The following is a 56035-nucleotide window of genomic DNA, read 5'->3' as shown; positions in this document are numbered from 1 at the left end:
GGACGGGACTCGAACCCGCGACCCCCTGCGTGACAGGCAGGTATTCTAACCAACTGAACTACCGAACCGTTGCGCTTAGCGAGTGCAAATATAAGCCCCTTTTTCAATTAGACAAACATTTTTTGAATTTATTTTATCACTTTTACTTAAAATTATTGCGCTCTACCAAATAGGTATTCATAACCTTCACAAAATCAGCATTTATATCCGTTTCCACATATTTTATTTTATACTGCGCACATTTTAATTTCAAGGCATTAAAATAGGCTTCGAGCTTATTTTGGTAGTTTTCCTTTACATCATCGGCATATAAATCGATGTAATTGCCGCTTTCTACATCTAAAAACCGCTTGGGAGTATTTTCAAAATTAAAGTGATATTCCTTTTCCTTATCCATCAAATGAAATAAAACCACCTGGTGCTTATTATATTTTAAGTGTCGTAAGGCATCGAACAATTTATCTTCTTCCTTGGAGGATTGCAGCATATCGGTGAACAAAATCACTAAACTTCGGCGTTTTATTTTTTCGGCTATCTGGTGCAAATAGGTATAGGTATCGGTCTCCTTGGGCGGCGCGGTATCCGTGCTGACCTCCGACAATTTTGCCAAAAGCATTTGATGGTGCCTTTCGCTGCTCTTTTCCGAGGCGTAATAATGGTAGCTATCAGAATATATACTTAGCCCTATGGCATCTCTTTGTTTTTTTAAAATATTCATCAAAACAGCCATGGCCAATACCCCGAATCCGATCTTATTAAGGTTTTGTAGATTCAGGTTCTTTACCGGCGGATAATACATGGAAGCAGAATTGTCCAAGATCATATGACAACGAAGATTGGTCTCTTCTTCATAACGCTTGGTGTACAATTTATCTGTTTTAGCATAGAGCTTCCAATCTATATGCTTAGTACTCTCGCCCACATTATATATTTTATGCTCCGCAAATTCGGCAGAAAACCCATGAAATGGACTTTTATGAATACCACTGACAAATCCTTCTACCACCTGATTGGCCAGAAACTCTAAATTCTGGAACAAATGGGCCTTATGTAATTCTGATTGTATGTCCATAATGCGATTAAAGGTTAAAAGATACCGAATTTAGCTGCCTTTTGCAATAAGATTCCTTGGGAATAGACCTGAAAATGAGGCACAAAAAAAGGCTCAACTTTCGTTGAGCCTTCATTACTATAAAAAAAGATTATTACAACAATGCGTCAATGGCATCAGTATATACCTTCTTAGGAGAAACACCAACTTGTCTGTTAACGATTTCACCGTTTTTAAATACCAATACAGTAGGTATGTTTCTAACTCCGTATTTAGCTGCAAATTCTTGGTTGGCATCAACATCTACCTTCCCAACAACAGCCTTTCCGTCATATTCTGAACTTACTTCGTCGATGATCGGACCTACCATTCTACAAGGACCACACCATGCTGCCCAAAAATCTACCACTACTGGTTTGTCACTTTTTAAAACTACCTCATCAAAAGTAGCATCTGTTATTTCTAATGCCATGTTTCGTTTATTTAAATATTATACAAATTTAGACAATTATTTTCCCTTTTCCTTACAAACATAACATTCCTTTTATCTATCGTTAGATCGATAAACTTTATGATTGCTTATAAAAAAAGACCTCCAATAGCTCCTTTTGACGATAGGGAATCAATCGGACTTCAAAATACACTTAATTTAATTTATAATGAACATCTTTTTCATTTAATTGTAGGAGCAGTTCACTGGAGATTTGGATTTTCTGTTTTCTACAACTTAAATTCACCTTTATTTTCTCCTCCATTTCGTACACTATAAAGCTCAAAGGATGGCTTCCCTGGTGGGCATCCATAATATTTTTCAAATCCCTTACCCCCTCTTCTTTTAGCTGGGTAATATCTATTTTAATGGTCAATTTCTTAGCATAGGCTTCCATGATATCCTGCAACATCATCACGGTATTGAACTGCATTCTAGGCTCACCTTTTTTTCCTGTATCCCTATTCATCCATCCTTCTTTTATAAACACCTTAAAATACACAAAAGAATTGATCGTTAAAAAGTGTCTAAAACGCAGGTATTCTTCCCCGAACATCCTAAACTCGAGCGAATCTGTATAATCTTCCACGATAAAGGACGCCCAACCCTTTCCGTTTTTGGAGACCCTATGTTGTACATCGCTAATCACCCCGGCAAAACTGAGCTCTCTCCCTACATGCTCTTCCATATTGGCTACGGCAGTGATATTGGCATTACAAAAGGCTTTGATCTCTGTTTTAAAATCATCTAAGGGATGTCCGGAAATATAAATTCCGACCACTTCCTTTTCGCGACGTAATTTCCCCATAGTACCCCATTCTTCTGCAGGGGGTATTACAGGTTCGGGTATCTGAACATCGCTACTATCGCCAAATAAACTCACCTGGGAAGAGTTTTCGTTCTCTTGGTATTTTGATCCGTATTTCATGATCTTTTCCAGGAAGGTGACCCCATCTCCTTCATCGTGAAAATATTGTGCACGGTGGGTGTCTCCAAAGGAATCGAAGCCACCTGCCAAGGCTAAATTCTCGAATGCTTTTTTATTGGCTGCCCTTAAATCTATTCGTTTGGCCATATCGAAAACCGATCTGTAGTGTCCGTCTTTTTCACGATTTGCCACGATGGTTTCTACGGCGCCACGCCCCACTCCTTTTACGGCCCCCATTCCAAAACGAACGGCACCTTCGTTATTTACCGCAAACTTATAAAAGGATTCATTTACATCGGGACCCAGCACTTCCAAGCCCATCCGCTTACACTCTTCCATAAAGAAGGTTACCTGCTTTATATCGTTCATGTTATTGGATAATACGGCCGCCATATATTCTGCGGGGTAATGCGCTTTTAGATAGGCGGTTTGATAGGCGATCCAAGCATAACAGGTAGAGTGCGACTTGTTAAAGGCATAGGAAGCAAAAGCCTCCCAGTCTTTCCAAATCTTCTCTAATTTTACGGCGTCATGGCCTTTTGCGCTTGCCTGATCAATGAATTTAGGTTTCATTTTATCGAGCACGGCAATCTGCTTTTTACCCATTGCCTTACGAAGGACATCGGCCTCACCCTTGGTAAAGTCGGCCAGCTTTTGGGACAACAACATCACCTGCTCCTGATATACCGTAATCCCATAGGTCTCCTTCAGGTATTCCTCCATGGCGGGCAAATCGTATTCAATTTCCTCGCCCCCATGCTTTCTGCGGACAAAACTGGGAATATATTCCATAGGCCCCGGCCTATACAAGGCGTTCATGGCAATAAGGTCATCAAACACCGTAGGCTTTAAATCCTTCATGTGTTTTTGCATCCCGGGCGATTCGTACTGAAACACCCCTACAGTCTCTCCTCGTTGGAAAAGCTCATAGGTTTTGACATCATCGAGCGGAAAATTTTCCGGATCTAAAAGAATACCATGTTTGGCCTTTACAATCTTTACGGTATCCTTGATAAGGGTCAGTGTTTTTAACCCCAAGAAATCCATTTTTAACAGGCCCGCATCTTCCACCACCGAGTTGTCAAACTGGGTAACATACAGGTCCGAATCCTTGGCCAAGGCTACCGGAACGAATTTGGTGATGTCATCTGGGGTAATAATGACCCCACAGGCATGTATCCCCGTATTCCGCACCGACCCTTCTAGCCGCCTCGCCAAGTTAAGGGTGTCTGCCTCCAAGTTATTACCCTCGGCAAGACTGATAAGTTCGTGTACCTTTTCTAATTCTTCGGCCCTAAATTTTTCCTTTAATCCTTTCTCGTCCAATCCAAAAATCTTATTCAGTTTGGACATGTTTGGGATCAACTTGGCTATTCTATCGGCGTCAAAAAGGGGCAAATCGAGCACACGGGCGGTATCCCTGATAGAAGATTTCGCTGCCATGGTCCCATAGGTAATAATTTGTGCTACCTGATTGCTTCCGTATTTCTTAATTACGTAATCCATCACACGACCACGCCCTTCATCATCAAAATCGATATCGATATCGGGCATGCTCACACGATCCGGGTTTAGGAAACGCTCAAAAAGCAAGTTGTATTTAATGGGGTCTATATTGGTAATCCATAAGCAGTAGGCCACTACCGACCCTGCTGCCGATCCACGGCCCGGACCTACAGAAACATCCATTTTCCGAGCCTCCCGAATAAAGTCCTCTACAATGAGGAAATAACCAGGATACCCAGTATTTTCAATAACATCGAGCTCAAAATCTAATCGCTCCGCAATATCCGGGGTAATTTCGCCATAGCGGATTTTTGCCCCTTTATAGGTGATGTGACGTAAAAAAGCATTCTCTCCTCTTTTACCGCCATCAAGCTCATCTTCGGGATGTTGAAATTCTTCCGGAATATCGAATTTAGGCAATAGTACATCTCTGGCCAATTCATAGGTCTCTATCTTGCCAATTACTTCTTGAATGTTACTGATCGCTTCTGGAATATCCTTAAAAAGGGACTTCATTTCCTCGGAACTCTTAAAGTAATATTCTTGGTTAGGCAACCCATAGCGATATCCTCGCCCGCGCCCTATTGGGGTACTTTGTTTTTCGCCATCCCTAACACAGAGTAAAATATCGTGGGCATTGGCATCTTTCTTGTCTACATAATAGGTATTATTGGTCGCCACCAGTTTTACTTGGTGTTTTTGGGCCAGACTAATGAGTACGGGGTTTACCCTATTCTCATCTTCTTGGTTGTGCCGCATTATTTCTACGTACAAGTCCTCTCCAAATTGCTCCTTCCACCACAATAAGGCTTCCTCGGCCTGATTTTCGCCAACATTTAAAACCTTACTAGGTACTTCTCCATATAAGTTTCCCGTCAATACGATCAGGTCTTCCTTATATTGTTCTATAATTTTTTTATCTACCCTTGGCACATAGTAGAAGCCTTCGGTAAATGCCGAGGACGATAATTTTGCCAGGTTGTGATAGCCTTTTTTGTTTTTTGCCAATAAGACAATTTGATAGCCGTTATCTTTTCTGGTTTTATCCAAGCGGTCTTCGCACACAAAAAACTCGCAGCCTACAATAGGCGTTATTTCATTTTTTTCGGGCTCTTTTCCCTCGGCTATGGCCGCCTCGTTCTCTGCCTGGACACTTTTATTATAGTTTATGACTGCCCGCACAAAGTGAAAGGCCCCCATCATATTCGCATGATCGGTCAGGGCAACGGCCGGCATATTGTCCTTGGCTGCCGCATTCACCAAATCGGAAATACTAATGGTAGATTGTAAAACCGAGAATTGGGAATGATTGTGCAAATGGGCAAACTGCGTTTCTTTTAAGCTTTGTAAATTCTCGCGAATCTCTTCCTTTGATGGCGCTTCGGTATCCTGTGCCCACAGTTTATCGGCTATTTTTTTAGAAGCCTTTTTTAGATTGATGTGCTTTAGCCCTATTAACTGTATCTCTTTTGGATTGGCCTCCGAGAAATTTTTGAAATAATCTGGCGCAACATCCAATTGCTCTATCGTATATTCCTTTCTACGGATCAATTCTAAAAAGCAACGCGTGGTTGCCTCCACGTCTGCCGTAGCATTATGTGCTTCTCCAAAGGGTTCTCCAAACAAATACTGATGCAGTTCGGTCAGGGTCGGAAGTTTAAACTTCCCTCCCCTACCTCCAGGAATCTGACATAACTGTGCAGTATGCTCGGTACAGGTATCTAGTACCGGCAAGTCGTGCAGTGAATTTGCCATCTGGAACCGATGAAATTCTGCCCCCATAATATTCAGGTCAAATCCAACATTTTGCCCTACGACAAATTTAGACCTGGAAAGGGCTATATTGAATTTCTCCAACACTTCTGCCATGGGCACCCCTTGTTCCTTGGCCAATTCCGTAGAAATACCGTGTATTTTCTCCGCATCATAGGGAATATTAAACCCGTCGGGCTGTACCAAATAATCTTGGCTTTCTACCAAATTCCCCATCGAATCGTGCAATTGCCAAGCAATCTGTATACATCTAGGCCAGTTCTCCGTATCGGTATAAGGAGCATCCCAACGTTTAGGCAGTCCGGTAGTTTCTGTATCGAATATTAAGTACATAAAAAAATCTGAGGAGTTATAAAGCGCGATAAAATTACAAAATAGCAAGCATACTAAAAACCGCAATCGGAAAGAGGAGTTGTTTTCAAGGATATTCTTTTATATTTTTAAAATTAAATTGCGGCATAACAGAAATAACGTATATTTGCACCCGCTTAAGAAGTTTCTTTTTAGGCCGAGAACCAAAAATAAATTAATAATCAAGGGTCGGGCACCCTACAAATTAATGTGATATGCCAGTTAGAATTAGATTACAAAGACACGGAAAAAAAGGAAAACCTTTCTATTGGGTAGTAGCTGCGGATTCTCGCGCTAAAAGAGACGGTAAATTCTTAGAAAAATTAGGTATTTACAATCCTAACACCAACCCTGCAACTATTGAACTAGATGTTGATAGCTCTGTAAAATGGTTACAAAACGGGGCACAGCCTTCGGATACTGCTAAAGGCATTCTTTCTCACAAAGGAGCTCTTTTGAAACATCATTTATTAGGTGGTGTTCGTAAAGGCGCTTTAACTTTAGAGCAAGTTGATGAAAAATTCAACGCTTGGTTAGAAGAGAAAGCAGCCGCTATGGATGCTAAGGTAAGTGGTCTGGAAAAAGCTTCTGCAGATGCTAAGGCCAAGGCTTTAGAAGCAGAGAAAGCAGTTAGCGCAAAACGTTTAGCAGAAGCAGCTGCCGCTGCAGCAGCAACAGCTGAGCAAGCTACTGATGCCGCTTCTGAAGAAACTACAGAAACAGAGTAATTTTTTGAAACGATGACAAAGGAAGAATGTTTCTACCTCGGAAAAATCGTTTCAAAACATAGCTTTAAAGGCGAGGTTCTAATTAAATTAGATACCGACGAACCTGAATTATACGAAAAATTGGAATCAGTATTTGTTTCTCTTGGAAACAATCTGGTTCCATTTTTTATTGAAAAAAGCCGCCTTCACAAATCTACCCTGCTTAGGGTACGATTTGAAGAGGTTGCCAATGAATCGGATGCCGACAAGGTTATGGGCTCCGAAATTTACCTTCCCCTATCTTTCTTGCCCAAACTTAAAGGCAATAAATTTTACTATCATGAAGTCATTGGATATTCTATGTACGATAGTGTCCATGGCGATATCGGAACCATACAGGGTATTAACGATACTACCTCCCAAGCCCTCTTTGAGGTCCTAAAGGACGGCAAGGAACTTTTGATTCCCGTTCGTGACGAAATTATTACCAAAGTAGATAGAGATAACCAAACGATTTTTGTTAGCACTCCAGAAGGATTGGTAGCATTGTATCTGGATTAAGCCTAGCCTTTTCCTGCTTTACCCAAACATTCAGTATTTATAGGTTATTCAGTTCCTTCTATTCGGATAGCGATAGCAGCAGCTGCTGTTCCCTTTGTAATAACAGCACAATAAAGGATAAATTGTTTTTTGTCACCCTAGGACAGCACTCATTGAGTACAAATTATTTATTTTAGCTTTGACAGATAAAACAACACCATCCAAAAGCAAAATTCATGATCAAGTATTTATCCCTATTTACATTAGCATTGGTATTTTTTTCTTGTAAGGAGGCAACAAAAGAAGCTACTAAAAACACCCCACCTAATGTCATCCTTATCTTTACCGATGACCAAGGATACCAAGATGTAGGTGCTTTTGGCGCTACCGATATAGAAACTCCCCATTTAGACAATATGGCCAAGGAAGGCGTTATCTTAAGCAGTTTTTATGCCGCCCAAGCCGTTTGCTCGGCCTCTAGAGCAGGTATCTTAACCGGTTGCTACCCCAATAGAATCGGGATTCACAATGCCTTTATGCCCAATGCCACAAAAGGCCTAAACCATCAAGAAACTACTATTGCGGAAATGCTAAAAGGGATAGGATACAATACGGCCATGTACGGGAAATGGCATTTGGGCGACCATCCCAAATTCATGCCTAACCAACATGGATTTGATGATTATTTTGGTATCCCCTACTCCAACGACATGTGGCCTTTACATCCCCAACAAGGTCCTATTTTTAATTTTGATCCCTTACCGCTATACGAAAACGAAAAGGTCATAGATACCCTAACAGACCAATCGGACTTAACCACGCAAATAACAGAAAGAAGTGTCGCCTTTATAAAAAAGCAAAAAGACAATCCCTTTTTCCTGTACGTTGCCCATCCGCAGCCCCATGTGCCACTCTATGTATCGGACAAGTTTAAAGGGAAATCCAAAAGAGGGCTCTACGGCGATGTGATCATGGAAATTGACTGGTCTGTAGGCGAAATTTTAAAAACGTTAAAAGAAAACAATTTGGAAGAAAATACCATCGTTATTTTCACTTCCGATAACGGCCCTTGGCTAGCTTATGGCAACCATGCCGGTAGCGCCCTTCCCTTTAGAGAAGGCAAAGGAACGGCTTGGGAAGGCGGGCAGCGAGAGCCCTTTATCATGAAGTACCCCAACAAAATAAAAGGGGGCAGCGTCATAGATAGTCCGGTAATGGCCATAGACATACTCCCCACTATAGCCGAAATCACCGGTGCATCACTACCTTCCTTGCCGATAGACGGAAAAAGTGCTTGGCCACTATTAAGCGGCGCCTCCAAAGAGAGCCCACAAGAAGCTTATTTCTTTTATTACCGTGTAAACGAACTTTTTGGCGTACGCTACGGCCCTTGGAAACTGTACTTCCCCCATACCTACCGTACCATGCAGGGGCAGCCACAAGGAAAAGATGGGCTCCCTGGAGAATACAAAATGATCGAGATGGAAGAGGTAGAACTCTATAACCTGGTTACCGATAAAAGCGAAACCAAGAATGTAGCGGAAGAGAATCCAGAAGTAGTTCAAAAAATCAAACAATTAGCCAATGCCATGCGCCATAAACTGGGGGACTCCCTCATTGAATTAGAGGGGACCGAAACCCGACAACCTGGAAAGCTAGACTAGTGTTATTGACCATCCTTTGATGGTCTAGACCTAGGCGGCACACTATTTTGGTTGTAACTATAAACGGCAAACCGCTCCCAAGAACGAACGATGCCCGACAGGGCCTCCATGGTTTATTTGACCATTATTATTAAATTTTCTATGAGAAAACCCTTTAAATTCAAACAATTCAGTATTCACCAAGACCAATGTGCGATGAAAATTGGTACCGACGGTGTATTATTAGGCGCTTGGGCTTCCGTTAGCGAAGATCCTTATGCCATATTAGACATAGGGGCCGGAACCGGCTTAATCGCATTAATGCTCGCCCAAAGAGCCAATGCCAGTAGCATAGACGCCATTGAAATAGACGAAAAAGCGTATGAACAATGTGTAGAGAATTTCGAATCTTCTCCTTGGGGCGATCTCCTTTTTTGTTACCATGCCGGTTTGGACGAATTTGTGGAAGAAATAGAAGAGCAATACGAACTGATTGTCTCTAACCCGCCCTTTTACACAGAAGAGGTCAGTAGCGGAAATACCTCCCGTGATATGGCCAGGCAAAACCAGTCCTTGCCTTTTGAGGAATTGTTGGACGGTGTTTCTCGCCTACTGACGGATCATGGCCGTTTTGCCACTATTATTCCGCATAAGGAAGAAACCGCTTTTTTAAAAATAGCCGCTAGTTACAACCTTTTCCCCAAGCGCATTACCCACGTAAAGGGGAGCCCGACTTCGGAAATAAAGCGCAGTTTGCTCGAACTCCACTTCCAGGAATCGCAACCAACACCAGACAGCCTGACCATTGAGTTGGAACGCCATCAGTACACCCAGGAATACATTGATCTAACCAAGGACTTTTATTTAAAAATGTAATTCCCTGTATTGGATTGTTGTTATCCTTGGTGTATCTTTAAATTAAATTCCATTAAAAACCACCAGCATGCGACCCGATTTATTTGAAGCCCCCGATTACTACAACATAGACGATTTACTATCCGAAGAACATAAATTGGTGCGCGATGCAGCCCGCCAATGGGTAAAACGCGAAATTTCGCCTATCATTGAAGACTATGCCCAACGGGCGCAGTTTCCAAAGCAAATCATTGGCGGCTTAGCAGAGATCGGGGCGTTTGGCCCCTATATTCCCGCTGCCTACGGAGGTGCGGGCCTGGATCAGATCAGCTATGGGCTTATCATGCAGGAAATAGAACGCGGAGACAGCGGCGTGCGCTCTACGGCTTCTGTACAGTCTTCCCTGGTCATGTATCCTATTTATGCCTATGGCAACGAAGACCAGCGTAAAAAATATTTGCCCAAATTAGCTACGGGAGAACTCATGGGGTGTTTTGGCCTGACAGAACCCAACCACGGATCTAATCCGAGCGGTATGGAAACAAAATTTAAAGATATGGGCGACCATTACCTTTTGAACGGCGCCAAATTATGGATTTCCAATGCCCCCTTTGCCGATATTGCCATTGTTTGGGCAAAGAATGAAGCAGGCCGTATCCATGGTCTTATCGTAGAACGGGGTATGCCCGGGTTTTCCACACCCGAGACCCACCACAAATGGTCCCTTCGAGCCTCGGCGACCGGCGAACTAATTTTTGACAATGTCAAAGTTCCAAAAGAAAACCTCTTAGAAGGCAAAAATGGATTAGGAGCCCCATTGGGCTGTTTAGATTCTGCTCGTTATGGGATTGCCTGGGGTGCCATCGGTGCCGCCATGGACTGTTATGATACCGCCTTGCGATACGCCAAAGAACGGGTTCAGTTTGGAAAACCTATCGCAGCGACGCAACTACAACAAAAGAAATTGGCAGAAATGCTTACCGAGATTACCAAGGCACAACTAATGGCCTTGCGTTTAGGACAGCTAAAAAACCAAGGAAAGGCCAGCAGCGCACAAATTTCTATGGCCAAACGCAACAATGTTGCCATGGCCCTAAATATTGCTAGAGAAGCCAGACAAGTATTGGGTGCCATGGGAATTACCGGAGACTATAGCATTATGCGCCATATGATGAACTTAGAGAGTGTTATTACCTACGAAGGAACACACGACATTCATTTGTTGATCACAGGAGCCGACATCACCGGTTTCCCTGCCTTTGAATAGGATTAATCAAACTTTTAAAAGATGCCTTGATAAATTTTCCCGTAATTTATCAAAGGTGATCGGTTTGGTAAAATAATCGTTCATACCAACCCCCAGTGCCCTATCGATGGCCTCTTTGGTAACATCGGCAGAAAACCCGATGATGATGACATCGGTATTAAATTTTCTAATTTCAACGGTAGCTTCAAAACCATCCATAAGAGGCATGTGCACATCCATAAAAACCAAATCGAAGGTATCGTCTTGTAACAATTCCAAAGCTCGTTGCCCATTGGACACCGATGCTGCTTGAATTCCGAATTTTTCCAAGGTCTTCTTTAAGACAATTACATTTATTCGATTGTCGTCTACTATTAAAATCTTACAACCGCTAAAATCGGTAATTACTGATGGCATGCTCGTGTCTTTAGGTTTGTTTTCCGCTAAAGGAAAGGTAACATCTATTACAAATTCCGTACCCACACCTAAGGTACTACTAACATTAATATTACCCTTAAAAAGCGAAATTAATTGATAAGAAATATAAAGTCCAAGGCCGCCGCCCTCGTGTCTTTTCGCCTTCCCGGAGTCTATTTGCATAAACCGATCAAAAATAGAGTGCAATTTTTCTTTTGGAATCCCTATTCCGGTATCCTTGATCACTATTTCTATCGCCAAACCTTCCGGCACCTTCCTTTCGTGATAGGACACCGTAATACCACCTTTTTCCGTAAATTTCAAGGCATTCCTTAATAGATTCGTCAGGATTTGACCAAATTTCCCCACATCGCCATGGACGAATTGATTGGAATTGATCGGGCCGTCTATTTTAAGGAAAAGTCCTTTTTGTTCGGTACTTGGTTTGTAAATACTGACAATACTTTTCACTTCTTCCGAAGGCGAAAAAACATCGTTCTTAAAGGTGCTTTTTCCAGATTCTATCTTTTCTATTTCTAAAATATCATCTACCAAAAGCAATAGTTTTTTAGAAGAGATATCCATTAAAAGCAGGTACTCCTGTAATTTAGCATCTATTTCGGACATTTTTAGAATCTCTATAAAGCCTAAGATAGCATTTAAGGGCGTTCTGATTTCATGACTCATATTGGCAATAAATTCTGACTTTGCCAAGGACGCTTTTTTAGCGATTAGCTGCTCATTGGTCAGCGAAGTATTTAGCTCTTGCAACCTTTGATAAGCCTTCCTAAACCGCATATTTTCTTTTTTTGCCCTCTTGTAAAAATACACCAAGGAACTACTGAGCAAAGACAAAACAATACCAAAGACCAAAAACACCAACATATTCCATTTTCGTTCTTCAAAAGGATCTACTCCTACTGGCATTAAGGAAAAGCTCCATTCCTGTCCGTCCAAATCATCGACAGAATAGGTGGTTGTAAACACAAAATCGTTCTTAATTCGCTCCAGCTCCGGATTGTTGTGCTTATAGAAACTAGTCCCGTTTTCGTCCTTAATTTCTATGGCATACATGGGCATGTCATTCACTAAATTATCAAAGGAATAAGAAAAGTCTATTCCGGCGGTAATGGTTCCTTGAAATTTCTCATCAAAATACACCGGTACATCTACCATAAAGGCATTGCCGCCCTGTACCAACTCCAGCCATGAGGAAATATTGATTGAACCGTCCTGCACGTGGCCCTCCCATTCCTTTTTCCTAGGGTGATCCTTTAAACTAAACCCCAAGACGGCCTCATTGCCTTCTAAAGGCACTACATTTTGTATCACCATGGAAGAATCTATCCATTGTATAAATTTAATGGAGCGGTTTTGTCTTAGAATAAGTTTGGCATCTTCTTCCCAATATTGAAAATATTCGCCCTTGGTCATTTCAATGCGATTTTTAAGGTCTTCCAAAGAAACCAAATTGATTTGCCCCGCCGACACAAACTCTTGAAACCTTAAAAACCCGGCAGTCCGAATTTCATTTTGTAAATGCAATTTTTCCGCATTTTCTGATTTTTGCCACAATACAATTACGATGGTCATTAAAACCAGAAATACTGCTGAGGGAAACAACAACTCCTTTTTCGAAAACTTAAATGACATATACTATTGCTGGTTCAGAAATACTTATGAGGGGACAAAGCTATACAATTCAGATTATTTATTCGAAATAAAGATAAATTGTTATAAACTTAACATCCTACAACCCACACTCATTCCTCATCCAGACCCTCCTAAACAATATCATCATCACAACCGCAGCGGACTTAGGCTTTACAAGTTTATTACAGCTTACCTAGGAAACTAAAATAAAAACAGCCCTCAATTAAGCTACTACTGTTTATTTGGCCGATGGGTTGCATATAGCGCTCAGACCCCATCCTAATTCAATATAAAAAAGCATTTTTGGCCTTTAAAATAATTATTAAGGAAGCAAGAAAACTCCATTAATAATGCTATATTTAAACAAGCATTTAATTAGTTCCCCAACAATGATCGAACCAATTAAATTGACGTAAAAAAATACTTTTATTAATTTAAAAATTTAAACTATGTCTATAGTAGATTTATATAGCAGTGGTACGCACCGCAGAAATTTAGCGCATTTTGCGACCATTGCTTCTTTGGCCGCCATTGACGGTGAAGTAAACCCAGAGGAACAACAATTATTAGATAGGTTCGCCAACAAACTAGATATTACCGAGGAAGAGTATAAGGTAGTTATGGCCTCTGACAACAAATACCCTATTAATCCACCCTCCAGCGCGGAAGAACGTTTAGAACGCTTATTCGATTTGTTCAGCATTATTTTCGCCGATCACGAAATTGAAGAAGAAGAGCGTACTTTAATTACAAAATATGCCATCGGACTAGGGTTTAAAGCAGAAAGCGCCCATAAGATTATAGAGCGATCCATAGCTATTTTTAGTGGAAAAATAGATTACGAAGATTATTTGACCCTTATAAAGCGTTAGGATAGCACTACTGTAATAAAAGAAAAAGGAGCAAAATGCTCCTTTTTCTTTTATTGGTTTCTTTGCATGAACTCTTCGGCCTTTTCGACCATTTTGGAACTCCCACAAAAGAACGGTACCCGTTGATGCAGTTCTGTAGGCTGTATATCCAAAATAGGCCTAAAGCCGTCACTTGCCTTTCCATTGGCCTGTTCTGCCAAGTACGCCATAGGATTACATTCGTACAACAGCCTTAATTTCCCTTCCGAGGCCACGCTACTTTTTGGATATATGTAGATCCCCCCCTTGATCATATTTCTGTGGAAGTCTGATACCAAAGAACCAATGTACCTAGAGGTATAGGGCCTATCGTCTTCTTCCTCTTGACAATATTTGATATAATCTTTTACCCCTTGCGGAAAATGCACATAGTTTCCTTCGTTAACAGAATAAATTTTTCCGGTTTGCGGATATTTCATGTTGGGGTGAGAGAGGTAAAAGGTTCCTAAGGCAGGGTTAAGCGTAAAACCGTTGACCCCATCGCCAGTGGTATACACCAACATCGTAGAGGTACCGTAGACCACATAACCCGCTGCAATTTGATTTCGTCCAGGTTGTAAAAAATCGTCTATAGTAACCGGGGTGCCAATAGGGCTGATCCTTCTGTAAATAGAAAAAATAGTCCCCACGGAAACATTCACATCTATATTGGAAGAACCATCCAAGGGATCGATCAATACAATATATTTATTCTGGTTTTTCTGGTCACTACTATTCACCTGAATAAAATCGTCTTCTTCTTCCGAGGCAATCCCACAGACGATCTCCCTGTTTTTTAAGGTTTGTATAAATTTTTCATTGGCCAATACATCTAGTTTTTGCTGGTCTTCGCCCTGAATATTGGTATCACCGGCGGCACCAATAATATCTACAAGCCCGGCTTTGTTCACCTCGTGGTTCACTACTTTGGCTGCTAAGCGAATTGCATTGATCAATTTAGAAAGTTCCCCTGAGGAATATTGAAAAGAAGCCTGGTTCTCAATGATAAATTCTCCTAGGGTGGTGTTTTTTTTGGTCATCATGTAAGTTTGTTGATATAAGTACAAATATCGGTTAATTTGTTAAACTATGTAGTTTCCCTCCTTTTTTGATTTTTTAAATTTATAACTTTGTGTTTTATTTGTAACAATTATGGACTATACTATTCGAGACGCCCGCGCCGAAGACATGGCTCAAGTACACCAACTTATCCATGAATTGGCGGTTTATGAAAAGGAACCTGATGCTGTAGAAGTAACTCCGGCCGATTTAGAGAGGGATGGCTTTGGAGCCGAAAAACTTTTTCATTGTTTTGTGGCCGAGGTCGATGGATCGATCGTAGGGATGGCGTTGCTATTTCATCGCTACTCTACTTGGAAAGGTCCTATAATTCATTTAGAAGATTTAATTGTCACCGAAAAAATGCGCGGCAGCGGTCTAGGCGATGCCTTGTTGACCGAAGTGGTACGCTACGGACACCAAAGAGGTGTTAGGAGAATTAATTGGGAGGTGATAGATTGGAACGATCCGGCGATCGCTTTTTATGAAAGCAGGGGCGCAAAAGTGTTGCGCGACTGGGATGTGGTCCATTTGGATGAAAAAGGAATAGAAATATTTTTAAGTAAGATATGAGAGTTTTTAAATTTGGAGGCGCCTCGGTTAAAGATGCCGATAGCGTAAAGAATGTCGTGAACGTTTTAAAGCAAGTAGGCCACGAAAATACATTGTTGGTGGTTTCTGCTATGGGAAAAACGACCAATGCTATGGAGGATATCGTAAATGCTTATTTTAAAAATAAGGCTTTACTTCCTGCTGCCCTTCAGGATATGATAGATTACCACCAGGCTATTTTAATGGACTTGTTTGCCGATAAGAACCACCCTGTATTTAAGAGCGTTAATGTTCTTTTTGAGGAGGTAAAAGGATTTTTGGTATGGAACAAATCGCCAAAATACAGCTTTGTCTATGACCAAGTAGTGGGCTATGGAGAATTGCTCTCTACCACGATCTTAAGCGCCTATTTTAATGAAATTGGCATTGTCAACCAGTGGTTAGATATCAGAACCTGTATTAAAACCAACGACAATTATCGCGATGCTATTATAAACTGGGAACAGACACAAGAAAACATCAACAAAAATGTCGACAGGCAAAAACTGGTCATTACACAAGGGTTTTTAGGCAGCGACGACAATAATTTTACCACTACCCTTGGTAGGGAAGGTTCGGATTATACGGCGGCTATTATAGCATATTGTCTTAATGCCGATGAAGTTACCATCTGGAAAGACGTACCTGGAGTTTTAAATGCCGATCCGAGGTATTTTGAAAATCCATGTTTATTGAACAGTATATCGTACCGTGAAGCCATTGAGTTGGCATTTTACGGCGCGTCGGTAATTCACCCAAAGACATTACAGCCTTTGCAGCGAAAGGAAATCCCTTTGCACGTAAAGTCGTTCATAAATCCTTTGGATAAGGGAACGACTGTTGGAAAAGGAAGAGGAATAGAACCAAAGGTGCCTTGTTTTATCGTAAAGAAAAATCAGGTATTGATGAAACTCTCCTCTCTGGATTTTTCTTTTATCGTGGAAGACAGTATCAGTGAGCTCTTTAAAATGTTACACGACCATAAAATGAAGGTAGATTTGATTCAAAATTCCGCCATTAGTTTTTCGGTTTGTGTTGACAATAAGTTTGGCAATCTAGAAGAACTTTTAAATCTTCTTAAAAACAGGTTTAAAGTTACTCACCACGAGGGGGTTTCTTTATATACGATTCGACATTTCGACACGGAGGCCATTACAAATCTGCAGAAGGACAAGGAAATTCTGTTAGAACAGCGCGGTAAGGAAACCGTTCAATTGGTTGTCAAAAACTAGTAAGAATTTACGGCTAAAAAGATTAAAACACGATTAACTATCGTGTTTTTCCTATCTTTGCGGTTACAAAATTACATTAACGTATGGGTTTAGTAACCGCAAAAGAAGTAGCCAAAGCTATTCAAGTAGACAAGTACGGCTTCTTTGGTACGTTCATAGGATGGTTTTTGATGAAGGTGACCAAAATATCACGTATCAATCGCTTTTATGACGACCACAAACATTTGGAAGGTGTTGCCTTTTTAGAGGCAGTGCTGGATCACTTCCAAATAAAGTTCGAAATTCCCGAAGAGGATTTTAAACGACTACCGAAACAGGGGGCTTACATTACCATATCTAACCATCCTTTAGGCGGAATTGATGGCGTACTGTTGTTAAAGTTACTATTGGCCCACAGGACCGATTTTAAGATTATAGCCAATTTTTTACTGAACAGGATCCAGCCGTTATCCCCTTATATTTTACCGGTAAATCCTTTCGAGAACCACAAGGAGGCCAAAAGCAGTATTGCCGGTTTTAAAAGTGCCATGAAGCACCTTCAGGACGGCCACCCCCTGGGTATTTTCCCTGCCGGGGAGGTCTCTACCTATAAGGACGAGAAACTGATCGTAGACCGCCCTTGGGAAGAGGCAGCCATCAAATTGATTCGACGGGCAGAGGTACCAGTTATCCCCATCTATTTCCATGCCAAAAACAGCCTTTTATTTTATAGGTTATCCAAAATAAGCGATGTCTTTAGAACGGCAAAGTTACCTTCTGAAGTCACTACCCAAAAAAATAGGCTTATTAAGGTTAGAATTGGCCATCCTATTTCGGTTCAGACCCAGAAAGACCAGGAATCCTTGGCCGACTTTACTGATTTGTTGCGCCGAAAGACCTATATGCTCTCTAATGCCTTTGAAAAAGAGCGCTTGATAGATAAGGTCCCCCATTCCTTAAAAATACCAAAATCCCCAAAAAAGATCGCTCAGGGCGTTAGTAACGACGTATTGGAGAAAGAGATCATAAACCTTAGGGAGAAAGATTGCAAATTGCTACAAAGTAAGAATTACGAGGTGTTTTTGGCAAAAGCCTCGGATATCCCATTAATTTTAAAAGAAATAGGAAGGCAGCGCGAGCTAACCTTTAGAGCCATTGGCGAAGGAACCAACAATGCCATTGACCTGGATAAGTTTGACAGCTATTACCGCCATTTATTTCTTTGGGACGACGAAGAAAAAGCTTTAGTAGGTGCTTACCGTATGGGCATCGGGTCCGAAATATTTAAGGAACACGGTATAGACGGATTTTATTTACAGGATTTATTTCGGTTTGAGCCGGAACTCTATGGAATGATGAAAAATTCTATTGAAATGGGCCGCGCCTATATCGTAAAACAATACCAACAAAAACCCATGCCGTTATTCTTGTTATGGAAAGGTATTGTACACACCACTTTAAGATTTCCGGAGCATAAATATTTGATCGGTGGAGTAAGTATTAGCAACCAGTTCTCTAACTTTTCTAAATCCCTGATGATAGAATTTATGAAAAGTAACTATTGGGACCCTTATGTGGCCCAATATATACGTCCAAAAAAAGAGTTTAAGGTAAAATTAAAAGACGCCGACAAGGATTTTATCTTTGACGAGACCAAGGCAGACCTCAATAAGTTTGACAAACTCATTGAGGAGGTAGAGCCAGGAAACTTACGACTACCGGTATTGATAAAGAAATACATTAAACAAAATGCCAAGGTAGTGGCCTTTAATGTGGACCCCTTGTTTAATAATTCCGTAGACGGCCTTATGTACATTAAGATCGCCGATCTGCCAGAGAGTACGGTAAAACCTGTTATGGAAGAGTTTCAGGCAGAGTTGGAACGCAAACTTTCGGAAGGACAACAAGAAACACCCTCCGCCAATTAATTATAGTAGAAGCCCCTCCTAAGGTCGTTCATAGGACAAACGAATATATAAAAGGCCCGATGTATTGCATCCGGCCTTTTTTCTTTAGAACCAGGGTTTTCTTCCTACCTGATAGGTATTGTAAAAGTCTTCATCTGTTTTGGTAAGGTATATGATTCCTTCTATGAACGGTATTATTCCCGCTATTCCACAAGTAACCACAGAGGCCACTATCTGAATAATCCCCTCTTTTGTATAGCCCAATATAAATTTATGAATACCGAGGTACCCTAATAATAGTGCCAATAATCCGGCTAAAAGCTTCTTATTCTCCCCACCGGCGCCTTTTAGGCCTTCTGCAAACTCATCGGCTGTTTTCTTGGCTTCACTTTCAAAATCTTTGGCAGCTTCCTTGCCTTCTTTAGCAAAATCCTTGGCCGACTCTTTGGTTTCTTCAAAGGCCTTTTCGGCTTTTTTCCCTAGATCTTTTGCCTTCCCTTTGGCTCCTTTTAGAGAGTCTTTGGCTTTGTCTCCTAAATCCTTATTTTCTTCTGACATGGATGATTGTTATTTGGTTAATAGCACCATTAAATTAGGGATTTTTTTTGGATTAAAGAAAAGCCTTGTCATTTGGTTCCCACAACTCTAATTTGTTCCCGTCCGGATCCAGGATCCATCCAAATTTCCCATACTCGTATTCTTCTATTTTCCCAACAACGGTAACCCCTTCCTTTTCTAAAACTTCCAAAAGTTCCACCAGGTTCTCTACCCTAAAGTTCATCATAAAAGGGGATTCACTGGGCTTAAAATATTTGGTATCGTCCTTCATTGGGCTCCATTGGGTCACACAGTCTTTCCCCTCTTTATCCTTCCACCAAAAACTACATCCGTATTGATCCGTATTTAATCCGAGATGTGTGCGGTACCATGCTTTAATTTTATCGGGGTCTTTTGTTTTAAAGAAAAAACCTCCTAAACCAGTAACTCTATTTTTCATAAGCGTTTTAAATTAAGTTTGCTTTTTGATATAGTTTTACGCCCTTGCCCACCATGGCCTTAATATCTTTTTCTAGCTTGGCATCCCACTTTTTAAACCGAAAGCAGCTTTTTCCTTTTAAGCAATTTCGCAAGGAAGCCGAAATTCTCTGAAATTCCTGACCATGGGTATCCATAGGAAAGAAATACAATCGCACCTCTTTCGATTTTGGTACAATACTGGCAAAGTAATATCCGCCCGCACTCCCTTCCCCCTTTAGGGCCGCTTTGGCACCACAGAATTCCATGACCGAGGCATCGTGCATTCTGATCCGTAAGGGCGGTACATGCGCCTTTAATATAGCCTGTAAACCACTTTGTATCCCTGCTAACTCCATTGTTTAAAGTTACCAATTCTTTTGTTAGTGTTCCCAAGGAAAGCGGTCTTCCCATCTTTTAATTTATTCTCCTGAGAACATAAAGATAGCCGTTCACCATTTTTCCAACCTCATTGCATACAAGTGGACCGTTTAATGGGAGCACATCGATACATTGGAAGGCATGGCATATAGCTGAGCTCAAAATTTTTGTTTCCCCCAGCCTTATAATTTGGGCGTTCCCTCCTACGTCGGTCGGGCTCTTGGCTATATCCCTTGCTCCGCTGCGGGGATGCCGCCGCCATCCCTAACGCGGTATTCTGGCAACAATTATCTATGGGGAATTTAGAAAATGGGATGGTTTGAGGATTTGGTAATTAGAAGAGCACATGGATATTGCGGTGGACAAAATAGAGCCTTCAAATAAATATAGCGCGTCTGCTCTCTTTCCGATTTACCTTGCTGAGCTACGAAAAATCAATAGAAGTGAAGTAGGTGCTTTGGATGGTGATAGTAAACTATTGCTTTTATATATCCCAGACGGTGAACAACACTAAACTAGGACGTACAAGGCATAAAGCCGACTGGGGCATTGGAAGTTTGCAAAATCAAACCATGGAGGCAAACATCAGAAGATAGCCATGGCCAATTTTGTGGTAAAAAAGAAGAACCTTCCTTTCCGTTTCCCTTGCCTCACAGGCAATGGTTCACTATAGAAAAGAAGGTTCTTTACTTATAAGGAAGGCAGTTTATTTGCCTTGGTTCCCCGCAGTTTCCGTAGGACTAAAACGCCCTTTTACTTTATCGACCACGGTCTGGGCCAATTTAACTTTGCTTTCTACGGTCCAGCCTGCTACATGCGGGCTTAGCACCACTTTATCGGAGGCTATGAGGTAGTTGAATGCCGCTGGCAGTTCTCCTTCGTCGAACATATTTTCGAAGGACTTTTTCTCGTACTCCAGCACATCCAATCCTGCTCCCAATACCTGACCGCTTTCTAGGGCCGCTACCAAATCTTCGGTCACCACGCACTTCCCACGGGCGGTGTTAATGAGCCATAAAGGATGCTGAAAACCTTTTAGGAAATCGGCATCGATCATTTTCATGGTATCCTCGGTCTGTGGCACATGAAGGCTAAGGACCTGCGATTTCTGTTGTAGCTCCATAATGCCTACTTGTCGGGCATTTTCGTCTCCTACCCCTCCTACGATATCGTAGCAGAGCACCTCACAGTCGAAACCACGGAGTTTTTTGGCAAAGGCCTTCCCCATATTCCCATAACCGATAATACCAACGGTTTTCCCGTCCAGTTCTATGCCGCGGTTTCCTTCGCGGTCCCATTTTCCTTGGCGTACTTCGCCATCGGCTTTGTTTAGTTTATTAAAAAGAGACAATAACATCCCCAAGGCGTGTTCCCCTACCGCATTTCGGTTTCCTTCTGGAGCCGCCGCTAGGAAAACACCCAATCTTTTGGCGTATTCCGTATCTATATTTTCCAATCCGGCACCTAGACGACCTATAAATTTTAAACGACTTGCCTTATCTAAAAATTGCTTGTCCAAGGTAAACCTACTACGGATAATAATGCCGTCGTACTCATGGATTTTCGCTTCTATTTCTTCTTTTGAAGAGGTATAATCCTCCTCGTTAGTATACCCCATTTCCGCAAATTGCGTTATAATTAAGGGATCGTTTACGTCTAAATGTAGAACTTTCATAACTACTATTACTTCTTTGGTTTTCTTATTGGTTTTGTGTCCTTACACACTATTTATTGTATTTTAATGCAAGTAACAGGGGTGCCTTATGGTCATTGTAACCATAGGACGCACATGGTATTAAAATCAGTATTTAGGTTAAATCTATAGCCACCCTTTGGCCTTGCAGGGATATAAAGATATTATTTTTTTGCACTAGGGATTGCAGCAAGTTACCGTGTAACGCGGAAAGCCCGACACCGACAAAGGAGGTGTAGTGCCCTAGAAATTCAAGATCACCTTAGCGATGGAGAAATAGATCAAAATACCTAAAACGTCATTGCTGGTGGTAATAAAAGGTCCCGTTGCAATAGCCGGATCGATTCCTCTTTTCTGTAAAAAAATGGGGATAAAAGTCCCTATTATGGCGGCGTTTACAATTACAGTCACCAAGGCGATGCCCACGGTCAGAGACACCAAATAGGAGGTATCGAACCCAAAATGGCTGATAAACAAGAACACAAAGGCCAAGGCCAAACCGTTGACCAGCCCCAACAAAAGTTCTTTCCCCAAGCGGCCCCATACTTCTCCCTTTATAGTATCATTGGCGAGTCCCTGCACCACAATGGCCGAGGATTGCACCCCCACGTTCCCGGCCGTAGCCTGCATAAGGGGAATAAAGGCCAATAGAATGGGAAATTTCACGAACGCCCCTTCGTACACATTAATAATACTTGCGGCGCCTATACCCCCCATCATTCCTATAAAAAGCCAAGGAAGGCGCGCCTTTGTAAGTTGCCAAATACTATCGTCGGCCTCCACATCTTGGGAGATACCCGCTGCCAATTGGTAATCTTTTTCAGCTTCCTCCTTTATAACGTCTACAATATCGTCAATCGTAATACGCCCTACCAGGCGCCCAATTTCATCGATCACCGGGATGGCCTCCAAATCGTACTTGGACATTATCTTGGCCACTTCCTCTGGTTTTTCGTTTACATTTACATAATCGACCTTTGGAATATAGACGTCTTTAATATTGGTTTTGGTAGAGGTAGTCAGCAAATCCTTTAAAGAAAGGCGTCCCTTGAGCTTATCCTCGTCATCTACCACATAAATAGAGTGTACACGGGTAACGTTTTCTGCTTGCGCCCTCATTTCCTTGACACAGGTAAGCACGTTCCAATTTTCGTTTACCTTCACCAACTCCTTCGCCATCAGTCCACCTGCCGAATTTTCGGAATAGCGCAATAGGTCTACAATATCCTTGGCGTGTTCCCTATCCTCGATTTCAGAAATTACTTCCTGAACGATTCCCTTCGGAAGCCCCCCAATAATATCCGCGGCATCATCGGTATCCAGCTCATCCAATTCCCCTGCAATTTCCTTGGCAGAGAAATTACTGAGAATAGCTTCTCTAACGTCTTCATCTAATTCCGTAAGGGTTTCCGAAGTTTTTTCACTATCGAGGAGCTTCAATAGATAGGTAGCATGTTCCTCGTCGAGTTCATTGATGATCTCGGCGACATCGGCATAATGCACCTCTGCCAAAAGAGACGCCAATTCGGTTTCCCTTTTGTTTTCTATAAGCTCTTCTATTTTTACTAGAAGTTCGTCTGTAAGTTTAAACGGTATCATTCTCTATCTTCTGTGTCAGCGCGATGAAATCTGAAACACTCAATTGTTCCGGACGTTGGCCAAAGATAACATCTTCTTTAAGAATATCGGAAAGGTTCATGGTTTTTAAGCTGTTCCGAAGGGTTTTTCTGCGCTGATTAAAGGCCGCTTTTACGACTGTTTTAAACAATTTTTCGTCGCATCCAATATTGAGATCGGCCTTCCTTGTTAACCGCAACACCCCAGACGCTACTTTTGGCGGGGGGTTAAAAACTTCGGGGCCTACGGTAAATAAATATTCGGCATCGTAAAATGCCTGTACCAATACGGACAGAATGCCATAGGACTTACTGCCTTCCTTTTCACAGATACGTTGTGCTACCTCTTTTTGGAACATGCCCGAGAATTCCGGGACCTGTTCTTTGTACTCGAGCATTTTAAAAACGATCTGGGTAGAGATATTGTAAGGGAAGTTTCCCGAGATGGCGAACTGCTCTTCGCCAAAGAGTTCCTTTAGATCGTACTTTAAAAAATCGGCCTCTAGCACCTTAAACGTTCCTTTGCGATGCATCAGTTCGTTGTGTTCCAAAGGAAAGCTCTGGTTGAGATACTCTATGGACTCTTGATCGAGATCCATGGCCACCAAATCGATATCTTTTTGCAACAAATATTTGGTAAGCACCCCAGTTCCAGGGCCTATTTCTATAACATTCCTATAGCCCTGGAGTTGTAGGGCCTCTCCAATCTGCTGTGCAATGGTTTCGTCTTTTAAGAAATGCTGTCCCAAGTGCTTTTTTGCCTTGACCGGACTTTCTTCCCGCCATGATTTTTTGAATTTACCCTGCTTTGACTGGTATTCTTTTTTTTGCTTTTTGCTCATAGCTTTAAAAGATCTTGTGGTTATTGTTGGCTGACAATCTCTAGTTCTGTTCTAAAGGACACGAACTTACCTGCAAACAGTTCCTCACATTTTCTCCTTAGAAGATCGGCATCCTCATCAATATACCTCTGAAGCGTTTCCTTGGAATCGGTAGTATACTGAACCGAATAGGTAACCCCGCCCATATCTTCTTCTATCAATACACGGGTCATTAAGGCCTTGGAAAATTTCCCTGTTGCCAACATTTCGGGGATATGGCTTTTTTTCATCCAAGACAACCAGTCTTCATGGATGGCTTCTTCAATATTGGTCGTTACATTATAGATATACATAGCTTGTGTTCTTATTATGCCCCATATGGTTGGAGCCTTTGTTTTTATATGATCGTTTTATTTATATTGCTCTTATACGGTCCGTATACATCTTTATAATTGCCAGTGTCCCCGATCAGTTCAGGGCATCGCCCCTTAGTGTCCTATAGTTTTTACGGGCTTGCGGAAAATAGTAACTATCTTGGTAATTATAGATTATTTTCTCGTAATGTGCTTTCGCTTTTTCGGGTTCATTAAGGTATTTTCGATACAGTTCTGCCAGTTCAAAATTAGCCTCGTCGGCCAAAATTCCGTTGGCATAAAAGGCCACTATTTTTTGAAAATTGAATTCGGCCTTTTCATATTCCTTTAAAGAAATTAATAGTTGTCCTTGTCGCAACAGGGCCTCATCTTCTATTTTTTCTCCTTTGTGCTGGCTAAGGATTTCTTGAAGTTTATCTATGGCTTCCACCGTTTTGTTTTGATAGGCTAAAAAGTCGGCCCGGGCATATTTTTTCAGGGCCACCTGCGTAGAATCTTCAAAAGAATTATCGGATATCAACAGGCTCAACTGCATGGCATCGTTTGCTATGAGTTGGGATGTAGATGCCCTCAGTACTTTTAACTGGGTAAGGGCCCAATCGAAATCGCCTTTATAAAAACTGGTTTGGGCCACTTTAAAACGTGCTTCCTGTCCTAAGACATCGTTTTTAAGGTCTTTTTGTATCTGTGAAAAATAAATCAGCGCCTGATTGAACTTTTGATCGTAGACCAGTATATCGCCAAGGGTATTTTTTACATACGATTTTTCATATTTGTTCAAGGGCAGCTCCAAACTTTGGGTCAGTAACCTTATCGCCGGTGCCGGAGAATCTGTTTTAAAGGTCAAAAACTTGGCATAGGCCAATTGCAATGACAGTGATTCCCTATGATTTCCATAGGCCTCCAAAAGGTTCTCGAAACGCTCCCTCACTTTTGGCAAGTCTTTGTCTTCTGCCGTCAAAAGCGTTATTTCTATTCGTTTCAACTGGGCGCTTAACACCTCTTGGGCATCCCAGGCATTGTCGGCAACGTATTGAAAAACCTCTTCCGCAACATCGGTATCGTTTTCTTCCAAGGCCAAATCGCCCAAGCTCTGTAATCGCTGCAGCGAAGTAGCCTTGTCTCGTTTATAAATGGCCTTTTCCTGTACCAAGGCACTTTTATACTGTTTTTGCTGGATAAAAAGCCAGCTTAATAACTGATTCCATACGATATCTGGACTTTTTTGCGCACGTTGGAGCAGTATTCTTTTTAATTTTATGTTGTTGGGGCTTTCCGGATCCGAGGTAATAAAATCGCTAATATTCCGAAGAACGTTTATGGGAGAGGTCCGCCCTTCACTGATTAGGGTGAGATACGCTTCGTACATCTTTTCTATATTTCCCTGCTCCCCATAGATCCGTGCCATCTGAAAATTGTAATCTATTTTTTCGTTTAAGGCCATGGCCTTGGCGTAGGCTTCTAGGGCATATTCCAAGAGGGCATATTTTTGAAATCTTTGACCGATCCCGAAACCGTAATTTGGATTTTTATCGATGACCTCTAGGGCAGTCCTATAATATTGTGTCGCCTTTTCCGGTTGCCCTTGAAGGGTATAATTATACCCGAGCTCAATAAACATCGTGGGCACCGTTCTCTCCGAGTTGATGTTTTCTAGCAACAAGGATTCTGCCTTGGAATATTCCTCTAGTTGCTGGTAACAGGCCACAAGCTTATCCGTATAATCTGTCCGTCTTGGATTTTTAAGGACCAATTTCTCATAAAAAACCACGGCCTTATCAAAGTCGCCCTCATTAAAATATTGTTTCGCCAAGAAATCTTCTTGGGAAACTAGGGTTTGGGCGCAACAAAGGGCGATTATAAAAAGAAATATCCTCAAGTTGATTTTTTTTTCAAAGATACGCAGAATGTACAAAAGCGGACGGCAAGGCCACCCTAAAGAAATAATTTTTAATAGTTGTTCCCCTTTAAAGAAGTCAAATCAATAAAAGATTATCTTTAAACCTTCATTTATTATAATTGGTTGGACTATGCGGACAAAAATTGCCCCTAGCAGCTTTGCTTTTTTTAAAGCGTTCGTTTATATTTTTGTACTGCGCTTCTTTTTGGCAGGCTTGCCATTATTAAGGTGGCTTTTTATAGCCTTCCCAATCTCGGAAGGGAGGGGGGCTAACCAATATGGGGGAAACTTTTTAAAAGCAAGCATCGACCTTGCCCTAAAGGAAAATTTCGTATCTACTTTTAATAGGGGTATCGCCCAGCAATAGCAATGTTGAAGCATATTCATTTTATAATAAACCCAAAAGCCGGTGTTGGCAACAATCGCTTGGACCTAGAAGCACTTACCCCATATTTTAGAAAAGAAGAGTATACTATTACCCTGAAGTATTCTAATTATAAAAAACAAGCCCTGGAACTGACCCAAGATTCTATTCGGGAAGGAGCCATTATTATTGTGGCTTGCGGGGGCGATGGAACTATTAATGACGTAGCCTCTTGCCTTGTGGGCACCTCTATTCGGCTGGGCATTATTCCGTTTGGATCGGGAAACGGCTTGGCTTCAAACCTAAAAATTCCTTTGACTACGGACAAAGCCATAGCAGTTATTAAGCAACATGAGGTTGTAAACATTGATGTAGGACTAATAAACGAACAATATTTCTTTAGTAATATCGGTTTTGGTTTCGATGCCGACATTATTAAAAACTATGAAGCTTCCGAGATGAGGACCATTAAGGGGTACATAAGAGCATCCATAAAATCTTTTAGGGAGTATAAAAAAGAAAGAAACATAGGCGTAAAGATCAATGACTCGGATTGCATAAAGAATCCATTTATGATTTTTATTTCAAATTCTAACGAAATGGGCTCTAATATAAGCCTTACGCCAAAGGCTTCCTTACACGATGGGATGTTAGATGTGTTAATTGTTCCCGAAATCAGTAAACCCAAAATGTTGCTGTTCGGTATGCTGATGCTCATCCGCAAGCCGCATTGGCTTAAAGACATCAAATCCTATCAGACCAAAAACCTTAAAATCAACAAGGAAGCGGGAAATACCTTTGACTCCCAGATAGACGGCGAATTTCACAAGGTAAAAAACGATCAAATCTATATTTCTGTATTAGAAAAATCTTTGGGTGTAATTGTTCCTCGCGGATATAGCGATCCTATTTAAATATTCTAGGAAGGGAGCTACCAAAATTTGCCAATTTCCCTCTTTTTTCCAAGCTTATTATGAGCAGCCAAAAGCCCGTACATTTCTTCTCAAGGCTCTGTATCGGCCGTTGAAATCCTAAAAAAAACGGCCTTTTTACCTTTATAAAAGCAAAAAGGCCGTTATATCATTAATCCGACTGGTATTTCTAGCCTATTCTATCGAAACCGGTATACGGTCTCAACACTTCCGGAATCTCGATGCCGTCTTCTGTCTGGTAATTTTCCAAAATTGCGGCCAATACTCTTGGCAATGCCAAGGAGCTCCCGTTAAGGGTATGCGCCAATTGGCTTTTCCCATTTTCGTCCTTGTACCTTAATTTCAATCGGTTGGCTTGATAGGTTTCAAAATTAGAAACCGAACTTATTTCTAACCAACGGTCCTGTGCTGTAGAAAAGACCTCAAAATCAAAGGTAAGGGCCGCTGTAAAACCTAAATCGCCCCCGCAAAGTCTCAATATTCTATAAGGCAGTTTTAATTCCCTAAGGATATTTTTTATGTGTTCTACCATCCCGTCCAGGGCCTGGTACGATTTCTCCGGATGTTCTACCCTCACAATTTCGACCTTATCAAATTGGTGCAAGCGGTTTAATCCGCGGACATGGGCGCCATAGCTACCTGCTTCTCTCCTAAAACAAGGAGTATAGGCCGTATAGCGAATAGGGAAGTCTTTTTCATTTAAAATTTCGTCCCTAAAAATATTGGTCACCGGTACCTCTGCAGTAGGGATCAAATACAGATCATCGGCCCCTACATGGTACATTTGTCCTTCCTTGTCCGGCAATTGTCCGGTACCATAACCAGAAGCTTCGTTTACCAAATGCGGCACTTGCATTTCGGTATAGCCAGCTTCGGTATTTTTGTCCAAGAAATAAGAAATCAAGGCACGTTGTAACCTTGCTCCTTTTCCTTTGTAGACCGGGAATCCTGCTCCGGCGATTTTCACCCCCAATTCAAAATCGATGATATCGAATTTTTTGGCAAGTTCCCAATGGGGAAGGGCATTTTCTACTAGGGCAGGTATTTCCCCTTCCTTAAATATCTCTTCATTGTCTTCTTCCGAACTTCCTGCAGGAACCGACTCATGAGGTATGTTTGGAATTTGATACAACAAGGCCTGAAGCTCTTCTGCCTTACTGCTCAGGGCTTCGTTCAGCGTTTTGGACTCCTCCTTTAAGACGCCAGTCTTTTCCTTTAAAACATTAGCTTCTTGGGCCTTTCCGCTTTTAAACAACATTCCAATCTCCTTGGATAGCTTGTTGGATTCGGCCAAAGTATTGTCTAGCTTGGCTTGTAGGGAACGACGGTTTTCATCCAAGTCTAAAATGTTTTCCAACAGTGGAAGAGCATCAATATTTCGCTTTTTTAAAGCCGTTATTATTTGCTCTTTATGATCTCTTATTACTTGCAGCTGTAACATGTATTCTTATTTTGAAGGGCAAATTTAAGGTAATCTTCCGATTTAAGTCCTATATTTAAAGTAGATGTAATTAAAATGAAAAAATCTTATGGTATTTGAACATTTCGCTTTAAACGTCCACCATATAGACCAGGTCATTCATTGGTATACCACCCATCTTGGGCTAACAATTTTCAGCACTCAAAAAAAGCCTCCTTTTATGACTTTTTTAGCCGATTCTACAGGTAGGGTAATGTTAGAATTATACTTTAGACCAGATGAGCCTATCACGAATTTTAGTGACTATCACCCCCTAACCTTTCATGTCGCCTTTGTTTCTGAAAATGCCGAGGAGGATAAAAACCGACTGACCGCCCAAGGGGCCAGCTTTGTAAAAGAAGTCAGAAAAGATGATGGCAGCCATTTGGTAATGCTGCGCGATCCCTGGGGCATGCCTTTGCAGTTATGCCAGAGAACCAATAGGTTTTAAGGTTCAGCACTTTGAATTATATGCTCGGGCGGACCGGTTTGTGCATACGGCAATATCCACTCATTGTGTCTAAAATGACTCCACGACACCTTGGTCAAATCAGTATCTGGAGCAATAATCGTTTGATAGGGTTTTCCGTTAACACTAACCTTGGCATACACGTATACCGATATGTCTTGCTCTTTTTTAGCATATTCATTCTTCAGCCGCTGCGCAAATTGCCAGATAAAATCGGGATAGGCCCCTATTCTATTTTTCTGACTTTTGGTCAGATAGCGGTCCAGATCTATCAACTCTGTATTCCCTGTGGTATGATTGATGACTTTATAACTAATATTGCCATGCCTGCTTCTAAGCATCATCCGCCAGCTCATCCGATGCCCTTCTTCGGTCCATAGTACATTGTCTTTTATAAAATAATGCCTGACAGGAAGGATTAACTGTATTAAAAAATATCCTATCAACAGCCCATAAACCATGTTTTTATAAGCAGGCACTTTTATGTGCCCTTCAACAACACTAGGCAGCTGTTTTCGTAGGAATAACTTGCGAATGGTTTCGGCTTCGAAAAAAAACACGGTAAAGGCCAGTGCCAAATAAGGGAAAATCCCGATTTGAAAAATGATAGAATTAAATAAATGAAAGCCTATCGCTGCAATAAAAGCCAGTTTTCGGCTAGGCTTCCATAACAAGGCCGGTATGATAAACAGATCGAAAACAATACCCGCAATACCCACAATTTTATGTAGGAACGGTTCTTGTAAAAGCCCCCCAACCAAGGGATAATCCTTTTTTCCTTTAAAAAGAAGCTCTATAAAGGTATAATCGAGCCAATCTCCATACATTTTGGCAAGAGCTGCATAGGTATAAACGATAAACAATTGTAAGACTATGGCCCATTTCACCAAGGCATACATATGATTGCTCCTAACGTCCGGATTTGTTGTTGCGTCCATGGACCATGCCCTATGTGCTGGAAAAAAACACATCATACCCGAAATGAGCACCAATAAATAATAATGATTGTTATAGGCGGTTTTCTGCATCAGGTACACCGAAAACCACATAAGTGTAAAAGCTATGATACTAAAGCGGTACTTATATCCCAAGGCTACAAACACCCCCAAGGTCCCCATAACCAAGAAGTATGCGTACATTCCCCAGCCAGGAAGGGGCTGCAGCCATTCGAATCCTATAAAAGAAAAGGTAAATTGTGGCGTTACAAGATTGCGTTTCACCCAGCCAGTTACAATGGCCCCATAACATTCTAGACTTATCAAAATTCCAAATAATACCCTAAAGACAATGAGGGGCGCGTTATCGATTTTCCTAAAAAGAAACCGGTCGAGCATTTATTCCGAAATTATGGCGAGGGACGTTTGCTTGTCTTTTATAAGTTGTGTTCTTAAGGCTTCCACAGAACTAAATTTATGTTCATCTCGGATACGGTCAATAATATCGATCTGAAGGGTTTTCCCATAAAGATCTTGTTGAAAATCGAAGAAATTTATTTCAATGCTTCGTTTTTCTCCAGAAACGGTCGGGTTCACCCCTATATTCATCATCCCATAGACCAACTCACCATCGATCTGGCTTTTGACGACATACACCCCGTTTTTAGGAATCAGTTTATAGGTTTCTTTGATAAACAGGTTGGCGGTAGGGAAATCTATTTTTCTTCCTAGTCCTTTGCCTTTCACTATTGTCCCGGTAAGCATATAGTTATAGCCCAAATAAGCATTGGCCGTTTTAATATCGCCAATATCCAAGGCCTTTCTGATTTTGGTAGAACTCACCGAAACATCATCAATTTCTAGGGCGGAAATTTCCTCTACCTCAAAATCCAAGATATTCCCAAAAGCTATTAGATCTTTTATATCGGCATTCCTATTTCTTCCAAACCTATGGTCGTACCCAATAATGATTTTTTTCGTCTTTAGATTATTGACCAAAATATCCCTTACAAATTGTGTAGCCGACAATCTAGAAAACTCTTTGGTAAAAGGATGAATGATCAGATAATCTAAGCCCAAAGTATTCAAAATACTCACCTTTTCTTCTATAGTATTGAGCAGTTGAATAGACATATCTTGCTGCAGTACCATCCTAGGGTGCGGAAAAAATGTAAGAACGGTAGATTTTAACCCTAATACCTTAGCGTTTTTTATAAGGCGTTCCAATATTTTTCGGTGGCCAATATGAACACCATCGAAAGTCCCAATAGTAATAGCTGTGGGGTACGCTTTGTCGAAATTGGAAATACTTTGAACTGTTATCACAAACTTGAATAATAAAAAACCATATCTTTGAGTATGTAAAATACCCCTTTTGATGGTTGTAAAATTACGTCTTGTTTTCGCAATATCCATATTTTTTCTTAGCTATTACGGATCGGCCCAGATCAATTACTGGCAAAAGGACCTCTCTAAAAGCGCCACATCGGCTCTGAAGACAACCCATCTAAGGGCTCAAAGTGCCACTTTATATTCCTTGAACAAGGGACTTTTCGCCCAGGCACTTACCCCTTCCACGAATGCTAAAAGCAGCATGACGGTAGTTAACTTCCCTAACGAGGAAGGTGTTTTAGTCCCTTTTCGGGTCAGGGAAACTCCAGTCCTTTCTCCGGCATTGGCCTTAAAATACCCTGAAATAAAATCTTATAGCGGTCGGGGTCTACACCAAAAAGACGATCGGATAAGGTTTAGCGTTTCCCCAAATGGCGTACAAAGCATGATCATACATGCCGATGGGAAAAGAACTACCTATATGCAAAAAACATCTAATGAACGGGAAGAATACATGGTGTACACCAGAGATGATTCCTTTTCTGCGGATATCGATTTTATTTGCGCTACCAGCACGGCTATCGATACCTACAAGGGGCCAAGTACTTATAAATTAGTAGACGACCAGGTCATACGGAAATTCAGGCTTGCCATTTCGGCTACCGGAGAATATGTAAATTATCATGGAGGAACCGTTGCAAGCGCCCTAGGAGCTATCAACGCTACCCTTACCAGAGTGAACGAAATTTTCGAAACCGATCTTGGGATTAGCTTAGAACTGGTAGCCAATACCGATCAAGTGATCTATACAGACGAGAACACGGACCCTTATGGGACCAATTTAAATACCGAAGTACAAAATACCCTGACCAATGTTATTGGAGCGCAAAATTATGACGTTGGCCATTTGTTTCATAAAAATGAAAATGGCGGCAATGCCGGATTTATCGGGTCGGTTTGTGTCGACAATAGAAAGGGCAGTGCCTATTCTGCCGCCTTGGAACCCGAAGGAGATATGTTTGATCTGGAGTATGTCGCCCATGAATTGGGACACCAATTTGGGGCCAACCACAGTTGGTCCTTTGAATCTGAAGGCACCTTGGTACAAACAGAACCGGGCAGTGGCTCTACCATTATGGGCTATGCCGGGGTCGCCGGTATTAACAACGTGGCTACGAACGGGGATAATTACTTTCATTACAATAGCATCGATCAAATTCAGGAATACCTAAAAACGATAAGCTGTGGGGTGACTGAGCCGATTGCCAACCGTCCGCCAGGCATCGTTCCTACAGGAAATTTTATCATTCCAAAATCGACTGCCTTTGCCTTGACCGCTACTGCTACGGATGAAGACACCAATGATATTCTAACCTATAATTGGGAACAGGTAAACAACGGCATTGTTACCTCCAATTCCTTTGGCCCGACCAACCTCAGTGGCGCCAACTTTAGATCGCTAAAACCTACGGTAAATGCCACTCGGTATTTCCCTATGATATCTAGCATCCTTTCCGGAAATCTCACCCAAACAAATCCAAACGTAAATTCTACTTGGGAAACCGTTTCCTCTGTGGCGCGCGACCTCGATTTTGCCTTGACCGTTAGAGACAATGCCGTTGGTGGCGGGCAAGTGGCTTCCGACCTGGTACAGGTACGGGTTATCAATGAAGCCGGGCCCTTTAGGGTAAGCTCGCAAGCCACCCAAGAGCTATATTCCGCAGGATCGGTACAAGAGGTAGTTTGGGAAGTAGCCAATACCAACCAAACCCCGATAAATGCGCAAAAGGTTGATATTTTCCTTTCTACAGATCCCAACCTTCCCTTTTCTATCCCCTTGGCTGAAGGCGTCCCCAACGATGGTCGGCACCAGATACTTATTCCCGCCATTCCTAGCAGTATGGCAAGGATTATGGTGAAGGCGCAGGACAATATTTTTTTAGCAGTGAATGCTTCGGATTTTACGATAGTCCCTTCGGATATCGTAGTAGAATTTAACACCCTGGACTATGAAGTCTGCCAAGGGGACGACCTTGTAGTTCCTTTTAACTACAACACCTTTAACGGTTTTAACGAGGAGGCTACTTTTTCTGCCACCGGTGCCCCGGCCGGACTTAACATACTCTTTTCGCAGCCCACGGCCACCGAGAACAATACGGCCGTTACCGTTACTTTTTCCGACACCGATTTGGTAGCCCCTGGCATGTACACTATCACGGTAGTGGCCACCACAGCCAGTACAACTAAGGAGGTACCCCTTACTGTAAGAATCTTAGATCCTGTGTTTACGGACGTGCAACTATTGTTGCCAGAAAATGGCAGTACGGACACTAGTGTAAAACCTGTTTTGGAATGGGAAGCTACCCCTTCCTTTACCTCTTTTGACATTGAAATTGCCAATGACAATGCCTTTACGGACATTATAGAGACAGCTACTCTTAACTTTACTTCCTATAGGCCTACAAACTTAGTAGAGAACAACGTTTATTTTTGGCGTGTAAAACCTTCTAATCTTTGTGGGGAAGGCACTTTTGGCCCTGCCTATAGTTTTACTACCCAAGTCATAAACTGTGCTTATTTGCCCGCAAGAGATTTACCCAAAACTATTTCTACCATAGGCACCCCGACGGTAACATCGACCATTTCTGTATTAAACGATTTGCCTGTTGCAGACCTAAACGTAAGTATGGATATAACACATTCTTATATATCGGATCTCGAAATAACCCTTATCTCCCCCATAGGCACCAGGGTGGTTCTGATCTCTAATTCTTGCGGAGACAACAGAGATGTATTCGCAACTTTTGATGATGATGCGGCGCCCTTTATATGTGGAAACCGTCCGGCTTTATCGGGTATTGTAAAACCCTTAGGATCCCTGTCCGTATTCAATGGGGAATCGACACAGGGAGACTGGACCTTGGAGGTAAAAGACATGTCTTCTTCGGACGGAGGAACGATCAATGCCTTTTATTTGGATATCTGTGCCGCAGGAGAATTTAGACCAGATAACGATAACGACGGTGTTTTTGATGATGGTGATGACTTATGTTTAGGCACCCCGCCAAATACTACGGTAGACCTAACAGGCTGCCCCTTGTATATTTTTCCATCCGATAATTTTGAAGTAGCGGTTACTAGCGAAGCATGCCGCAACAATAACGACGGCAGCATTAATATTACGGCAAACCAAAGCCTCGATTACGAATTGACCATTATTGGCAACGGCATTAACGCTACGGTTAATTTCACCAACAGTTACCTAATTCCAAATTTATCTTCGGGCAACTACGATGTATGTATCACGGCAACCGATGGGGCAAAAACCTATGAAGCCTATTGTTTTTCGGCCAATATTAAGGAACCCGAACCATTAAGGGTCAGCTCCAGTCTCTCCTTGGACGGAAAACTATTGACTTTAAATATGGAAGGAGCAACAGAGTACTTGGTCGAATTAAATGGGGAAACCACCCTTACTGGAAGCCCGATTGTTACACTCGATCTAAAAAAAGGCATCAATGTACTTAAAGTTTCCACCAATTTGCCTTGTCAGGGAATTTATGAGGACCGGTTATTTTTATGGGGGCACCCCATTATACACCCAAATCCTTTTGAAAATGAAGTAAGCCTTGCAGTTCCCAATGCCCCCAATAACCTACAAATAGGCATATTTACCGCTCAAGGCCAATTGATAAGTCATAAATTATATGTTGCTATAGACAATGAATTTAAAATAGATTTTACCGGATTCCCTTCTGGACTTTACTTCTTAAAAGTAGAGGACGCCGGCATTAGGGGAACTTTTAAAGTGATAAAAAAATAATGAAATAAGTATGACCGTAGAAAAACGACAAATAAAACCCATATGAAACAAGGATTTCTCCTCCTATTGACATGTTTTTTTATCAGTTGTGGTGGTAGCGATGCCCCAAAGCCGCCAGATGTTGCTATGTTGGTTTTTCCCGAAAAAAATTCGGAATGTACTACAGGCATTCCAATAGCTGGAAGCAACTCTTCTTTGGTCACCTTTAGATGGCAAGCTTCGAACCATACAGAATCATATACCTTACGGGTAACTCATTTAAACCTTAACACTACCGAAACAGTAGTAGTTACGGGCACCACAAAAGATTTACCATTAGAAAAAGGGGCTCCCTACTCCTGGCAAGTGATCTCTAAAAATACGGTGGTTCCAACCACCGCCATTAGTGAGACCTGGTTTTTTTATAATACCGGTACGGAAACTTCCCATGCGCCATTTCCTGCGACTATAAGCTCCCCTAAATCGGGCTCCACGGTCCTTAGGGACCTCAACAATCAGGTGTTATTAACTTGGGAGGGCGCCGATATTGACAACGACTTGGAAGGGTATGATGTATATTTTTCAACTGTAAAGCCGCCTCAAACCTTAGCGGCCAAACTAAACGCCAACAGTCCACAAATAAAGTTCAATGTAGCGGCGGATACCGTTTACTATTGGCAAATAGTAAGCAGGGACCAAGAAGGAAATACGGCCACTAATAGTGTTTCGGAATTTAAGGTTCGCTAGGCCTTAGGTACCGTTAAAATGGTTCATGGTACGGTTAACCCCAGCCAAAACAAAGGAACGGACCAATTCAGTACAGCGCTTAAAACGATCTGGAAAGGCCGCCTTTTCTTCATCGCCCCACTCTCCAAGTACATATTCGACCTGTCTGCCTTTTCCAAAATCGGCACCGACACCGAACCTGAGTCTGTTGTAATTGGTCGTTTGTAACAAGGCTTGAATATCTTTTAGGCCGTTATGCCCCCCATCACTGCCTTTGGTTTTTAGACGGATAGTACCAAACTCAAGATTAATATCGTCTGTAATCACCAATAGGTTTTCCAAGGGAATATTTTCCTTGTCCATCCAATATTTAATAGCTTTTCCGCTCCTATTCATATAGGTTGAAGGTTTAAGGCAAAGAATGCTTCTACCTTTTACCTTAAAGCTTCCTACATCGCCCAACTTCACGGTTTCAAAGGCAAAATTTTCTTCTTTTGCCAAGGCATCCAAAATTTTAAATCCAATATTATGCCTCGTTTCGGCATATTCGGGCCCAATATTGCCCAAACCTACAATTAAAAATTTCTTCATGATATTTGGTTCATCCAATGTAGCAACCTCCTTTTTAAACAGCGAATTCAAAAACTTGAACATACTACTATTTTGGAATTAATTTAAATAGAAAAGCATCTGCCTGGGCAGATGCTTTTACAGTAAATTCATAAAAGACTATTCAGCAGCAGCTTCTTCTGTCTCTTCTTCATCCTCATCTGCAACAACCATGTTACGAGAAGCTTTAACCTGTACTACTACAGTGTTTTCTGGGTGAAGGATAGTAAACTCATCTTTCAACAAAGATGCTACAGAAATATTACCACCGATTTTCAATTTAGAGATATCTACGTCAAAGAAATCAGGCAAGTTAGCAGGCAACGCCTTAATGCTAAGTTTTCTTTTTCTAAATAACAATCTACCACCATTTCTAACCCCTGGAGAACTTCCTAAAAGCTTCACAGGAATATCCATAGTAACTTCTTTGTCTGGGAACAACTGATAGAAATCTACGTGTAGAATCGCATCAGTTACAGGATGAAACTGAATGTCCTGCATAACCGCATCAAATTTAGTTCCATTCTCCAACTCAACCACAACAGTATGTGCGTTCGGAGTGTACACTAAATCTTTGAAGGCTTTTTCTTCTGCTGTAAAGTGTAATGGCTTTTCCCCTCCGTAAATAACGCAAGGAACCTTTCCAGCATTACGCAAGGCTTTCGTTGCTTTTTTGCCCACGCTTTCTCTTTCTGATCCTTTAATTGTAATTGACTTCATTATATATTAAATATTAATTAATAAACTTATTTATCCCCTTACATTAGAAATTTAGAACTAATGGAGGTATTGTGATGTACTCTTTGCATTACATCGGCAAACAAATCGGCACAACTGATGACCCTTATTTTTTTGCTTTCCCTTTTAAGGGGAATAGAATCGGTAACGATAAGCTCTGTCAGTTGAGAGTTTTCTATTCTTTCATAGGCTTCCCCTGAGAGTAACGGATGGGTAGATATTGCTCTTACACTTAGGGCTCCTCTTTCCATCATTAGGTCTGCTGCCTTGGTCAAGGTTCCGGCGGTATCGACCATATCATCTACCAAGACCACATTTTTGCCTTCTACCTGCCCAATTAGCTCCATATGGGAAATTGTATTGGCAACAGCCCTTTGCTTATAACATACCACGACATCACAGTTTAAGTGCTTAGAATAGGCATAAGCTCTTTTAGAACCACCCATATCTGGCGAAGCAATGGTCAAATTAGGAAGTTCAAGACTTTTTAAATACGGTAAAAACAAGGTAGAAGCGAATAAATGATCTACAGGCTTTTCAAAAAACCCTTGAATTTGATCGGCATGTAAATCCATCGTAATAATACGTGTTGCCCCAGCAGCCTCTAACATTTTAGCGACCAACTTAGCGGCGATCGGCACTCTTGGCTTATCTTTTCTATCTTGTCTAGCCCAGCCAAAATATGGCATAACAGCTGTAATATGTCTAGCTGATGCCCTTTTGGCAGCATCTAACATCAACAACATTTCCATTAGGTTCTCAGAACTTGGATTGGTAGATCCTATAAGGAATACACGCATCCCACGGATAGATTCTTCAAAGGAGGGTTGAAATTCTCCATCGCTATAGCGAGAGAAGTTTATTTTACCTAAGCTAGTTCCAAAGGATTCTGCAATTCTCTCAGCTAACCCTGCACTTTGTGTACATGTAAAAATTTTAGGTTCCGGTACTTGGTATAACATTGTTAATGTATTGTTTTCTAGTTTATTGAGTATCCTGTCTTCTTAGGAGGTGCAAATTTATAAATTTATTTGGGTTGCTAAACTAAAAATCTTTTTATTTTTTTATTTGATAATTGAAAATAATGTTTACTTTTGCAGTCTCAACGACTAGTTAGTTGCTCGAGTGGCGGAACTGGTAGACGCGCTGGATTCAAAATCCAGTTCCTTTGGAGTGTGGGTTCGATTCCCACCTCGAGTACGAAAGGCTTTAACGGAAATGTTAAAGCCTTTTTTTATTCCCAGGTACAACATAGGTACAACAAATTAGATCCTTTACTTTTAATAGAGCATCAACTTGAAATATGGCAAATATAATATTCCCCAAGAGGGGACTTTGTATCTATAAAAGGGATCATGACCAATTGTTGTGTTTATGCAAAAATTGTGGTTAATCTATAAAGGAAGAATTCTACATTTTTCACCCCTCTGAACTGTGCCCTGAACGCTTTTATTCCTGCCTGCGGCAGGCAGGTTTGCATTGAATGATTTTGCCGAGGCATTCGTACTTTTATTTATAAAATAGTTTAGGATGGATCTGTAATTAACACTGATACTGTTAGCTACTGTTTGGAAGCTTTTAAAGGGATTTATTTAATCAAGCGATATAAGAAGTATTCCGTATTCCTGACTCCCCTAAATTGTGATCTAAAAGCCTTTACTTTGGCATTAAAGCATTCTGCTGAAGCATTTGTACTTCTGTTTAAAAAATAGTTAAGTACAGAGCGGTAATTTAAAGTAATGCTATTAGCTACCGTTTGGAAGCACTTAAATCCTGACTCCTCTACATCTTTGTACCAGTGGGCTAGTTGGATCAAGTCAAAAAGTTGTGGGATTTTGTTTTTAAGCAAAAATACCTAAGAGTCTAAAAAGGAATCGCTATTTTAAATTTAACACATTTTTAACTTTAATTAATAAGAAAAACTAAATAATCAATCAAATTTTCACATATGTTTGGTAGGTAAACTCTTCGTATGAAAACATTTCTACTTACGTTAGTATGTATAGCAGTAACACTTAATGTGTTTGCACAACAAAAGCTTAAATTCACATATGACATGGCGGGGAACCAAATCCTAAGGGACCGGGTATGTCTAACGTGCTTAAAGGCCGTTATGCCTCAAAATTTAGATTCCCTATTTGTGGATTCAATTGATGAATTGGGATTGACTGATATTTTGGATTTTGAAATGACCGCTTATCCTAACCCTGTAACCGAAATTTTATTTGTTGAATGGTTTCCCAATGAACGGTTAAAGCCCAAAGAAATACAGGTATTTACGGTAGATGGTAGATTGATGAATACAATACCAATAAATACGGTACGGGGGGAACAACCCGTTTATTTTAATGATAGTCCACCCGGCCTATACCTGTTGAAAGTCCTGTTCGAAAATGGGGAGCGTCAAACCATTAGAATAGTCAAAAGCTGAGTAGAAGGATATTGTCGCTTTAATACTAACCCAACCAACAAGTATGAAAACATTTTTGATCTTCTCCGTATTCTCCATCGGTTCTTTCGGGGTATACGCCCAGACCGACTATACGGTAATCCCCTTGGAAGCGACCCCTATTACGGTTATCGAACGCACCGAAGATAAATCGCCCCCTTCAATGGAATTGGATATGGATGCGAGCATAGAACCAATGGGCTCTGGAGCCGGAGGTTCCGAAATCTCGGAAACTACTGGGGACCTTTCCGTTTCCCTTACTGGAGGAGCCACCTATTCCGTCCCTATCAAGGTGCCGCCGGGAATCAACGGGATAGTACCTACAATCGCACTTTCGTATAACAGCCAGGGCGGTAATGGTATGGCCGGCTATGGCTGGAACGTTTCGGGCATTTCAGTGATCACACGGATCCCCTCCACCAAATTCCACGACAATAACATCGATCCGGTCGATTTTGACAGTGCGGACCGTTTTGCATTGGACGGGCAGCGATTGGTATTGAAGTCGGGTACCTATGGGGCCAGCGGGGCGATCTATGAGACCGAGAACTTCTCCAATGTGAAAATAGTTTCAAATGGGGTCTCAACTTATGGGTCGTCATACGGGCCTCTTTCCTTTACGGTCACCTATCCAGATGGTTCCGTGGCCAAATATGGCAATAGTACCGATAGTCGATCTAGAACAGATTATGCCATTACCAGTTGGCAGGACCCGCAGGGCATTATGGTTAATTACACCTATACCGCGGCGAACAATTCCTTGAGCATAGCTTCCATAAAATACGGACATAGAACGGGAGGTACCTCTCCGAACGAGATAGCCTTTGTCTATAAGTCCCGTAAACGTCCCGAACAGTCCTTTATCGGGGGTCAGGATTTTCGAAGGAAGACCATCCTTTCCACGATCAATGTGAAGACAGGGGCCATAGGCTATCGCAACTACTTGCTGGCGCATAATTTCAATACCCTCGGATTTGAACGGCTGACCAGTATCACTGAAAAGAGCGGGGACAATTCCCTTAGTTTTAATCCGATCAGCTTTAATTATAGCGATTCCCCAGCAAGTCTGGGTGCCTCAACAATAACTACCAGTTTAACAGTAAGCAATATTGAACAGCGAAATGCGCATATGGTTCCTTTGGATTATACCGGGGATGGGAAAATGGATTTTATCGTTTATCCCAAAAATAGGAGCGAACGTACCAAATTTTGGATCTTCCAGGAAATCCAATCGGGGAACACCAATATTGGCAGCCAGGTAAGTACCCCTATTTTTGAGACTATGTTTCCAATAGCCTATCTTGATGGGGCCAATAAATTAGCCAAGGCCCAAGGTTTCGGATTGGTTACCCATACTGGTACCAATGAGGTACGGTTCAAGGTAAACGGACAGAGCACTTATGCACCTGCCGCCCAGTATTATGAAAAAACTTGGAACGCTCCCAGTTATACCCCAAAATACGATTGTACAACCAGTCGCAACCCGGAAAGGGTTCCATTGAACTATATATCAGGGGATTTCAATGGTGACGGGCTTACCGATATCATAGCAATAGCCAATCCCTACTCTTACGAAACATGCTACCCTATACTTCCAAGGCCAGGCGAATCCTGTGGTGACTGTTGTAGATGTGAAACCACCAACGTACCCGATTCTAAGGTTTATTTTATAAATCTAGATCGTAGGATATCTACCGGATTTACCAATCGGGCGGGTACCCTGGAGACGGCCCTTCAATCGGACCATCGTTTGCTTACCGCAGATTTCAACGGTGATGGAAAAACGGATATATTACACGTTACATCAGGAAAGATAGATGTCTATACACTGAATTCGGCCAACGGCTTGGTGCGGTTATGGTCCACTACGGACTCTCGTATTAGAACGGACTATCCCTTATATCTGGGAGATTACAATGGGGACGGAAAGACCGATTTTATGATGCCGACGGCCAATAATAGCGCTACGTTTGCCCTCTTTCTTTCTACTGGGGTCCAATTTTCCCTTAAGATACAAGTTTATCCCTTTACGTATAAACAATATAGTATAGCAACAAGTCCGATCAATTCGTACGACCTTATTCCAACCGATATCAATGGCGATGGGCGTACCGATATCCTGGAATACAAAACCACCACCCATAACGGTGGTGCCAACGGATCCCAAACGGTTGGGATGTACTATAATACCTTTTCTACGGTGAGCGAAGTTACCCCGGCATTCAGCTTTATTAAATCGGCCACAAAGACCGGGACCTTGAATCACCTGCCCATCCCTGTTTTCCTATCTCCGGCCGACCGATCGAACAATAATCTTGATTTTGTAACGATCAGTAATAACACCTTGTGCAATTTTACCTTTGGGAAGGACAATAGGGAAGATATGCTTCTCCGTTCGATATCCAACAAAGGAACTACCCATAACATAACCTATCGCGACCTTGATCCCCATATTCAGGCGAGCGATACGTATGCTTTTTATGAGACCCGATCGGATCAGGTATATCCTTTTGTGGATATTGATGTGGCCAGGGGAACCAAGTTGGTAGCCACTCTTCAACGTTCGGTGAGCGGAACCACTACCATCAAGCAACATTTCGCTTACCAAGGGGCCGTAGCCCATGTAGACGGTCTCGGGTTCATGGGTTTTATAGGGCTTGCCCGCAGCGATTGGAGCACCCAGGATTCGGACCGTATCTGGAACATTACCAAGCACGATATCGCCAAACGCGGAGCAGTATCCAGCAGTTATTCCATGGCCAATTATTTTACTCTTAATTCCATACCCCCGGATTATATCGCAAAGACTACCTATGTGAACGCCTCTTCCCTGGCCGCCAACAAGGTATTCAAGATCAGCAATACCTCCAACCTGGTACAGAACGGTCTAAACGGTACCGCTACCACCACCAGTTATCTCTATGATGCCTATAACAACCCCACCAAGATCACCGTGGATTATTCCGGGCAGGGCAGTAGTGTAACGGACCTTACCTATGGCAACAGTACGGGCACCACCTACTATATCGGGCGGCCCCTTACCAAAAAGAACACAACCACCATAGGTGGCAACGCCTTCTCCACAGAGGAAAATTATACCTATACGGGCTACTTGGTAACTACCAAAAATTACAAGGGGGACGGCACCCCTTTTGATTCGGAGACCTATACGTATGATGTCTTTGGCAATATAAAGACAAAGACCATTACGCCGAACGGGGAAACGGCACGACAGCTAAAGTACGATTATGACACTTCCGGTAGGTATTTGATAAAAAGCTATGATGTGGAAAATCTGGCCACCTCTTATGAATACAATACCACCACCGGCACCTTGAAGAAGGAGACGAACCCCTTCGGTCTCGTTACCCAATATTTATACGATACTTGGAACCGGCTCACCAAGGTTACTGACTATCTGGGAAAGAACGTCAATACCACCTATGTGGAAACCTCCAACACCTATACCGTGACCGTTACAGCCGATGACGGCGGCAGTACCATTGCCGTATATGACCCGCTCCAAAGGTTGGTCAAGGAAAGTAAAAAGGACGTCTTAGGGCAATGGGTGAACAAAAGCTACCAGTACGATAAGTTCGATAGGGTGTGGAAGGAGAGCGAGCCCTATATAGGTACGGCGGTAGGTCAATGGAACACTACCGAGTACGACCTATACGGCAGGCCCAAAACGTTGACCTCCTATACGGGTAAGGTTACGAATATCAGCTATTCCGGGCTAACGGTTACGGTGAATGACGGTACCAAGACCGTTGCCACTACCAAGAACGCCCTGGGGAACGTAACCCAGGTTACCGATCCGGGCGGCACCATCGCATACACCTATTTTGGCAACGGGGCCATGAAGTCCAGCACCTATTCCGGTATCGCCCAAACCATAGAACAGGATGGCTGGGGAAGAAGGACAAAATTGATAGATCCTTCCGCCGGGACTTATACCTATGCATACAATGGTTTTGGAGAGCTCACCAAGGAAAATACCCCAAAAGGGGTTACCGATTACACCTATAGTACCGTTGGCAAGCTAACCCAAAAAAAGGTGACGGGCGATGCCAACACCAATATGATCATCAACTATTCCTATGATGCTACCAGCAAGTTGCCTACGAGTATTGCCCTGGCCACCAATGCCGACGGCAATACGGGGACTACCACTATTGCCTATGACAGTTATAAGCGGGTAACCAGTACCATTGAGACCAACTCCCATGCCAAATTCACCAAATGGTTTACCTATGATGCTTTTGGGAAAGTGGCGACCGAGGAAAGTGAGGGACGGTTGTTGAGCAATAACAAGTTCAGCAAGATCAAGGTAAAGAATACCTATGCCAACGGGCAGTTAAAGAACGTGAACGACTTTACTACCAACGAGGAACTGTGGAACATAACCGGCCTCAATGCTAGGGGGCAGGTGACCACCTCTACCATGGGAGTGGCCCTAAGGCATACCAATACGTATGATACCTATGGATATCTTACACAGGCCCTTTCCCAAAAGAACGTAACCACCTCTCCAGTAGAGCTGATGAAGCTCAGCTTTAACTTTAATGTGCAGCGGGGCATCCTCAACAGTCGCACCAACAGCCTATTTGCCTGGACGGAAAATTTCACCTATGATTCCCAGGACCGGTTGCTCAGCTTTAACGACAATAACGGGGCCAAGAACCAAGATTACGATAATAAAGGACGGATCAATACACTCTCCAACTTAGGAACCTTTACCTATAACAGCACTAATTACCAGAATACGGGATTGACCCTGAACCCTACCGGGGAGACCTATTACAACAATTATACCACCCAGAACATTACATACAACGCCTTTAAGAGCCCTGTGGAGATCTATGAGAACGGCAAGGACCGGATCAGTTTCCAGTACAATGCGGGGATGGGCCGTGCCACCATGTACTACGGCGGTACCCAGGCCACCAAGGAGGACCGTCCCTTTAGGAAGCACTATTCCCAGGACGGCAGTATGGAGATAAAATGGGAAAAGGCCACGGGCAGGACTACTTTCGTCACCTATGTGGGCGGGGATGCCTATTCCTCGCCGGTAATCTACCATTCGGATCAGGGAAGTACCACCACGGCCCAATACCTGTACCTGCACAGGGATTATTTGGGCAGCATCTTGGGGATAACGGACAAAAATGGTACTTTTAAGGAGAAGCGGCATTTTGATGCCTGGGGCAATATCGTTAAGTTGACGGACGGGAACAATGCGGCACTGACGAAATTCGCCGTCTTGGACCGTGGCTATACGGGGCACGAGCACCTGCAGGATGTAAACCTGATCCACATGAACGGGCGTTTGTACGACCCCATGCTGCACCGGTTCTTGATGCCGGACAATTTTGTGCAAGATCCGTATAATACCCTGAATTACAACAGGTATGCATATGTAATGCACAATCCGCTCATGTACGTCGACTTTAGCGGGGAGTATGCAGAAGGGACCGGGACCGGGAATTGGCTATGGGGCGGTGCTGTCTTGGTCGCTTCCGCCCTTGGTAGCTGGTCGGATGAGATCAAGGACGCCCAGATCGGGAGATGGCTGAACAGGAATTTCGGGAAGCCCGTAGAGAAGTGGGTGAACAAACATATCGCCAAACCTTTGAAAAGGCTATTTGGAGGTGGAGGTGGCGGTAGGCATGCCGCACCGGAAATATACCATGCCGACATGCCTATGGGTGGCGGTGGCGGTCCCAATAATTTGGCTATATTTGGTGCTTCTGGTGGAGGTGGTATTTCCATATCGGGAAGCGGACCGGGCATATCAGCCGGGGACGTGGCCGACACGGTACTGGACTTTGTGCCCATTGTGGGAGGGTTAAAGGATATATACCAAGGCATAAACGACGGTAATGGTTGGATGGTGGCCCTAGGTGCAGGTTCAATAGTAGCCGACGTTTTTACCCTAGGCGGCTCTTCATTGGTCAAGGGGGGTATTAAAACAGGCATAAAGATAGGTGCCAGATCGGTCGCCAGTAGTGCCGCTAAGGGGGGAAGTAGTGTATTGTCTAAAGGAGAATTGATAAGAATAGGAAATGCAGCCACTAGAATCAACAAACCAATTACGGTTGTAGGAAGCCGTGCAAAGGGTACAGCAGGGGTTTATTCTGATTGGGATTATGTAATACCTGGGCTTAATAATAAAAATTGGAAAACAATTAAAAACTCTTTACCTGGTTCACGTTCAATATTGAATAATACTCCAAGAAATATTGACATTTTCAAAGGACCTGTTAATCCTAATTTACCCTACATCACAATTTATCCTCACTAATGCACACTATTATGAAGTTAGAAGAAGAAATGTTAATCAATAAATATGGACAAGGTTTGGTAAATAGTAAGGAGTTGCTAAGCAATTTTAATACTTTCGAATCTGAGAAGAAGCGTACTTTCTTAACTGATATGACATTTTTAATATTACAGTCCAAACCTAATGATAATGATATTGAAACAGCGATCCTAGAATCAAAACTGAAACCTACATATACGCCATGTATACTGCTAAAGAAAGGAATTACATCCCATAATCTAAACAAGATTATTGCCTTACCTGAAAATGAATTAGATAAAGTTTTTTTATTGTTTTTGAGCTTATTCAAAATTCCATATCAAAGAAGATTTCAAGAAGAAAAAAACCATCCTGATAAATGGTGGTATTGGGAATTGTCAGATGAAAATAGGGTTAAGATGATACTGAAAAGTTATAAATAAAACCCCGTTAACGCAAGCCTCACGCTCCTGCTGACAAGGGTGAGCCGCTAAATTTGAAGTATTGAGAAGTTCCTAGAAATTGCGATAGTAGTGACCTCTTTGGGGTCGAGGGGGCTTTTTAGACCGTGGCTATACGGGCCACGCCTGCCCTGAGTTTGCCGAAGGGAGCATTTGCAGGGCGTAAACCTGATCCACATGCCTGCCCGTCCGTAGCGCAGCGAAGGCGGGAACGGGTGGCTTGGAGCCTGCCCTGGGCGAAGCCGAAAGGGCCCCCATGCTACACCGGTTCTTGATGCCGGACAATTTTGTGCACGCTACTTTTTGTAAACGCACGGTGTGCGTTTGCAAAAATAGGCGGGATGGTGCGCTGGCGAAAATACCGGGACGTTGATCAATAAGGCTAGGCATGGAACAATCCGTTGATGTACACCGATGCAAATGGGGAGTTCTTTTGGTTTGCGGTGATTGCAGGAGCGGTCATCGGTGCAGTGGCCCAAGCGGTGAAGCCCGGGGCGAACTTCGGTACCATTGTCGGGGGCGGACTGATAGGAGCCGTGGCCGGGATGGTGGGTGCCGGGGTGGGCAGTGTCGTGGCCGGGGGCGGGTTTTTCAGCAGCGGGATGTCGGCGTCCATGGGCTTTTGGGGCGGTGCCGCCTCAGGTTCCGCAGGGGGTTTTGCTGGCGGTTTTGTTGGAAGTACGGGCACGTCCTGGATGAACGGTGCCAATTTTGGTCAGGGACTGGGGTCCGGGCTCAAGGGAGGAGTTATAGGGGGAGTATCGGGCGGTCTGATAAATGGGATTTCAAGTGAGATAAGATACCAAAATCGAATAGGAACTTTTAGAAAAGGCTTAAGTCAAATAGGTTTAGAAGAAATGGAAGCTGTGCCAATGACGGATGAGTATCTCCAAAAAGCCCAAAACGCATGGTTTGAAAATGTGCCGGATAACCTACTTGGGCAAAGTGTTGAAAATGTTCCTCAAAAGTATATTGACAATATGAACACGGCTGGCGCAGGCGCAGCCACGGTTCCCACAAGTAGCGGGGGCATTTTAACAGGGAATGCTTCTATTTACTATAACCCTAACGGACAAGCTTTTTCAAGTGCAAAACAGCTGTTTTTTGCTATGTCCCATGAAATGGTCCATGTATCACAAATGGGGATATTTACGGGAGTATCAATACCTAATTACAATAGTCTTATGAAAAGTGGTCTTGGCGAAATCCTGGAATTTCACGCATATAGTTATGAAGCTTCATTAGGAAGTACAAATTACGGGGGGTTTAATGCTAGTTCGGCTGGCCAATTAATGAAAGTTTTCCCCGATTTTTTTAAAAGTTTGAATTACAATAATTTTTCATGGACTCAGAATGTTTCGTTTAAAATACCATAATTATGAATAATTTTAGCTTTACATTGATAATTTTCTTGTTTTCAAATATTTGTTTGTCCCAGGTCTCAACGGAAAAACAGATTTTAGATAAAATACTTGAAATGAACATCAGCAATTCAAAATTTTATGTGGGATGTGATAGAGTAAAGACTTTTTTTGATAGTTCCGATTTTAATTCTCAAACAGGGCTTGAAGTCCCTAGTTGCATACTAGAGGAACTGGAGACCTCTTCCAAAAAAAGTAAAGAAGGAAGTTGGATGTCCAATTTCTCCTTTAATCGTGACTACTTATTAAATATTCTAATCTCAAAAAGCTGCCTTGAAAAACAAGATATTGAAATGTTATTAAAAAAAAATGATAAAAGACAGCAAATTCTCATGGTCAGTGAGCCCATATTCGACATTAAAAAAGAACATTGTATCGTTTCAGAAATCTGGATTAATAACAAAGGAAGTGGATCCGGAAGCACTTACTTTCTTAAAAAGGTCTATGGTTCCTGGACAATAATTTCAGTTTTTGATATTTGGATTACTTAGAAGAATTTTTGCTTCGGTAGTGTTAGTGTTCTTATTTGTAGGACGGCAAGATTCGGGACAAAGAAGAGTTCTTTGAAATAGCATGGTGGTACACTCTTTGAAGTCCACCTCATTCACATGCCCACCTGTCCGCAGCGAAGGCGGGAACGGGTGGCTTGGAGCCTGCCCTGGGCGAAGCCGAAAGGGCCCCCATGCTACACCGGTTCTTGATGCCGGACAATTTTGTGCACGCTACTTTTTGTAAACGCACGGTGTGCGTTTGCAAAAATAGGCGGGATGGTGCGCTGGCGAAAATACCGGGACGTTGATCAATAAGGCTAGGCATGGAACAGTCCGTTGAAGTACACTGATGCAAATGGGGAGTTCTTTTGGTTTGCGGTAATTGCAGGAGCGGTCATCGGTGCAGTGGCCCAAGCGGTGAAGCCCGGGACGAACTTCGGTACCATTGTCGGGGGCGGACTGATAGGAGCCGTGGCCGGGATGGTAGGTGCCGGGGGCGGGTTTTTCAGCAGCGGAATGTCGGCATCCATGGGCTTTTGGGGCGGTGCCGCCTCAGGTTCCGCAGGGGGCTTTGCTGGCGGTTTTGTTGGAAGTACGGGCACGTCCTGGATGAACGGTGCCAATTTTGGTGAGGGTCTGGGATCTGGGCTTACTGCTGGTGTGATCGGGGGAGTTACCGGAGGTTTGGCCAATGGTATTTCCAGTGGTTTCAAAGCCAATAAGGCCGGATTGGATTTTTTTAATGGAAAGGAGAGGGCGATCGTCCAGCCGAACAATACGATAAATTCTGGGGCTGTCGTTTCAAATTCAAGACCGATACCAAGGGTTTATGCGGAAGGAGATTATTTGGATTGGACGGGAACTGTAGCAGGGCCGGATGGTGGATCTGTCTTTAGGACGGGTACGGCCAATGTAGAATATACTTTTCGGGTAAGCGATACCTCGATCGATTGGGGTACGACCCTCCGGGTCAACGGTTCAGAAATTGAAATAATGTTACAGAATGTCGGGGACGGTATGGCCGTAGCAGGCTATGGATTAACGTTGACAGGTGCTGGTGCCGGATTTGGGGTTCCAATTGCAGGGATTGGAAGCGGAGTCTCATTTTCGGGTTCTATATTAGAATCAGCAGCAAACGCCAATTGGTCGAAAGGTGGGATTACAATTGGGGCTTTTGGGGTTGACTTAGGCACGGATATTTTAATAAAAAGAATCCCTGGATCTACATTATCAACTCAAATACTTCTTCAAAATAAAAGTTTGAAGATAAACTTGATTGAAAAATTTATTAATAACTGAAAATTGTTGTCAAAATGAGCTATCTTAAGTATATATTAATGATAATTATTTGTTCAATATTTATATATTTTTCCAATAGGTTACTGGAATGCACAAAAAAATCGGGAAAAATTGAAGAAAAAGACCATTATATTAGTAAGGAGACGAGCGATCATTATTATGATATAAGGTTTTTTTTTGCTAGAATATTCGCAATTATAATAATTTTATGGAGTGCTTATGAATTGTATAGGTATATTATGTCATTATAGAAACGAGTAATGATAGTAGGATTTATTTTAGCTCCCGCTTAGATTAATAGGCAATTTCGGATGGATCTAAGGATTCCCTTTAAAACTTTTGAAAGCTCAAATCTTTTTTTTTTGATAGAGCCTGCTTACCCAGAAGGTAGTAATTAAACTTATAATATTTACCATGCCCCTGCGGCCATCGGACCTACCTTCCGAGCCTATTCTTTTCCCTACCCACATTTTACCCATCCGCTAGGGGAGGATTTCTCCATCAGTCTTGCCCGACAGCCTCGGCCCCGCACCAAAGCACAAGGAGCGAAAAACCCCTTGCCCTTTTTCTCCCTCGCTATGTAATCGACCTATTTAACCCTTTTCCCACCATCTTTTCGAATAAAATATAAAACCATATTAAACCAGGGCTGGTCTTATATGGTCTCATATGGCTTCATATGGTTTTGAGGCGTAAAATACTATAAATAAGTCTTTTAAGTTGGTTTTTTAATGTATTATATTTATATAGGATTATCCGTTTTTAACGGATAGCAAGTTATGTTTTGCGCTACGCAAAACTCCTACTTCTAGCGAAGTGAAAAGCTGCCCTCGGGAATAATAATCAACAAAAAGATCATGATCGCACGACTCCTATACCGTAACAAAGTGCAAGGCGTACTGAAATACGTACTGGGGAAACCGGAATCGACCATTCTCGGCTTCCACAATACCTATTCCGATACGGATACAAACCTCAAGGTCTTCGAACAGGTACTTGTCTTTTTGGGCTTCCGCCATGCCTCTGAAAAGCGCTACGTACATGCCACCCTGAACCTTCCCCGAGGTGAACATCTGGACGATACTAAATTCTTGGCCCTGGCAAAAGCCTATATGGAGTATATGGGCTATGGGGAGCAGCCTTTTATTGTGGTACGACATCACGATACCGAGCACGAACACGTGCACATCGTCTCTAGTACCATTAGGGAAGACTGCAGCCAGATCAACCTTTCCTTTGACTATAGAAGGAGTATGGCCGCCCAGAAGTACCTAGAGAAACAGTTTGGACTTTCCCCCTCCCCAGAAAAAAGATCGGTCCGGGAGCTTCCTAAACTGGAAATGCCCCAGTTTAACCACAAGGAAAGCAACGGGGTCCGATACTATATGCAGGACATCCTGAACAACACCCTGCAAAAACATAAGGTGCGAAGCTTTGACGAACTTGCCAAACTCCTCAAAGAATACCATATCGAACTGAAGGTGGTAGATCGTTCGAGTAGGGTAGGAGTAGCTTATGGGATTGCGACCAAGGAAGGGTACCGATCCCGGTTTATTGGCGGCTATACCGTACACCCCCAGTTCTCCGGTCCCAAACTCCAACAAGTTTTTGAGCACAATCGGCAATCGGCCCTCTTGCCCATGGTAAAAAAGCGTTTGGAAAAACAAATAAAAACTACCTATAAACTATTTAGGACCCTCCGTCCCGATCACCTGCCAGACATCCTAGACTCCCATCAAAAGCTCGATTGTAGGCTAAACTACAACGATCAGGGACAGGTGGTTGATTTCACCATCCATGATAAAACGGGTTATGTGCTACGCAGCGACGAGATTGGGAGGGGTCTAAGCATCCAAGAGAACCCCGAGTTGTTCCAAGCCGAACACACCCAAATGTACATGGATAGCAGCCAATTGGAACTGGAGTTCCAACGTTGCTTGAGGGAAGCCTTCCAAAAGACCTATCGAGATTTGCGATACAAACCCCTGTTCTCCGAGCATATCCTTAAAACTCCTTTAGATGTTCTGGTTAGGGAAATGATGAAATCGGAGCGCTTTCTCTTCCTTAAGAAACACTTACATACCGATAACCGGACCTTGTGGAAGGTAATCACCTCCCACTACTATCCTTTTAGTGAGAAGCTATATACCTCCGCCATGAATAAGGAAAAGCAGGAATTGCAAAAGAAGGCCGACCTTATTCAACGGGCCAGGGATCGGCTGTTCACTAGTACGTTGGACCAAAGGGAGGTCCTTGGTGCGCTTGTCCAAAGTCTGGGCGCACGATACAATGAGGGCACCCTGACCTATGCGAATTCCAAGCTCCACCAAGTACCAGTGGATCTGGGCAGTTATTTATTACAGACAAGCGTAAACCCGTATGTACCTCCTGGTTTTGCACGTGAAAACGAAAAGCTATTGGAAGGGCTGCTGCACGGCAAATCCGCCAAAGAGATAAAGCCGGGGCCCACCGCCCTATTTTTGCCCATGGTATTCCCAAAACTCTATAATGCTATGGTACCAACCTTTAGGGAGCGGTATGATACCTTGGCCCTAAAAGCCTACCATGGGTATGCCGAACGGATGCAGGCGCCCTTTGAGAAATCCCCAAGGGACTATATCGCCTTTTTCAACGCCAGGGGCTTTTATTTTGAAGAGCAGGGAGGAAAACTCTGGGTAGGTTCTCTTTATTCCAAATATAAAGTAACGGTCGCCCTTTCAACGAAAATGCAGGACTACCTACTATCGTCCCCTGAGCTTCCTAGTGTCATGGCCAGGCAACCTGTCAGCCTAAATCACATAATAGCCAAAGGACAGGACAATTTAAAAAGCCTTTGGATGGGGCATTTAATGGAATGCGGACTTTATAAACAAGCGGCATATAGTTACGTGTTGGACAGGATAACCCCCAATTTGCCACTGGAACTCGTAGAGCACCATATGGCAAACGGATTCAAGGAGGCCTTGGTGACCGTTGCCAATGAGCGGGAGCGTCTGGCACAGGCCAACACACTCCGAGCAGGATGGAACGCCCTGGAAACGCTCATGGGCCCTACCACCTCTCAAGAGGAGGAAGCCTATAACGGGTTTAAAGACGAGCTTACGGATTATTCCAAATACAAAGAGAATTGGTTTTTAGAAAGTTGGGGCGGCCTAAATTTTGGGCCTTAGGAATTCTTAATATCCAAGTGGTTCCTTTCTTGCGTAGCGTACACGGATAATATATACGGCCTCCTCCTCCACCAAATAGGATATTCTATAGGTGTGTTTTTCGTATGCCCTGATATTCCCATTATTGTTTTCCTTGAGGATATCCAACTTATATATCTCTGGATTGGTCGCTAATATCGCAGCCGATTCATAAATTTCAGTGATGATCTTAGTGGTGGTTTCAAGCGACTCGGATTGCTCCAATAAGTCCAAAAAGGCTTCATTGAGCTCTGCATCTGCCTGATGGGTCCAGATTATTGTTTTCCCCATTTTTTAATGCGCTCTTCCATTTGTTGGTGAGTGTACGTCTGTCCGCTTTCTATTTGAGCAATGGATGTGTCAATTTCCTGATTATACTGTTCGATACTGATACGCTCCGATGATACTTTCTTATTGTATTTCAGCATATTCTTTATTGCTTCGATAAATATAGGGTCTTTTACTTTATCGAGCTCTTTGTGTATCCATTTTAAATCCGCCTGTAAGTCCATTGTAATTTTATTTACTCACTGTAAAGATACAATTAATGTTCTATAATTATTTGGATATGACCTTGGTTAGATATTTTTCTCTATAGCCATCGGGAGGGAATTAAAAATTAATGACCTTCTCCAAAGCATTATCTGTGTCCCTATGCATAAAATTTGCCTGGTAATTTATGGTGGTGGTCACCGAGGAATGCCGATAAAGTTTTTGCAACATCTGAATAGGTATTTTATCACCTGCTATATTACCGAAACTATGACGAGCTATATGCATGGTAAGCTTTTTTGTTATCCCCGCTTTTTCTGCAATTTTGCCTAGGTATTTATTAACCTTTCTATTCCCGTTTTTCAATTTTTTAAAGTAATCCTTGGGATTTTTCAGATTGGCCGTTTTCATTTCAGGAAAAACAAAATCATCATCAAATCGCTTGTCCTTTTCATAAACCTTAAGTATCCCGTTTATTTTATCGGGTAATTTAAATGACAACCGCTTATTATTCTTTCCCATACGATAGTGTAACCGACCATCATAAATATTATTCCATTTTATCTGTAGAACATCACCGACTCGCATTCCTGCAAGATAAAAACTAAAGAGCCAAATACTTCGGGCATTAAATTCCTGCTTAGATAAATCATCCAATGCCTCAAGAGACTGTATTTCCTCTATATTCAATCCTACTTTTTTTGTTTCCGGAAATTTTAAAGATATTTTGTGGGCCCCAAAGGGATATTGTTTTTGGTCCACAATTCCTAATCGTATAGCTTTGTTGAAAAGGGTTCTTAAAACAATTAAATTGTTAACCACCGAACGTTGGGATAGATTTCTAGTTGATTTCAAATAAAGAGAAAAGCGGCGCAACAAGGTCTCATCAATTTCCTGAAAGCTTAATTCTTCATTGTTAACAAACCTGATAAAATGACCAATTCGAGCTTTATCAGATGATAAACGTTGAAGTTTATTTGTTTTTTCCAACCCTTCTAGATATTGGTCAGCAATTTCCTTAAAGCTAGTTTTGGAAAGAGGATTTGCGATCTCCTTTTTTATTTGCTTAGACGAAATATCATTTTTCCGTGTTTGAAGGTCTATTCTAGTTTGATTGGCTTCAGCCAACTTTTGTACGAGCAAGTTATTTAGGCGTTGAGAATTTGGATGGGATTTCCTTACCTCTAGTTTTTCTTTATCCCAATATTTAGCGTCGATATAATGTCCAATATACAAATAGTTGGTTTTCCTGTCCTTGGTGATTCGAACAGCTAAGGGGAAATGACCTTGTTTGTTTGCTTTTTTCCGAAGCGTTATCTTTATACTTGACCCCATAACCACTAGTTTGTATTAAATATACGAATTCTAGGTACAACATAGGTACAACAAATGATGGTTTTTCTTGGTTTTATATGGTTTTATATGGCTCTTCAAAAAAACACTAACAACCTGTTTATAAGCCATTTAGAGCCATATAAGACCAGACAATCGAGAATTCAAAATCCAGTTCCTTTGGAGTGTGGGTTCGATTCCCACCTCGAGTACTTATAAAAACCGTAACATCTTTATTATTAAGGTGTTACGGTTTTCTTTTTCTCCGTCTTGCCAACCATTTGCCAACCATCTTAAAATAATCAACAAGGGATTAAATAATAAATTCTACATTCGAGGTTTTTCGACCTCTTACATAAGCCCCTTTATTCTTTTAATTTACCTTTCAAAGTTATTATACTTTCCAACTTTCGCCCTCCAGGGGTTTCAACTAAAGGCATCAATTTTTTTATTTTATTAATTTGGTAAGATGGTTTGGTGTTGTTTCCTAAACGTTTCTTTACCTCATCCTTTATCAACCTATAATGGATCATGACCAATTGTTGTGTTTATGCAAAAATTGTGGTTAATCTATAAAGGAAGAATTCTACATTTTTCACCCCTCTGAACTGTGCCCTG

43 protein-coding genes and 1 tRNA gene are annotated in these 56035 nt (G+C 42.2%); 21 read left to right on the top strand and 23 right to left on the bottom strand.

Features of this window, described 5'->3' with window-relative positions:
* Window positions 1–142 precede the first annotated feature (142 nt).
* From BUA16_RS13935 to dnaE, 3 genes are all read right to left on the bottom strand, one after another.
* Window positions 143–1072: a DUF58 domain-containing protein gene (locus BUA16_RS13935; RefSeq protein WP_072765369.1), complete on the bottom strand. Its 930-nt coding sequence runs from the start codon at window positions 1070–1072 to the stop codon at window positions 143–145.
* 133 nt (window positions 1073–1205) lie between these two features.
* Window positions 1206–1523, bottom strand: coding sequence for a thioredoxin (gene trxA, locus BUA16_RS13930; protein ID WP_072765368.1), 318 nt, complete (start codon window positions 1521–1523; stop codon window positions 1206–1208).
* Between the two features lie 172 nt (window positions 1524–1695).
* On the bottom strand, window positions 1696–6081 hold the full coding sequence (gene dnaE, locus BUA16_RS13925) for a DNA polymerase III subunit alpha (protein WP_072765367.1): 4386 nt from the start codon (window positions 6079–6081) through the stop codon (window positions 1696–1698).
* Between the two features lie 233 nt (window positions 6082–6314).
* On the opposite strand from dnaE, the gene BUA16_RS13920 reads away from it, so the two are divergent.
* The 5 genes from BUA16_RS13920 (at window position 6315) to BUA16_RS13900 (ending at window position 11111) form a co-directional block, all read left to right on the top strand.
* Complete coding sequence (locus BUA16_RS13920; RefSeq protein ID WP_072765366.1) at window positions 6315–6827, top strand: 30S ribosomal protein S16; 513 nt, start codon at window positions 6315–6317, stop codon at window positions 6825–6827.
* Between the two features lie 12 nt (window positions 6828–6839).
* Entirely contained in the window at window positions 6840–7367 is a 528-nt protein-coding gene (rimM, locus tag BUA16_RS13915; protein WP_072765365.1) for a ribosome maturation factor RimM, read from the top strand.
* A gap of 215 nt (window positions 7368–7582) precedes the next feature.
* Window positions 7583–9010 carry a sulfatase family protein gene (locus tag BUA16_RS13910; RefSeq protein ID WP_072765364.1) on the top strand — a complete coding sequence of 476 codons (1428 nt, stop codon included), beginning with the start codon at window positions 7583–7585 and terminating at the stop codon, window positions 9008–9010.
* 141 nt (window positions 9011–9151) lie between these two features.
* Window positions 9152–9865, top strand: coding sequence for a tRNA1(Val) (adenine(37)-N6)-methyltransferase (locus BUA16_RS13905; RefSeq protein ID WP_072765379.1), 714 nt, complete (start codon window positions 9152–9154; stop codon window positions 9863–9865).
* A 67-nt stretch (window positions 9866–9932) separates the two neighbouring features.
* The gene (locus BUA16_RS13900; RefSeq protein ID WP_072765363.1) at window positions 9933–11111 is read left to right on the top strand and encodes an acyl-CoA dehydrogenase family protein; all 1179 of its coding nucleotides are present in this window, start codon (window positions 9933–9935) and stop codon (window positions 11109–11111) included.
* 6 nt (window positions 11112–11117) lie between these two features.
* Here the strand turns inward: BUA16_RS13900 and BUA16_RS13895 are convergent, their stop codons facing one another.
* The gene (locus tag BUA16_RS13895; protein ID WP_072765362.1) at window positions 11118–13160 is read right to left on the bottom strand and encodes a response regulator; all 2043 of its coding nucleotides are present in this window, start codon (window positions 13158–13160) and stop codon (window positions 11118–11120) included.
* Window positions 13161–13609: 449 nt separating this feature from the next.
* On the opposite strand from BUA16_RS13895, the gene BUA16_RS13890 reads away from it, so the two are divergent.
* On the top strand, window positions 13610–14032 hold the full coding sequence (locus tag BUA16_RS13890; RefSeq protein ID WP_072765361.1) for a tellurite resistance TerB family protein: 423 nt from the start codon (window positions 13610–13612) through the stop codon (window positions 14030–14032).
* Between the two features lie 50 nt (window positions 14033–14082).
* Here BUA16_RS13890 and fbp read toward each other — a convergent pair whose 3' ends face one another.
* Window positions 14083–15090, bottom strand: a complete 1008-nt coding sequence (fbp, locus tag BUA16_RS13885; RefSeq protein ID WP_072765360.1) for a class 1 fructose-bisphosphatase — start codon at window positions 15088–15090, stop codon at window positions 14083–14085.
* A 112-nt stretch (window positions 15091–15202) separates the two neighbouring features.
* Between fbp and BUA16_RS13880 the strand changes: the two genes are divergently transcribed.
* The 3 genes from BUA16_RS13880 to BUA16_RS13870 all read left to right on the top strand — a co-directional run bounded on the left by BUA16_RS13880 (window position 15203) and on the right by BUA16_RS13870 (window position 18839).
* Entirely contained in the window at window positions 15203–15682 is a 480-nt protein-coding gene (locus BUA16_RS13880) for a GNAT family N-acetyltransferase (RefSeq protein ID WP_072765359.1), read from the top strand.
* On the top strand, window positions 15679–16932 hold the full coding sequence (locus tag BUA16_RS13875) for an aspartate kinase (protein ID WP_072765358.1): 1254 nt from the start codon (window positions 15679–15681) through the stop codon (window positions 16930–16932). The genes BUA16_RS13880 and BUA16_RS13875 overlap by 4 nt, the downstream gene beginning before the upstream one ends.
* A gap of 83 nt (window positions 16933–17015) precedes the next feature.
* The gene (locus BUA16_RS13870) at window positions 17016–18839 is read left to right on the top strand and encodes a GNAT family N-acyltransferase (protein WP_072765357.1); all 1824 of its coding nucleotides are present in this window, start codon (window positions 17016–17018) and stop codon (window positions 18837–18839) included.
* 84 nt (window positions 18840–18923) lie between these two features.
* Here BUA16_RS13870 and BUA16_RS13865 read toward each other — a convergent pair whose 3' ends face one another.
* The 8 genes from BUA16_RS13865 to BUA16_RS13830 all read right to left on the bottom strand — a co-directional run bounded on the left by BUA16_RS13865 (window position 18924) and on the right by BUA16_RS13830 (window position 26596).
* Window positions 18924–19376 carry a TM2 domain-containing protein gene (locus BUA16_RS13865; protein WP_072765356.1) on the bottom strand — a complete coding sequence of 151 codons (453 nt, stop codon included), beginning with the start codon at window positions 19374–19376 and terminating at the stop codon, window positions 18924–18926.
* A gap of 52 nt (window positions 19377–19428) precedes the next feature.
* On the bottom strand, window positions 19429–19815 hold the full coding sequence (locus BUA16_RS13860; RefSeq protein WP_072765355.1) for a VOC family protein: 387 nt from the start codon (window positions 19813–19815) through the stop codon (window positions 19429–19431).
* A gap of 7 nt (window positions 19816–19822) precedes the next feature.
* A complete protein-coding gene (locus BUA16_RS13855; protein ID WP_072765354.1) occupies window positions 19823–20191 on the bottom strand; it encodes a hypothetical protein in 369 nt (122 codons plus the stop codon).
* A gap of 728 nt (window positions 20192–20919) precedes the next feature.
* Entirely contained in the window at window positions 20920–21888 is a 969-nt protein-coding gene (locus BUA16_RS13850; protein ID WP_072765353.1) for a 2-hydroxyacid dehydrogenase, read from the bottom strand.
* 261 nt (window positions 21889–22149) lie between these two features.
* Window positions 22150–23505 (bottom strand): magnesium transporter, encoded by a 1356-nt coding sequence (gene mgtE, locus BUA16_RS13845; protein WP_072765352.1) that lies wholly within the window; start codon window positions 23503–23505, stop codon window positions 22150–22152.
* The gene (rsmA, locus tag BUA16_RS13840; RefSeq protein WP_072765351.1) at window positions 23492–24364 is read right to left on the bottom strand and encodes a 16S rRNA (adenine(1518)-N(6)/adenine(1519)-N(6))-dimethyltransferase RsmA; all 873 of its coding nucleotides are present in this window, start codon (window positions 24362–24364) and stop codon (window positions 23492–23494) included. Before rsmA ends, mgtE begins: the two co-directional genes overlap by 14 nt.
* 20 nt (window positions 24365–24384) lie before the next feature.
* Window positions 24385–24696 carry a DUF4286 family protein gene (locus BUA16_RS13835; RefSeq protein ID WP_072765350.1) on the bottom strand — a complete coding sequence of 104 codons (312 nt, stop codon included), beginning with the start codon at window positions 24694–24696 and terminating at the stop codon, window positions 24385–24387.
* 115 nt (window positions 24697–24811) lie between these two features.
* Window positions 24812–26596, bottom strand: a complete 1785-nt coding sequence (locus BUA16_RS13830; protein WP_072765378.1) for a tetratricopeptide repeat protein — start codon at window positions 26594–26596, stop codon at window positions 24812–24814.
* 390 nt (window positions 26597–26986) lie between these two features.
* Here BUA16_RS13830 and BUA16_RS13820 point away from each other — a divergent pair, with 390 nt between their 5' ends.
* The gene (locus BUA16_RS13820; protein WP_084668509.1) at window positions 26987–27895 is read left to right on the top strand and encodes a diacylglycerol/lipid kinase family protein; all 909 of its coding nucleotides are present in this window, start codon (window positions 26987–26989) and stop codon (window positions 27893–27895) included.
* 187 nt (window positions 27896–28082) lie between these two features.
* Here BUA16_RS13820 and serS read toward each other — a convergent pair whose 3' ends face one another.
* Complete coding sequence (gene serS / locus BUA16_RS13815; RefSeq protein ID WP_072765348.1) at window positions 28083–29354, bottom strand: serine--tRNA ligase; 1272 nt, start codon at window positions 29352–29354, stop codon at window positions 28083–28085.
* Between the two features lie 88 nt (window positions 29355–29442).
* Between serS and BUA16_RS13810 the strand changes: the two genes are divergently transcribed.
* On the top strand, window positions 29443–29823 hold the full coding sequence (locus BUA16_RS13810) for a VOC family protein (protein ID WP_072765347.1): 381 nt from the start codon (window positions 29443–29445) through the stop codon (window positions 29821–29823).
* Here the strand turns inward: BUA16_RS13810 and BUA16_RS13805 are convergent.
* Entirely contained in the window at window positions 29820–31175 is a 1356-nt protein-coding gene (locus BUA16_RS13805; RefSeq protein ID WP_072765346.1) for an HTTM domain-containing protein, read from the bottom strand. The genes BUA16_RS13810 and BUA16_RS13805 overlap by 4 nt on opposite strands.
* Complete coding sequence (locus BUA16_RS13800; protein WP_072765345.1) at window positions 31176–32102, bottom strand: bifunctional riboflavin kinase/FAD synthetase; 927 nt, start codon at window positions 32100–32102, stop codon at window positions 31176–31178.
* A 52-nt stretch (window positions 32103–32154) separates the two neighbouring features.
* On the opposite strand from BUA16_RS13800, the gene BUA16_RS13795 reads away from it, so the two are divergent.
* Entirely contained in the window at window positions 32155–35931 is a 3777-nt protein-coding gene (locus BUA16_RS13795; RefSeq protein ID WP_072765344.1) for a reprolysin-like metallopeptidase, read from the top strand.
* 42 nt (window positions 35932–35973) lie between these two features.
* A complete protein-coding gene (locus tag BUA16_RS13790) occupies window positions 35974–36657 on the top strand; it encodes a hypothetical protein (protein ID WP_072765343.1) in 684 nt (227 codons plus the stop codon).
* Window positions 36658–36660: 3 nt separating this feature from the next.
* On the opposite strand, the gene pth is transcribed toward BUA16_RS13790, so the two are convergent.
* The 3 genes from pth to BUA16_RS13775 all read right to left on the bottom strand — a co-directional run bounded on the left by pth (window position 36661) and on the right by BUA16_RS13775 (window position 38945).
* Entirely contained in the window at window positions 36661–37290 is a 630-nt protein-coding gene (gene pth, locus BUA16_RS13785) for an aminoacyl-tRNA hydrolase (RefSeq protein ID WP_072765342.1), read from the bottom strand.
* Between the two features lie 75 nt (window positions 37291–37365).
* A complete protein-coding gene (locus BUA16_RS13780) occupies window positions 37366–37965 on the bottom strand; it encodes a 50S ribosomal protein L25/general stress protein Ctc (RefSeq protein ID WP_072765341.1) in 600 nt (199 codons plus the stop codon).
* A gap of 38 nt (window positions 37966–38003) precedes the next feature.
* A complete protein-coding gene (locus tag BUA16_RS13775) occupies window positions 38004–38945 on the bottom strand; it encodes a ribose-phosphate pyrophosphokinase (protein WP_072765340.1) in 942 nt (313 codons plus the stop codon).
* Between the two features lie 157 nt (window positions 38946–39102).
* Here BUA16_RS13775 and BUA16_RS13770 point away from each other — a divergent pair.
* Window positions 39103–39183 (top strand) — tRNA-Leu (locus BUA16_RS13770).
* Window positions 39184–39571: 388 nt separating this feature from the next.
* Here the strand turns inward: BUA16_RS13770 and BUA16_RS13760 are convergent.
* Entirely contained in the window at window positions 39572–39799 is a 228-nt protein-coding gene (locus BUA16_RS13760) for a transposase (protein WP_245795570.1), read from the bottom strand.
* Between the two features lie 297 nt (window positions 39800–40096).
* Between BUA16_RS13760 and BUA16_RS13755 the strand changes: the two genes are divergently transcribed.
* The 7 genes from BUA16_RS13755 (at window position 40097) to BUA16_RS13720 (ending at window position 53575) form a co-directional block, all read left to right on the top strand.
* Window positions 40097–40414: a T9SS type A sorting domain-containing protein gene (locus BUA16_RS13755; RefSeq protein WP_176328533.1), complete on the top strand. Its 318-nt coding sequence runs from the start codon at window positions 40097–40099 to the stop codon at window positions 40412–40414.
* A gap of 43 nt (window positions 40415–40457) precedes the next feature.
* Entirely contained in the window at window positions 40458–46736 is a 6279-nt protein-coding gene (locus BUA16_RS13750; protein ID WP_072765337.1) for an FG-GAP-like repeat-containing protein, read from the top strand.
* Window positions 46737–46747: 11 nt separating this feature from the next.
* Window positions 46748–47176, top strand: coding sequence for a DUF5958 family protein (locus BUA16_RS13745; RefSeq protein ID WP_072765376.1), 429 nt, complete (start codon window positions 46748–46750; stop codon window positions 47174–47176).
* Between the two features lie 422 nt (window positions 47177–47598).
* A complete protein-coding gene (locus BUA16_RS13735; RefSeq protein ID WP_072765335.1) occupies window positions 47599–48570 on the top strand; it encodes a hypothetical protein in 972 nt (323 codons plus the stop codon).
* 2 nt (window positions 48571–48572) lie between these two features.
* A complete protein-coding gene (locus BUA16_RS13730) occupies window positions 48573–49106 on the top strand; it encodes a hypothetical protein (protein WP_072765334.1) in 534 nt (177 codons plus the stop codon).
* A 336-nt stretch (window positions 49107–49442) separates the two neighbouring features.
* Entirely contained in the window at window positions 49443–50405 is a 963-nt protein-coding gene (locus BUA16_RS13725) for a hypothetical protein (RefSeq protein ID WP_072765333.1), read from the top strand.
* A gap of 857 nt (window positions 50406–51262) precedes the next feature.
* Window positions 51263–53575 (top strand): relaxase/mobilization nuclease domain-containing protein, encoded by a 2313-nt coding sequence (locus BUA16_RS13720; RefSeq protein ID WP_072765332.1) that lies wholly within the window; start codon window positions 51263–51265, stop codon window positions 53573–53575.
* Between the two features lie 6 nt (window positions 53576–53581).
* Here the strand turns inward: BUA16_RS13720 and BUA16_RS13715 are convergent, their stop codons facing one another.
* The 3 genes from BUA16_RS13715 to BUA16_RS13705 form a co-directional block, all read right to left on the bottom strand.
* A complete protein-coding gene (locus BUA16_RS13715) occupies window positions 53582–53884 on the bottom strand; it encodes a type II toxin-antitoxin system RelE/ParE family toxin (RefSeq protein WP_072765331.1) in 303 nt (100 codons plus the stop codon).
* The gene (locus tag BUA16_RS13710) at window positions 53869–54105 is read right to left on the bottom strand and encodes a hypothetical protein (protein WP_072765330.1); all 237 of its coding nucleotides are present in this window, start codon (window positions 54103–54105) and stop codon (window positions 53869–53871) included. The genes BUA16_RS13715 and BUA16_RS13710 overlap by 16 nt, the downstream gene beginning before the upstream one ends.
* A 100-nt stretch (window positions 54106–54205) precedes the next feature.
* Entirely contained in the window at window positions 54206–55420 is a 1215-nt protein-coding gene (locus BUA16_RS13705) for a site-specific integrase (RefSeq protein WP_072765329.1), read from the bottom strand.
* Window positions 55421–56035 lie beyond the last annotated feature (615 nt).

The organism is Arenibacter nanhaiticus, assembly GCF_900141935.1.
Taxonomy (GTDB): domain Bacteria; phylum Bacteroidota; class Bacteroidia; order Flavobacteriales; family Flavobacteriaceae; genus Arenibacter; species Arenibacter nanhaiticus.
Note: the sequence above shows the minus strand (reverse complement) of the source record. Positions and strands in the feature narration are given on the sequence as shown.

Excerpts from the sequence above, each read along its gene's own strand:
- BUA16_RS13935 (WP_072765369.1), bottom strand. The coding sequence starts at position 1,072 with ATGGACATACAATCAGAATTACATAAGGCCCATTTGTTCCAGAATTTA.
- trxA (WP_072765368.1), bottom strand. The coding sequence starts at position 1,523 with ATGGCATTAGAAATAACAGATGCTACTTTTGATGAGGTAGTTTTAAAA.
- dnaE (WP_072765367.1), bottom strand. The coding sequence starts at position 6,081 with ATGTACTTAATATTCGATACAGAAACTACCGGACTGCCTAAACGTTGG.
- BUA16_RS13920 (WP_072765366.1), top strand. The coding sequence starts at position 6,315 with ATGCCAGTTAGAATTAGATTACAAAGACACGGAAAAAAAGGAAAACCT.
- rimM (WP_072765365.1), top strand. The coding sequence starts at position 6,840 with ATGACAAAGGAAGAATGTTTCTACCTCGGAAAAATCGTTTCAAAACAT.
- BUA16_RS13910 (WP_072765364.1), top strand. The coding sequence starts at position 7,583 with ATGATCAAGTATTTATCCCTATTTACATTAGCATTGGTATTTTTTTCT.
- BUA16_RS13905 (WP_072765379.1), top strand. The coding sequence starts at position 9,152 with ATGAGAAAACCCTTTAAATTCAAACAATTCAGTATTCACCAAGACCAA.
- BUA16_RS13900 (WP_072765363.1), top strand. The coding sequence starts at position 9,933 with ATGCGACCCGATTTATTTGAAGCCCCCGATTACTACAACATAGACGAT.
- BUA16_RS13895 (WP_072765362.1), bottom strand. The coding sequence starts at position 13,160 with ATGTCATTTAAGTTTTCGAAAAAGGAGTTGTTGTTTCCCTCAGCAGTA.
- BUA16_RS13890 (WP_072765361.1), top strand. The coding sequence starts at position 13,610 with ATGTCTATAGTAGATTTATATAGCAGTGGTACGCACCGCAGAAATTTA.
- fbp (WP_072765360.1), bottom strand. The coding sequence starts at position 15,090 with ATGACCAAAAAAAACACCACCCTAGGAGAATTTATCATTGAGAACCAG.
- BUA16_RS13880 (WP_072765359.1), top strand. The coding sequence starts at position 15,203 with ATGGACTATACTATTCGAGACGCCCGCGCCGAAGACATGGCTCAAGTA.
- BUA16_RS13875 (WP_072765358.1), top strand. The coding sequence starts at position 15,679 with ATGAGAGTTTTTAAATTTGGAGGCGCCTCGGTTAAAGATGCCGATAGC.
- BUA16_RS13870 (WP_072765357.1), top strand. The coding sequence starts at position 17,016 with ATGGGTTTAGTAACCGCAAAAGAAGTAGCCAAAGCTATTCAAGTAGAC.
- BUA16_RS13865 (WP_072765356.1), bottom strand. The coding sequence starts at position 19,376 with ATGTCAGAAGAAAATAAGGATTTAGGAGACAAAGCCAAAGACTCTCTA.
- BUA16_RS13860 (WP_072765355.1), bottom strand. The coding sequence starts at position 19,815 with ATGAAAAATAGAGTTACTGGTTTAGGAGGTTTTTTCTTTAAAACAAAA.
- BUA16_RS13855 (WP_072765354.1), bottom strand. The coding sequence starts at position 20,191 with ATGGAGTTAGCAGGGATACAAAGTGGTTTACAGGCTATATTAAAGGCG.
- BUA16_RS13850 (WP_072765353.1), bottom strand. The coding sequence starts at position 21,888 with ATGAAAGTTCTACATTTAGACGTAAACGATCCCTTAATTATAACGCAA.
- mgtE (WP_072765352.1), bottom strand. The coding sequence starts at position 23,505 with ATGATACCGTTTAAACTTACAGACGAACTTCTAGTAAAAATAGAAGAG.
- rsmA (WP_072765351.1), bottom strand. The coding sequence starts at position 24,364 with ATGAGCAAAAAGCAAAAAAAAGAATACCAGTCAAAGCAGGGTAAATTC.
- BUA16_RS13835 (WP_072765350.1), bottom strand. The coding sequence starts at position 24,696 with ATGTATATCTATAATGTAACGACCAATATTGAAGAAGCCATCCATGAA.
- BUA16_RS13820 (WP_084668509.1), top strand. The coding sequence starts at position 26,987 with ATGTTGAAGCATATTCATTTTATAATAAACCCAAAAGCCGGTGTTGGC.
- serS (WP_072765348.1), bottom strand. The coding sequence starts at position 29,354 with ATGTTACAGCTGCAAGTAATAAGAGATCATAAAGAGCAAATAATAACG.
- BUA16_RS13810 (WP_072765347.1), top strand. The coding sequence starts at position 29,443 with ATGGTATTTGAACATTTCGCTTTAAACGTCCACCATATAGACCAGGTC.
- BUA16_RS13805 (WP_072765346.1), bottom strand. The coding sequence starts at position 31,175 with ATGCTCGACCGGTTTCTTTTTAGGAAAATCGATAACGCGCCCCTCATT.
- BUA16_RS13795 (WP_072765344.1), top strand. The coding sequence starts at position 32,155 with ATGGTTGTAAAATTACGTCTTGTTTTCGCAATATCCATATTTTTTCTT.
- BUA16_RS13790 (WP_072765343.1), top strand. The coding sequence starts at position 35,974 with ATGAAACAAGGATTTCTCCTCCTATTGACATGTTTTTTTATCAGTTGT.
- pth (WP_072765342.1), bottom strand. The coding sequence starts at position 37,290 with ATGTTCAAGTTTTTGAATTCGCTGTTTAAAAAGGAGGTTGCTACATTG.
- BUA16_RS13780 (WP_072765341.1), bottom strand. The coding sequence starts at position 37,965 with ATGAAGTCAATTACAATTAAAGGATCAGAAAGAGAAAGCGTGGGCAAA.
- BUA16_RS13775 (WP_072765340.1), bottom strand. The coding sequence starts at position 38,945 with ATGTTATACCAAGTACCGGAACCTAAAATTTTTACATGTACACAAAGT.
- BUA16_RS13755 (WP_176328533.1), top strand. The coding sequence starts at position 40,097 with ATGCCTCAAAATTTAGATTCCCTATTTGTGGATTCAATTGATGAATTG.
- BUA16_RS13750 (WP_072765337.1), top strand. The coding sequence starts at position 40,458 with ATGAAAACATTTTTGATCTTCTCCGTATTCTCCATCGGTTCTTTCGGG.
- BUA16_RS13745 (WP_072765376.1), top strand. The coding sequence starts at position 46,748 with ATGAAGTTAGAAGAAGAAATGTTAATCAATAAATATGGACAAGGTTTG.
- BUA16_RS13735 (WP_072765335.1), top strand. The coding sequence starts at position 47,599 with ATGTACACCGATGCAAATGGGGAGTTCTTTTGGTTTGCGGTGATTGCA.
- BUA16_RS13730 (WP_072765334.1), top strand. The coding sequence starts at position 48,573 with ATGAATAATTTTAGCTTTACATTGATAATTTTCTTGTTTTCAAATATT.
- BUA16_RS13720 (WP_072765332.1), top strand. The coding sequence starts at position 51,263 with ATGATCGCACGACTCCTATACCGTAACAAAGTGCAAGGCGTACTGAAA.
- BUA16_RS13715 (WP_072765331.1), bottom strand. The coding sequence starts at position 53,884 with ATGGGGAAAACAATAATCTGGACCCATCAGGCAGATGCAGAGCTCAAT.
- BUA16_RS13710 (WP_072765330.1), bottom strand. The coding sequence starts at position 54,105 with ATGGACTTACAGGCGGATTTAAAATGGATACACAAAGAGCTCGATAAA.
- BUA16_RS13705 (WP_072765329.1), bottom strand. The coding sequence starts at position 55,420 with ATGGGGTCAAGTATAAAGATAACGCTTCGGAAAAAAGCAAACAAACAA.